We start from the raw sequence: 57,671 nt of genomic DNA, 5'->3' as shown, positions 1-57,671 counted from the left end.
CTTTGAATCTCCCTTTTGAAAATGCATATCCAGCCAAAAGGGAAGACGATACACCTATTAAAACGGACGTAATCGTAACAATAGCTGAATTAATATAGGATTGTATTAATCGTCCATTTTCCATCACGATTCCGAAGTTAAAACTTGATATTTCTTCAGGAATTAAACGTGGAGGAAATGGCATCGCTATATTAGCGGTACGGTCAAATCCTACACTAACCATCCAAATGAACGGCGCCATTAGGATTATTCCAAAGACTAAGAGAACGGTAAATTTAACATACATTGTTATTTTTTCAGCTTTTTTGTGGGTCATCGTTTTAAACATATATTCCCCTCTTTTCTGTTAAAGCTTCATCTTCGAAATTTTTAAATTAAGAAATGTAAATACAAGAATAATCATAAACATAATGTACGTAGCAGCGGAAGCAACACCAAACTCAAAGCCAGTAAAGCCACGCTCATAAATAAAGGCTCCCATTGTTTGAATCGATCTGGCAGGACTTCCGTTTGGTCCTCCTAAAACATACACCTCGTTAAATCGCTGTAATGCTCCAATCCATCCAGTGATTAACAAAAAGGCAAATGTGCCAGCCATGTTAGGAATGGTAATAAAGAACCACTGCTGAATACCACTTGCTCCATCAATTTTTGCAGCCTCATACATTTCAGGAGAGATTGCTTGCAAATTCGCAAGACAAATAATAATAACAAACCCGATCCAATGCCAAACTGCTAGCAATATTACTGCCCATTTAGATGTTGAAGGATCTGATAACCATTTCGGTGCTGGTAACCCTACGGATTCTAGAACATAGTTTACTATCCCCATTTCAGGATGCAGTACAAATGCGAATATCATTGCTGCTGCAACAATTGACGTTACATTTGGCAAGAAATAAATAACCTTGAAAAAGTTTTTACCTCTCGCAGTTGAATTTATTAAGGATGCAAAGATAAAACCTAACGGGATTGTAATTATTATTTGAAATATCCCAATATAAAAGGTGTTCCAAACAGAGTTCCAAAACGGACCTGATGTCAAAACCGTTTGAAAGTTTTTGAGACCAATGAAAGTTTCTATTGTCCCATTTGATTGATAAAAACTTAGTCTTAAAGATTCGAAGATAGGATATACCATAAAAAGTAATATACCTAGGAAACTTGGGATTAGAAAAACATACCAAGTCAGTTGTGATGTTCTCTTTTTGGAGTTAACCGCTTTAACTTTTACCGTAGCTTCTCCATTCGCACTTATGTCGACATTATGCTTAGCCATATATTTCTCCTTTCTTAAAAAGATGAACACTACCCCTTCAAAATGATAGCGTTATCATTTTAACTTTTGTTTTACAGACTTATTTTCTAACTGTATCTTCTATAAACTCCTCTTACACAAAAAAGCTAGCTAAATATCAGTGTAAAGCACCATCCATTGACACCGGCTGCCCTGCCCATACTTTTTTCGTTGTCCAATCTTCTTCTCCTTGCCAAAAAGGATCCTCCGCTGACAATCCTAACGGTAGAAAAACAGTCGCACACAAATATAAACTTCCCGTAGAAATATAAAATTCTCCTATATCCGGTTGATGACCACATAAACCAATTTGGAGCCATCCTTCATCATCAAAAGTACCAGGCATTTCTATCATTCTTTTCATAACTACTGTTAATGCGCATCGTACCTGCGCTGGTTTGAGGCTATCGCCTAACCTATGCTGCAAAGCCATTTGCGCTAAATGCTGAAATGCTCCAAAACGATATGCTAGCGAACGACCTACAACAGGAAATGTACCCTCTGGTGAAATACTACGCTCTAAAATGACCGCATACCTTGTTGCTCTTTCATCGATTTTGTACTTCTGTTCAAGCCAATCAGGAGAAAGATGAGCTAGATGATTTACAATGTCGACCAACATCGGTTGAATCACATAACTGTTATAATAATCCGCATGATACGCTGGACCATCTCCATATATTCCATCACCTACATACCACTGTTCATGCTGCTTCAATGCATAATCGATCCGCATTCGATCCCAATCCTCATCAAGCAAATATAAGGCCGTTTCAATCATCGCAGCGAACAACAACCAATTGTTGAAATGCGGCTTGCGACTACGTGTTTGTTTTAAAGCTTCTACAATGTTACGCTTTACATTCGGCTCTAGTTTCTGCACCAGTTCATTAGGTGCACGTACTAACGCATGAGCAAGGAAAGCCGTATCAACAATAGGTTGATGACCATCTGAAAAATTCATATAGTCTGGTGATAGCGAATCCGTTGCATTTTTTATTCCATCTCTTATTAATTCTGCATACTGCTTTCTTAACGCTCCTTCCTTTCCTTCTTCAGGACCACTTTCAATCCAAGGAGCCATCCCACAAACTAATCTAGCAAACGCTTCCAAATGACTATAATCTTTTCGACCTTCCGTATTAGCCTCTACAGGCATAAGTTGCTTCAATTGTTGATTCGCTAAAGAATTTAGGACTGGATCAGCAATTTGTAACATGGTCTTTAACCAATATTCACGATCACTAGTGTCTACCATACGTCCACCCTCCTCACAAATTTTTTATTTTTCACCTATATTATAACTGGAGAAATCTCCTAAAAGTTGTTGTATAATAAACAAAAATATCGCTCTGTTGCACTCAGTCTATTTGGTTAATATTAACTCTTAATCAATGCAACAGAAGTTTATTGGCTAGTCCTTTAATTGTTCAATATATAAAACACCAGCACCACATTCTTCTACATGAAAACATTTTAAAACAAAATTTTTTTACTGAAGTATAGTATGATGAAGAGAATATCTATACTTTATCATCTTTTCAATACGGAGGGGATATAATGAACCATTTATTTCAACAAATTGATTTGAATCCGTTTACTTGGGTGCATCGTCGGGTTTCTGAAAGAGATTTTCAAGGATTTTATCACTGGCATCAAGGCTGTGAATTATTATTTGTACATCGAGGACAAGGGCGTGTCATTGTAAATCAACAAACTTATGAAATAAAAAAAGGGATGCTTTTCTTTTTTCAACCTTTTCAATTACATAGAATTAATGTGGAAGTATCTCCGAGCACTCCTTATGAGCGTAGTGTCATACACTTTGATCCGTTAACGCTCGGCAAACATTTGCATTTATTCCCTAGTCTTCATACTCTATTAAAACAATTGCAAAATGGAGTTAATGAGCCACAAGCATTTGATTTAGAAAATACCTATAATTACATATACGAGATCTGTGAAACGTTTCAAAACTCATTACAAACTAGTAGTTGGGAAGAAGATAGCCAACTTTTTCTTATGCAATTACTCTCATGTATCCGTTCCAACATGAATGAAGTAAAATGCGATGCAACTTCTACTAACAAATTGCGTTCCCTTCACTATTCAGAGAAGATTATGCACTGGATAGAAGAACACTATATGGAGTCATTTGATTTGAATCGATTATCAAGTGAGCTACACTTATCTAAATCATATGTATCAAGAGTATTCAAACGTGAAACAGGGAGTAGTTTGACCGAATATATTACCATTCGTCGAATTAAGCAAGCATGTCAATTACTACAGACAACTGACCAACCTATTGAAATAGTTGGAGAAAGTGTAGGGTTGGGTAGTACATCTTATTTTATACATGTGTTTAAGAAATTGATTGGCACCACGCCGCATCAATATAGGCTTTCACATCAGAGTGTTCGTAGTTAGAATGGGGATGCTAAGAGATTGATTCTATGGCTTCTCGATAACCATTAGATAGGAGACTCAAGAGCTTGTGCATATATTTTGTGAAACCACACATTTCATACTACGAGTAGCTAATCTGTTTTGGCGAACAATATTCTCGAGTTCTAACCATTTATATGATCGAATAAACAAACCAAGTTGAGTAGCACTCACCAATATCTGATGTGTGCTACCCTTTCCGTAAGTCAAAATAAATTCCAATACAACAAACTGCTATCAATCATGCACTCTGTGCTAATTTAATTATAATCATAGCTTTAATATTACTACTAAACTATGAGCAATAATTCAGTTGAATAATTATTTCAAAAGGGAATATGCTCGTTATCGTGCAATTCACCTTCTAATCTATCTTTATACATTGCATCTTTTGGTGGTAAATATTGTTCATATTCAGAATCAACAAGAAATTGAACCAAACTCAATAGATACCTAGTTGAATAAATCTCGTGTATATAATATGGAACATTCAAATGAAGATAGGCTGATTCTGATACGTCTTCCGTACCGCTAAATCCTACTTGTTGAGCAATAGAATATAGCGTTTTCTCATCTGCAAATAACCAATCAACTAACCCATCATTAATCACTACGCCATAAGAAGTAAAGTAATAATAGTTGATCTCCATAATGCCTAAGCCATTAAACGTTTGTACTTCTCTATCCTTCAAGTCATCATAAAATGGTATTTTTTTATCATGTAAACCAACTAGCTCTTTTCCAGGAATACGGTTATCAAACCAATTTGACTCACGTGCAACTTCTTGAAAGAAAATATTGGTCAATAGCGTTGTATTCAAATTTCTTGGGTAATCAAATGATTTGATTGGTTCATTCATTTTCTGTTTTTTGCTCTCGGTTTCTTCCACTTTTTTCAGGATAAAGTCTATATGATGATACGTATAGTTGCCCCATGTACCGGACGTTCGATTATTATCTGCTTGTCTAATTGCCATCCAAAAAAGACAATAGATTTGCCCGGGACTATATAACTCCAGCAATCGAATAATGTGGTCCTCTATTTTTGGTTCATCCGTATCATGCTTAAACGAAAATCGAAACTCTACTATTTCCGCATATATAATCCTTTTCAGTTCTTGTAAGACGATATCTGCCCACATGTTATAAAATGATTCTTTAGATTTTACAATGGAAAAATTGGGATGTTTTAATGTATCCAAAAGTACCTTCTTATCGGCAATCTTATTCGATACTACATTTAATTGCCACTTAATCGATGCTTGGAATGTGGGCACTATCTTATGCTTACATTAAAACAGATAATTATTGTATAATAGGAGTTAAAAGAAAATAAGGTATATTTTATCAAATGTGATATTTAAATAATACAAAGGAGAGGAATTATATGAGCAGGAAACAATATTCTATGAATGATGGTATGAGTGTAGCCAAAAAGGCTTCAAATGATATAGAACAGTTCCTATACTCAAAAGCAGAAACAGTTGAGGTATTAAATGTGGAAGACGATGGTGCTTATCAAGCCATTGATATCGATTTAATATGGAAATGGAAAAATAACAGGGGAGAGATACGAACCACTACCATTGAAATTAAAGGTGATAGGTATTATGGTACGGGTAATTACTTTTTAGAGACGGTTAGTAATAAAAGTAAAGGAACTCCAGGGTGTTTTATTTATACTCAAGCTGATTATGTTTTATATTATTTTGTTGGACCTATGGAGCTTCACGTTTTACCAATGCCAGATACAAGAAATTGGTTTATTGATAATATTAATAAGTTTAAAGAAAGGGAGACTTCAACACCAGTTGGTAATGGGGATTTTTATATTACCGTTGGGAGGTTAGTGCCTAGGTTAGAACTTCAGGAAGCAGTAAATGGTGTGAAAATTATTAGTCTTAAATAATATCTTTATAAAGCACAGTGGTAAATAGTCAAGAGTAAAATCATAAAGAATTGGAAATTATTTTTACTCTCTTGTGTCTTAAGCTTAAAAAAGGATTCATTAAAGAAACCCCACAAACTTTTACAAAATTCGGATGTGATAGACCCCGATTTTGTAAGGAAGAGCGTTGCTTAACGCTCTCCCCTTTCAGGTGCAATATATAATTGATTGGTTTTTAGTAGCGAAAAAAAATCGTACTAATTTTCTTGCGGTTAAGACGAGAGCTCGTTTATGTTGATGCTTCGTTACTTCTTGATATTTCTTTTGATAGAACGCTTGATATTCACTATCACTTTTTAATCACAATTGCTTTCTACCTGCACTTACTTGCTCAGATTCTTGCAGTAGGTTAAAAACTTCGTAATACTCCTAAATCCCTATCGATTAGGGACTGCTATGTAATTTTCTCGACTACAAATGGGTTTTTCATACACTTCATCAAATGCCTTTTCTACTAGCTTACGTATTGTGCTATCTGATCCACTCAATACAAAAAATGCTACATACCAGCTAGAGTTTTTAAGTTTTTCATCTTCATCTATATTTTGACCATTTTGCCCACCTTGTTTAAGCTTTAAGCATACGCTATATGAAGTTTTTTTGCCTTTATTATTATCATACTGTTTCTTAAAAAGATGACTCTCTAAACGTTCCCGTCCATTTCCTCCAGTTTCGCCTCGATAAATAGCTTTTACCTCACACTTGTCTTGCAAAGTAAACTTACATACATTGCGATTTTCCCATTCACTTTCAATGTAGTCAGTTAAAATCACATAAAATCCAACTGCTCTTTCTCCTATAAACTTCAAATCTTCTCTCTTTTTAATTTTTTGTATACTTATTTTCGGTGCTTTATCTTTTATAGGTCCTTCCCTATATTTAGTGTTCCAGTCTTTAAAGAAAGGTATGAAGCAATTATCAATAAATTCTCTATTATTTTCATTAATTTTCTCTTTCATTGCCTTTATTGAAAACAACTGCTTCTTTTCAGGCATATACAGATCCTCTCCCGAATAATTTTTTAACAACTTCAACACTTCCAAATCAAAAGGCTCATCAATATCCAAATCATATTGTTCATCCATTATATATGGCACGGAATTATCATTCAAACTAGTATTAACGTTTAAGTTTGCATCTATCTTATTTATATAAATAGATCCATTAATCTTATAATATGTACTAAAATCTTGTCTCCTTACCGTACTATTTTCTTTTAGCAAATTAACCAATTGTCCTTGTTCATTAATTGTTCTCATTAAAATAGGATGGTCTTTCACTAAAGAAACACTTGCAAGTGACTGTTCTTTTTTTTCAACAATTAACTCAATCGCTTCGTCTATATGAAAACTCTTTCTTAACGGTTGTGTTGGTTGCAATAATACAACATAATCAAATTGTTGTCCTGATTCCTTTAATTTCTCAAGAGTATAAGTAACTGTGTTAATTGTTTTACTCTTATCAGTTGCTAATTCAATTGGTCTTAAAAAAGGAACATCAGCACCACAATCTTTTGCAATTTTTGCAATACTATGTGAATCTGTACTAACTACTATTTTATCAGCATATTTACTTTTTAATGCTTCGGAAATCGTAAAATCAATCAATGGTCTACCCTTGACATTAATAATATTTTTATTAGGTATACCCTTACTCCCACCTCTAGCAGGAATCAATATGATAAATCGATTATCATTATACATTTTTTCACTCCTGTTATTTATTACAAGTTTCCTATATCAATAAATTTTTTCTGATATTCCATATTCCATATTCCATCATTCTCTATTGATTGAATAAACTTATCTTCACTGTCACCATTACCATGAAGATAGAGTGGTTCAAATCTACTGTTTGTTAGACTATCTATCGCCTCAGTTATTTCAGTAACATTTTCTTCAACATGTGTTATATTATTCGAGTTTTCCACATTATAACGACCTTCTTGCCTGTTTCCTATATCAATAGATGGTATACCATATATTGATGCTTCTCGTATTCCCGTACTAGAATTACCAATTATCAAATCGCTATGTTTTAACAAAGTAAGAAAATATTCAAAACGTAATGATGGAAAAAGTTTTATGTTCTTTTTATTTTTAAATTTATTGAATTCCTCGAGAATAGTTGAAGAACCTTCATCATTGTTTGGATAAATAACAATATAATTTTTTTCTGAATGTAGTATTGCCTTCACTACGTTTTTTACTTTATTCTGTAATGAAAATAATTGCGTTGTAACTGGATGATATATCAAAATAGAGTAATTTTCATAAGGTATAGTGTATCTCTCCTTCACTGTCTCTATCTTAGGTAAACTAGTAGAATTCATAATATCAATATCCGGTGAACCTATAACATGTATGGAATTTTCAACTTCACCTAATTGTAGAACCCTTTTTTTAGCTTCTTCATTTGCAACAAAATGAATGTGAGCAAATTTTGTAATTGCATGCCTTATTGATTCGTCAATTGTACCTGATACTTCTCCACCCTCTATATGTGCCACTTTAATATTATTAAATGCACCAACAATTGCACCAGCAAGTGCCTCTAATCTATCACCGTGAACCACTATTAGATCAGGCTTAACTTCTGAAATGTAGTTACTAAATCCTAAAATTGTATTACTCAATGCGATATCCATTTGACTATTATTCTGTTGATTAATAAATGAATAAATATTATTAAATCCGTCTTTCACTATTTCTTGATATGTTAAACCATATTTAGACAGTAAATGCATTCCTGTGGCAAAAATATAAAGTGTGAACTTTTCATGTGTCTCTACTCGTTTCATTAATGATTTTAATTTTCCATAGTCAGCCCTTGTTCCAGTCAGAAATACAATCTTTTTATTCACCTTGTTATCTCCTCTTCCAAATACACATCTTCCCAATTCAACTGCTCATCTATACTGATATTTCTTGTTGCTTTTTTTCCTAGTACAGATTGAAAATCTTCAGCCTTGATTCCTCCTATACCAGGACGTTTAACCCATATGTTTTTTTCAGTGAAAATATCCCCTTTTTTCACATTATCAATTGTAACAATTGTAGAAAATGCAAAATCCATGGTTACTTGCTCTTCTTCCGCAGCCTCTTTCTTTCCACCTCGCATTTGTGATATTTCATTTGCTCCAGCAATTAGTTCTTTCATTTTTTCAGGAGTCATTGAACATACAATATCTGGTCCTGTTCGTTTGATTGTATCTGTGAAATGCCTTTCCAAAATATTGGCCCCTAATGCAACTGCTGCAAGACATGCATTATTATTAACCGTATGGTCTGATAATCCAATTACACAATTAGGAAATTCTCTCATCATTTCCTGAAGGGCACCTAAGCGCACCAAATTTGGCGGTGTAGGGTATAAATTGGTTGTATGAAGTAAAGCATAATCAAGCTGATATTTTTCAATGCATTTTACTGCTTTTTTTACCGTACTCAATTCATTCATACCTGTTGACACGATCATCGGCTTCCCAAAAGAAGCTATATGTTCTAGCAAAGGAAAATTATTCATTTCGCCCGATCCTATCTTATACGCTACAACTCCCATTTTTTCTAAACGATCTGCTGCTGCACGTGAGAAGGGAGTGCTTAAGAAAATCATTCCTTTTGATTCAATGTATTCTTTGAGCTCTATTTCTTCTTCTTCTGATAAAGCACATCGAGACATAATATCATAGATAGAAGAATCACTGTTCCCGGGTTTAACCATTTTAGATTTATGACTCATCTCATCATCTACAATATGTGTTTGATGTTTTATGACTTCAGCACCAGCTTTATAAGCTGCATCTACCATTTCTTTCGCAATTTTCAATGATCCTTCATGATTAATACCAATTTCAGCGATAACTAAAGGTGGATAACCGTCTCCTATTTTCCTATTCCCAATCTCTATTAAAGCCATTATTTTTCTTCCTTTCATTACTTCTATTCATAGGAAAATGAGCATCGAATTATCTTATTGCTCTGTGCCCATTCCTTCACTATTGCATAAAATTCATCTGTCTCTTTCTGTATTTTGTGATTAACTTGACGATATTGTTCTATTATTTTATGTTTATTTGCCAATGTATCATTTACTTGGGCATTCAATAATTTAGCAAAGTCTTTCTTATTTACATCAATCACTCTATCCACTAAGTTCAATTCTGAGTATAAATCATGAATTTTCTTATAACTATTCAGTCCTATTGTAGGAATATTTTGAGCAATTGAACAAACATTACTATGGAATCTCATCCCTAATATTAATTCACATTGTTGATAAAGACTAAATATATATGTTTCGGCCCCTTCACCTGTTAAATACGGAGCAACTGTTACTCGTTTTCTTCTGACTTTATCATCTATCCTATTTAATACATCATCTATCGCTCTTAAATCACTGTAGATATGTGGGAATAAAACAAGCTGATACGTTGGATTTTCCACAAGAAAATCAGTAAGATACTTCCCTAATTCTTTTACAAAGTCTATATATCCAATATCGTCTTCATCCACTTCGTTGAATCTAATATCTTTCATATCAGAAACAACATTTACACCAATAACTCTATATTCGGGATTTATTTCGGGAAAATTGGTTCTATTTGCCTCCATAAAAAATGCACCATCAGCTACTTTATGGATGCTATTTTGATATTTATCACCGTACAATTTTTGTAAAGTTTTCATAGAGCCATCATTACGTACACTAACTAAATACTTCGACGACTTTGTTAATAAATCCATAAAATGTTCAAATTTTTCTATCGTTTGCTGACTAGAACCTTTAGCAATATCACATCCCAACCCATTAAAGAATATCGGTGTATCAATTTGCTTTAGTGTATCCTCTGAAAGATTAATAGTTGTTCCAGTCACCGAATAATCCCATTTTAATTCAAAGAAATTTCCGCCACCGATCACAACTAGGTCATACTGATTACACATATCAATAAATTCTTTAGAGTTGAAATCTCGCATTGCCCATGATTGATAAAATTCTCGAATTTCTAATTCATCCAGTTGAATATCCGCTGTTAAAATTTGCTTTAGCTTTCTTCTAAATCCATTATGATTTGCATTATCGCCGATATTTCCGTGAAAACTAGCAATATGTAAAACTGTAACAGTATCAGTCATGTGTTAACACCTCATTTGTTGTTTGATTAAAATAAGCGGCTGCCGTAGCTTCTGTGACCTTCATAGTTGCAATCAATTTCGAGTAAATCATTATGATTCGGTCAATCTTCTCTATCCCATTTTCTTGGTAATCTAAACGTTTTAGTTCATTACTTATATTATCTATTTGAACTCTCATCATTGGCGAAATAATAGTAGTGAAATAAAGATTACCTGTTATTTTTTTAATGTTTTTATCTAATCTTCTTAACTTATTGTTATTTTTTTGTTCATCCTTATTTAAGGTTTGTATTAATGATTCTACTTCCTCTATTTTAGTAATTACTTCTTCTTTATATTTTACTAAAGAACTCAATCTTTGATCAATCAACTCATGATTATATGATTTAACTGCTTTATTCCAATCATTGTTAACTACCTTTTCTGTCAAATGATCTTGAATCACAACTGCTAATGGCAAAAACTTAGTTCCTGCTATTTTTGCGCCATTCTTCGTAGTATTATAGACCGTTACCTGCGGCGTGCTCTTAATTAGTACTTCTAGCTGATTCTTCATTGTTAAATATCCATCATCTGTATATAACAAGTCACCTTCAACTGACTCAATTTCATGAAGTTTTTGATTTTCGGTAACTTGATTATTATATGGAACACCCTCAGCAAAACGTTGATTATTCTGAAACGATAAATTTTGTCCTACTAAATATATTGAAGAGAATCCCATTTTCGCGAGTAACTGAAAAGTAAGCAAAGCAATGGATGATGCATCTTGTATAAGTGGAGTTGCATTTTTTTCTGTTAGAAGATAGTTTGAAAATGTATCTTGACTAGTAACCATATGTAGTAACTCACCTGGATAATCGTATAGAGTTTCATGCCCGACCGTACTTCCAAATATTAGAGGAATATTAGTCAACTTCTTGTCTTTCAACTTTTGTAATACACGTTGATTCCGTTCTTTTGGATCATATGAACATGTCGCATCAGGGTATATTTCATGTTCGATCAAAGCATTTATAGCTGATCCTACAGAAAAAATATAGGCTAATTTATTTTTTTTTATATATTTTAAATTCTCAAATTCTTCATTTAGACTAGGTCCAGCGGAAACTATAATCGCCGGCTTACCTACAAAGTTTTTCTCGTCTAAATCCCTTAATACATTAGGAGTACTGATTACTTTTGTAAAATTCGTTACTGCGTTAATAATCCATCTCTGTTGAAAGTTAGCATTAACAGAAATGCTAGCTACTTTACCTTTTAATATTTTTTTTAAAGTTTCATATACCTCATCCAACTCCAATTGATAAATCTGACGATAAGACGGTAACGAAAAGATCCTCACCACATTACTATACTTAGTAGCAAGATTCGGCAATTCATTAAATAATTGTGCTTTATCATGAATGAATTGTTGAACTGCTCCATATTTTTTCAAAGAAAAGTTTGTTAGAAACTGCTTAGCTATCTCCATATTCGGTTCATAAATAGTAAAAGTTAATTGTGGAAACTTATTCGCTAGTAAAGGAATATGATAACCTAATCCCGCACCAAATACGATGATATGCTCAGCATCACCTTCTACCTCAAACTGTTCTATTACTCTACTTACTTCTTGTTCAGGATTATATTTACTATGAATATACTTATATTTTCCTTCTACCTCTACTTTAAGCGTTGGAACCCCTTGCTTAGAATCTTCTACTATAGTAGTGTCTGTCTCATCTTCCATTGTATTCAATTGTTCTAATAACGGACGATTCTTCAAACGTAAAAAATCTCTATTTTCAATTAACATTTGTTCGACTTCCTTCTTGGTCAATAGTCTTTGTTAATAACTGCTGTAATTGTTCTAGTAATGGTTTCATTTCATAGTTAACAATATCAACAATTAAGATCGTATCTTGATTCTCAACCGCTTCTGCTAATTCTGCCACATTACTCTCTAATTGTTGATAGATTTCTACATATGACACCCAGTCACTTGGTCTTTCTATAAATTTATCGACTGTTGCAATCACATCCATCAACCACTGTATCCCGTCAGTCATCTGTTGAAATCTATTCCATGTATCTGCTTCAACACCCTGATAAAATTGTTCAACCAATGTATCTATTGCAGGTAGTGCATTTTGCAAATATTCTTCTGCTGATAGTAATGTTTCATTTATGTAAACAGACTTTGTCTTAGCAATGACTTTTATCTGCAAAATCTCGTCGATATATCGTTCTATGTATAAATGATGATCCGAATAAATTTCCTGATTATCAATAATAAGGTGACTGAAGATCAATTCCGTTCCGATTAATTGATTGATCGCTTCAATTACACGTTCTACAGTAATATCTTCATCTATTGTAAGTGACTTTTGATTATCATTTAGTGTTAATTGCATAGTGGTCCTCCTTGAAAATACTTGTATGTATTATATCGGTTGAGAATGGAGAAAATTAAATAGCAAGAAAGGATTACGGACAAAAAGAAGATATTTTCTCTAACAATTCAACATGATTCACACAAAATATACTATGAAACAATAGAAAAATTATTATTGCTATACAGATTCCCGTTATCAGATACAAGATTATCTCAGCATCTGAAGCACTTGTTTCTCCCTCATTTTTATCATTATCGATTGTCTTTTCTGAACTACTAGCATTCGATTTATATATCCGTATATTGCATATTCTCGCTAGCCGATACCATTTTTTTACTTGAACATTCTTTTTCCACGTATGTATAACTTTTTCACATATAAAAGCAAATACACTAGCCACTAGGATGTATAGCAATGTATTTAACACTAGATTAATAACGTTCAAGCAAGAATCTTCTATCTGTGCCGATAATAGTATGAAATTAATATAGATTATCAAATAGAATGCTCCTACTATGATACGCCATATCCATTTTAAACCATTCACCTCTCGCTTCGATCTTTCCCAATCATGCTTCAATAATTCGGAAATCCGTTCATGTAATTCTTTCCATTTGCATTTTAAACATTTCTCACTTTTACTCTTAAAGCAATCTTTTTCATTCCTATCATTAGGACAGCACGTACATTTATCAAAGTACTCCTAGTCACCTATCATAGTTTCTACTAACTTCACAATCTCTTTATCTTCTGGATCATTCGGATTTAAACGGACATAGAGAAATGCCAAGAATTTTTGTAAAATTTTAGCATCCTTTGTATAAGACACTTCTTCTAATTTTTCCCGTATATCTGCTCGCCATTGCTTTCTTTCCTTTGTTATGTACTTCGCTTTATGTTTTTCACCAAATTGATGAATGGTAACGAATGCCGTAATTACAGCAGAAATCACACCTACCAGTATATGTTCCATAACAGTATCCTCACTTCTATTTAACTTTTATATATCACTAGTGTCGCATTAAAATAATTTAACTCAGAGTTAAAATCAGAACATTCCAATAATTTATTCCGCCATAAAAATTCCAAAATAAAAAAACAGCACATGGACAAATTTACTCAAAAAACATTAGTTGAACAATTACTTTCACAAGAACAAGTGAAAACTATCCATACAAAATCGTACAGAGAATGCATGACGATCGAACTATTTTTCAAACCTGTAAAACAGTACTTAAACATTAAATAGTTTTATGATCAGAACAACAAATTGCACATAATCAAGTCTAGATCGTGTACTGCTTAAGCGCGTTAATACAACTCGAAACTAAAAGCAAATAAATAAGTCGATATTTATATACTGCCTTGTAGAAATTTATACATATATGGATACGTAAAATCGATATTGACTACCTTTGCTTATCTGTCTTTCATTTTCATCAAATAAGTAATATTAAACAGACAAAAAGTTCAGTATAACTTCATGCGAGACTAATGAGTTATTACTATCACCTGATAGGATTGCAATAATTATTTCTTCATCTTCTATTGCGAAGCTTGTTAGCGTATATTTTAAAATCACATTTATGTAATGAAGTTCATGACTTAATTAATAAACAACCGTTGCTTAATTGCTAGCTTTTTAATTATTCTTAACCATTTTACAAACATACGTTCTTTTTGTATTATAGAACTATAAAAGAAAGGAAGTGATTCATTTGAATTCTATTAACCAATTAAGTACTATACAACAAAATGTTCTTATTGCTTCTATATTAGGAGATGGGGAAATCACAAAGCTGTATAAGAATAGCCGCCGCAAAAATAATAGTTATCGTGAGCACTTTTCACGGGCTCAGCTTGCTTACCGTCAATGGAAACTGAAAATACTTTCGCCATTGTTGTATATCAATAAACATCAAGATACTCTTCGTTCTAAATCAATGCCTCTTTTCACTGATATTTTCGATGACTTCTACGATCCCTATGGTAATAAAGTAATACCAAGTAGACTTTTGTCAAAATGCACAGATATTAGCTTTCTCGCTACTCTCTACATGGATGATGGTACATTATCTATCTCTAGACGAATCAATCATCGACTCAAAAAGATTTATCTCATTCCTAATGTCTATCTTTATCTACAATCCTTTCAGCATGAAGATCTCATTCGGTTAAATGAACATATACGCTCACACTTTGATATCCTTTTTACTATTAGCAAAAGAAAAGATGGACATGGTAGAATTCTTCGCTTTACATCTACTGTCAACACTTATCATTTTTTAGACATGATCAGTAGTGTTACCTCTCAGTGCCCAATTATGAACTATAAAACAAATTGGTTATATCGTTTTGAACAGGAAAAACAGAAATATCAATTAAGTTATCCAGAATATGAGGTAATTGCAACCTCTTCTGAACGCACTAAACCTTATAGTGCAGCAGAGATAGAAAAACTAATAACTTATAAATTGCAAGGTATGACAGATAAACAGATTGCAATTGCTTTACAACGAACCTATTGGTCAATCGTTAATAAGTTGAGAGAATTGCGTAATAATGGAATTTACCAGTAAAAGCAAATCCTACATTAAACAACTTCCTTTACTTCAAAAGAAAAGACCCTAGCACAATCGCTAGGATCTCCTCTACTAAATCAGTATCTATTAACCTAATAATTGAAGTACTGATTGTGGTTGTTGGTTGGCTTGCACTGCCTCAATGTCTTTCGATCATTGGTTAGACTATATCTTCATCCTAAGCGACCTAGGAGCTGGGCACTTCGAACAGTATTTGCACTGTCCTATGGATTTCATCACCATTGCAATTGCTTTAGGTGGTCTAACCTAGTCGTTGAACCTTCTCCACTCTTTCGAGACAGGAGCTTGGCTGCTGATTATCCATTTATCTTTATCATTTTCATACCATTACGTTTGTCGTTTCCAACTCCGCTGTGGTTGACATAGCTTTAGGAAGTCCCAGCAATTCACCCAGTGATCATCTTACCCGTTACCAAGTAAGACGCCCGTTCAAATCATTAACCTAGTAGTTGTAACACTGACTGAGGCATTTGATTTGCTTGAGCTAACATAGACTGAGACGCTTGAGAAAGGATGTTAGCACGAGTCATTTCCATCATTTCTTTCGCCATATCAACGTCACGGACACGAGATTCCGCTGCTGATAAGTTCTCAGAAGAATTATCTAAGTTAGAAATAGTATGTTCTAAACGGTTTTGGAATGAACCTAATTGAGAACGCTGAGCTGAAACAGTTTCAATAGCATTATTGAATACTTCAATAGCTGCTGTTGCTTTATCGTGATCAGAAACATCTAATGCACTCAAAGTACCTGAAGAAGAAGTACCATTAGATACATCAGTTCCAGAAGTCAATGCAGCACCAGATACTACGGCACTAGCAACACCATGACCTGATACAGAAGCTCCGTTAGCAATTCCACTTGAACCACCAGCTATTCCAAGCGCCTCTGCATCCATACTTAAAACATTGATACTCATGCTTTGACCATTATTAGCACCAACTTGGAAAGTTGCACTAAAACCAGAACCTGATACGTTTAACATTTCTTTCGTATTAAATTCAGTTGTGTTAGCGATACGGTTCACTTCTGAAGTTAATTCATTGATTTCTTTTTGAATTTCTCCACGGTCTGTATCATTATTTGTATCATTGGCTGCTTGTGTAGCAAGTTCACGCATACGTTGTAAAATATTTTGTGTTTCTTGTAAAGCACCTTCAGCAGTTTGAATCATAGAGATACCATCTTGCGCATTACGGCTTGCTTGATCTAAACCTTTGATTTGCGCACGCATTTTCTCAGAAATCGCAAGACCTGCAGCATCATCACCAGCACGGTTGATACGAAGACCTGAAGAAAGTTTTTCCATTGAGTTTTGTTGTGCACCTTGGTTGATTCCTAGTTGACGGTGAGTATTCAACGCAGGAATATTATTGTTAATAATCATAATAAAATTTCCTCCTTGAGTTTAAGTAATTTTCCACATCCATGTGGGTTAAGTATAGTTACTAACCAAGATAAAAGCGGCCGTCTTCTATCTCGATTAGCTTCTACTAATACTATCGGACTATGATTAGAAAATGTTTAGCTTTTTTTATCATTTTTTTTATAAAAATGTTAGTTATAGAAGTTTATTGTGTTATTCAATGATTTATTTACTGATAATGTTTGATTTATCAAGATTTTAGCGTCCTTTCATTGCCGAACTAATGAATAAAGCTATTTATAAATGAACTATAAAAGCCATTGTTTTAAGCTTTTTTGATGATTTTGAGGAGCCAACCTTTTCGATATCGGGCGCTTTTGACGTTTTATCGGGCACTTTTCTTCGGATATCGGGCAGTTTTTCCACTTTATCGGGCATTTTCATTTGAGGGGGAAGAAATGAAAAGAGAGCTGGATATTCTCCGGCTCTCTTTTTGATTGATGTGTCACTCTTTGTTTTTGATTAAATTGAATAAATCAGTAGAAACATTTGCTGCTTCATTATTTTCCTGTTGAATTGCTTGATAAATTTCTTTTCGGTGTACTTCCACATCTTTAGGTGCACTAATGCCTAGTTTTACTTGGTCTCCATCAACGGAAATGACTTTAATCTGAATATCATCACCGATTTGGATTGCTTCATTTGTTTTTCTTGTTAGTACTAGCATCTTAATCCACCTCTTTCTGTGAGGCTTGTGTGAAGATGGTTTCTCTTGTTGTGTATTGCTCGCTTTTGGTGATGTATTGCTTGGCTAATTTTTTGGTTTGGTTAATGATGATTGGTGCTTGTAAGTTAGCTGTACTTGTTGTTAATGGATCTTTTACTGTAACAATTGCTAATGTAAGTAAATCTTCTTGTGTTTTTATTGCTAATTGTTCTTGTGTTGGCTCATCTAGTTCAAATTGATAGTCTTGTTTGAATAGGAATGGATCGACTACGACAAATGCTGGATGGACATGATTGGTTGATTGTAGTACTTGAAACAAACCATTTTCTTCAAAGCTTAGTAAGACAAATTGTTTTTCTTCAGAGAATCCTGGAATCCCTTGTGGGAAATGGATAACCTCTTCCTCTTTTACATCTATTTCACCAAAATATTTCGTATTTATTTGCATAATGTCACCTTTCTATATTTCTATTTCGACATTATTGCCGACAAATGTTAAGTTGTCGAAGTCGATTTCTAGCCAATTCTTTTGTGCTAAATATGTTTCGATGTCACCTTTTTGATAGTGAAATTGATTATTGGTTGGTTCTGCGTTAATGATTGGTTTATTTGTTCGTGCATTAATCGTTACTTCTGCTTGTTCATAGTGGAACTTCACACCGTCGCCGGATGGAATCCAGCCAATATTAAAGGAATGTTTGGGCCATTGTCCATTTTCCTCTGCTATTTTTGGCATGGGATTGCCGCCATTCTCAATTTTCATCATCATATCGCCTTGTTGTCTTCGTTTCTTTGAGCCGTCGATTGCTGTTTGCATTGCTTTCGACACCCAATTTTTCACCGATTGTTCGGTTGGGATAATGCCAACATCTGCTAAGGCTTTTGATTGGTCTATCGTTAGCTTTCCCGGCTTTGTTGTGATTTGTATGTCTGCTTGTGGTTGACTAATTTCTTGTTTGGCAGGGCCTGTATCAACCGACAATTGGGCATCTGTTTTTTGTATTCCAATCATTGCTGACTGTTGTTGGATGCGGATTTGAGGTAATTGCATATTTTCGCCTCCTTTTTGAAAAAAGCCTCACCTCTCTATCAAGGTAAGGCTTGTCTTCTTAACGTAAGAAATCTAATAATGTTGGTTGAATAATACGGGCACCGCCACTTAATGCAGCACGATGAACGGCTTCTTGTGATGTTAGATTCATAATTACTTCTTCTAAGTCCGCATCTTCGTTTTTGGACATCATATCTTTGGCTGTTACTAATTGTTCTTTTACCCGGTTTTCAATTAAGTCGATACGATTTTGACGTGCACCTAAGTCTGCTCGTGCGTTGACATTGTTGTCAATGTGCGTATCAAGTTTGCCAATAAACTCTCCGATGGCTTCATCATCCGTTCCGTCCTTTAATGCTTCCGAAAATTCCGTGAGATCTGTAAATAATTCTTCCGTAAAAATACTGTCTGGTTGGACATTTACACGAATTTTCGTACCATTGGATACTTCAATATTCACATTATCAGTATTAATCGGATTGGCGAATGTACCATCGTCATTTAGTTCGTATGGTTTTTCTCCTGCATTTCCGGTTGTTGCCGTTCCACTGAAAATAAAGCGATTGTTTACTTTCGTATTGGCTAAATCGAGTAAGTGTTCTTTGATTTGGTCTACTTCGCTTGCGATATTTCCGCGTTGTCCTTCTTCATAGGTACCATTGGCAGCTTGGACAGCTAATTCACGTAGTCGTTCAAGTCCTTTTTGTACTTTATCAAGGGCAGAATCGGAGTTGTCCATCCAGTTATGCACTTCTCCAATATTACGTTCGAACTGTTCGATTTGGTTTACTTGGGTACGATAGTCCATACCTTTCATTGCGATAACTGGGTCATCAGACGGTCGATTGATCTTTTTACCTGTTGAAAGTTGATCCATGTATTTACCTAAGCTTTGATAACTACTACTTATATTACGCAGCATATTGTTGGTTAACATACTTTGTGTAACTCGCATTTATTTTACTTACCTCCCTACTAAGCCCATGCTATTAATAATTCGGTCGAGCATTTCATCGACAACTGTCATACTTCTTGCAGCTGCATTGTATGCATGTTGGAATTGAATTAAGTTCGTCATTTCTTCGTCCAATGATACCGAGCTAATTGCTTGTTTTGATTCACTTACTTGTTGGCGAAGAATTTGTGAATTGTTTAGCATCGTATTAGCTTCTTCTGCCACAACACCCATTTCTCCAATAATAGATTCAAAGTAACTTTTAATTGTTGCTTTATCGTCTAACTGTGCTGGATCCCCTTCTTCATACGATAAATACTCTTCTACACGTTTGGTATAGACATTAGCAAGCTCAATGGCATTTTCTCCATCACCCGTTGCACCGGTTGTACTTGCAGCAATTAAATCAACATCATTCAAAATAGCGTCAGATACTGCGATTGTATCTGCTGTTGTTCCAGTAAAGAATGCTTCACCCTGAAGTGGATTGCCATTTTCGTCTGTTTTAAGTGCATAACCATCTTGATGAACAGCGTTGAATTCCGTAATAAATTGACTAACCATTGTATCTATATTGGTAACTATTTTATTAATTTCGCCCGCTGATGTATAGTCAGCATCATCTGCTCCGCCATATTGGAAGTCTGTAAGATAACCAGCACCATCAATTAATGCTTGCAATTTACCTTGTACATTGAAGTTGTCACTATAAATAAACTGTTGATTTTCATAATCATCCGCTAGCGACTCTGCTGTTGTTCCTTCCGTGGGGTTAGCAAAAAAGATTGCTTTTAAATTGTTGTCATTATCAAAGTCAGTAAATAGATGGTTCACTGCGTCTGAACTACCCAACTCGACATCTGCACCACCATCGACAAGTACAACCGGATCATTACCTTCTTGCTCTACATCACTATTATCAACAGCAAGTGTAATGGTTGCAATACCTTGTGCGATAGCACTTGGCTGTCCGGAGCTAGCACGGTAATCTACTTTAATATCGGCATAAGTTGATAACTGATCAATTAATCTGTCACGCTCATCATACAAATCATTCGGTACATATCCGTGCGGTTCGATTTTACTAATTTGCTCATTCACTTGATTAATTTGGTCAATTAAGGAATTGATCTTCGAATTATTTACACCAATTTCGTCTTTTTGGTTCGCCCGGACTTTTTCTAAGCTACTATGTACATATTGCAAGGAATCAACTACAGCATTCGCTCGTTCTTTTACTACAGCTCTTGCACCTGAATCTTCCGGATTGGTTGATAAATCATGCAGCGATTGCCAGAACAAGTCAAAGCTTTGTGATAACCCTTCTTCTGTCGGTTCATTTAAAATCGCTTCTAACTTAGTCATCATATCTGCCTTCGTCTCATAATAGCCGACTTTTGTATTTTCTTCACGATATTGCTTATCAATAAAACTGTCACGAACTCGTTGAATCGAACCTGCTTCTACCCCACTACCTACTTGACCGGGAATTTCTGGTCTATTTCTGGATGCTGGTGGGTATGGACCTGTTTGTGTCATATTTACACGTTGTCTTGTATAGCCTTCTGTATTCGCATTGGAAATATTATGACCTGTTGTATATAAAGCGGATTGCTGTGTATGAAGTGCGCGCTTAGCTACTTCTAATCCGTTAAAAGTTGATGCCATCTCTCTTCCTCCTATTTATGCTTTCGAGTCAAAAACCGACCGTTTTGGTGCGGTTGTATTAGATGATACTGGATGTTTACTATTACCGTAGTTCATATTTTTCATTGCTGGTTGTACCATATCTAATGATAATTGAACAAATTGTAAGGATTGTTGCGTTAGCTGTTTATTTAAATCCTCTTGACGTCGTATCGATAGTAAAAGCTCCGCTAATTGTACGGTTGCTTGCTCTAATTGTTCTTTTTCCGCTCCAGTTGTATGTTCTTCTATAATTGTCGAGACTGTAAGTGTGTCTTCCTTAACTTGATGTTCACGCGCCCAATCTGATACTGATTCGATTCTTTTTTGTTCAATCTGATTGATTGCCTGAATATGTCTTTGTTCATTCACTAAAAGCTTTTGTAGTGCAGTTGTATCTCCTTCTTTGAGGAGTTCTGTTTTTTGATTAGAGACATGTAAAAGACTTTCATGTAACTCGATCAATTTATTTAGTTGGTTGATAATCGGCTGAACGGACATTAGTGGTCTGCTCCTTTTTCTTACGTATTATTAAGCTTTCCAAAAGTTTAATAGCTTTTTAGCTGTTTCTTTGTTGTTAACTTGATACTCACCATTTTCTACTTGTTGTTTAATCTCATTCACATATGTTTGACGAGCATTTTTTTGTTGCATTTTTAATGCTTTATCTGAAATTTCTAGTTGGTCTGGTTTAAGCGAATGCGACTTTGCTTTCGTCTGTTTTTGCAATTGCTGTTGTTTTTGATACGGATTTAGATTGGAATGATTTGGTCCATTGATTTTCAAGACCTTCACCTCTTTCTTTACGTACATCTATATATTATTTATATCGGATAGTTATTCAAAATGTTTAATATTGTTTCTATTATATCGAGTTTTGTTTTTGAAGGAAAGGAAAGATAAGCAATTTCCGAAGCAAACAAAGGGATTATAGCAACAAAAAAACCACGATTACTCGTGGCTCTATTTCAAATATTGTTTCACTTCTTCTATTGTTGTAATTGTATCTATATTGTCAATGATATGGTCCAATGTTTCGATGTCTTGTCGATTAATTTGTGCTTTCACTTCATCTGGAATAGGAGTTGGGATAAATGCTTTAGCCAACAAACGAATCACCGTTCTAGCAACGCCTTCTGTCTTACCTTGATTCATCCCTTGTTTCATTCCTTCTTCACGAAATATCTCTGCTAAAGTCGGCATCGTATCACTCCCTTCTTCATAATGAGTCTCTACATGGTCTATTATATCACGATATTCAGTACTTGTAAGCATGGTGTACACGTGCATCACATAGTAGAAAAAAGTATGCAAATAGTGCTTTGCTTCCTGTCTATTTTCTAAACTATTCAGAAAATAAATCACTTGCTTCAGTTTATCCATCTCTTTTTCGGCATTCTGCTCGTCTCGATATTGAAAGGCGATCAACATCATACGTAAAATCGTATGTAGTGAACGTTGATTGATTTGTCCCTCTCCATAGTCTTGCAAATTAAACAGATAATATTCAAAATCAGGAAAATATGGATGCATTCCTGCTAGCTCTGGATAATTATTGACTAGCCCACTAAAGCTTTGTGGTATGGTCCATTTGTCTTTACCATGGTAAAAACGATTGGTAAGATCAACTCGATTTTCTGCTCCTTTTGTTTACTCCAAACCGCTTCCCAAATCTCACCTAAATAACGATATAATTGCAAACTAACTCCTTTGTCTACATAACTTTTATGTTCAAATAAGAAATAAAGGTATGCTGGTTGATCGTATATCTTTATGCGGAATAACAAATCAGATTGGGATTCTTGTAAATGTTTATCAATAAAAGTATCTTTTTGTAGTTGTAAGGAGTCTAGGTCTATTAACTGTCTGACCGATAGTGGAATAAAGTTCTGTATAAAATTTTGAGCTACATCTGCTCTCGACAAACTTTCTTTGAATAGCTTGTCATGTGGATTTTGTAGTGGCATGGCGCTCCCTTCTTCCCTTATGAAGTTGGCTTACACAGAGAAGATAGCACACCTTAGCAAAGGTAGCGAATCGGTAAAATCGTCCTTTTCAAATAGTAGGCAAGTGAAAAATACGTTTTATCATTCGGCAAACATCCATAGTATTACTCATCTTTTTATACATTCCACTAAAAAGTAGGGCAACCCTCACAATCAATGAGAATTGCCCTACTAATACTTAATCGTTGTCTCTTGTATAATATGTTTTTGCCTCATTTACTTTTGCTTCATTTTTTTGCTTGACGCGCTCCACTTCAGCAGCATAATTCAAATCCGACGTTAATTCTCCTTGACAGTTGGAACAAAGTTTTCCTTTCGTAATAGGTGTTTCACATCGTTCACACGGATATGCCAAATTAGGAAAGTGTGAAGTACGAAGACGATTATCTCTTACAAATTGTAAAATAATATCTTCTTTCACACCTGTTGCTTCGACAATTTCCGGGATTGTCGCTTGTCTATTTTCACGTTTCTTAAGAAATTTGTATACGATTTGGAATTGTTTTTCCTCTTCTTTTATACATTCTGGACAAACGGAGCTTGTTGTTTTCACAAAAACTTTATCACACCGTATACAGTTTGCCAGTTCTGCCATTTTCATCTCCTCTTTCCATTACATACTACCTTACTAAAGTAAAGCTATAAACACTAGGACATCCTGCTTCTTTTAATAATCGCGCAGCATGGTGAATCGTCATACCGGTTGTATATATATCATCGACTATTAAAACATTAGTTTCAAGTGTTTTCGATAAGAAAAATGGATTTTTTGCTGCCAGTCGTTGATTTCTTGACTTTTTCGATTGTTTTTCGCCATGATTTTCTTTCCGAGATAATACTTGTTCAATCGGAATATGATAATTTTCTGCAACTATTTCTGCTATAGCTAACGCTTGATTGAATCCTCGTTCGTACAGTCGTTCTTCTGACAATGGAATCGGGACAATCGTCAACTCTTTTAACGGATAAAATGATTGCAGGCTACTTTTTATAAAAGGAAAAAATATTTCTTTCAATTGATAGTCGCCACGATATTTCCACTGAGCAATTATTGCTTGGATAAACGCAGAATACGTAAAAAGTGAGCGATTACACGCTAATACTTCACAGTGAATATCATCATCTTTCCACCCTTTACAGTCCCCACATAATTCTCCTTCTGTGTGAGGCTTGCCACAACGCCTGCAGATTGGTGCTTGGATAACAGATAATTGTGACTCACAATCATCACATAAATTTGCAGGCTCTGGTGGTAACAAAAACGTACTCCATGTTACTTGTTGTTCTATCTCTGCTTGGCATTTCAGACATTTACTCATTGATTCTTTCCTTTCCGGTTCATCATCTTTATTTGTGCAATCGCATCCTCCATTGCATTTGTTTTCCCTTGATGAATAAGTAGCACCTCACCAGTTGGATCATCAGGACTTCTGCCTGCTCTTCCAGCAATTTGCACAATCGCCGCTTCATCAAAGACATGATGCCCCGCACCCAATATCACCACATCGACAGAGGGAAAAGTAACCCCTCGTTCTAAAATCGTTGTCGTCACTAATGTATCAATCTTTTTTTGGCGAAACTGATTCACTTTCTCCTTTCGATCCGGATCTGCTGCATGTACGCTTATCGCATTATATTGCTTCGATACCTTTTCTACTAACTCAATCGTTGGAGCAAAAATAAGTAGTTGGCGTTTAGATGAACGTGACTGGATAAATTGTGTTAAAGCAGTTGATTGGTTGTTTTGTTGGAGTTTTTTTCGTAACTGAAATTCGATTTTTAATTGTGGGACGGGCAGGGGATGACCATGGAAACGGATAGGAACAAATTGAACAGCTAATTGTTTGCGTCTAATTTTTGCTCGATGTTCTTTACGTGGTGTGGCGGTTAAATAAATCGATGTGGCAGAAGCTTTAGAGGCTCGCTTCGTTAAAAGTGGCAATGTTTTGTCATGATGGTAAGGAAAGGCGTCAATCTCATCAATTATCATCAAATCAAATGCTGCTTGATAACGAATCAATTGATGGGTCGTACTGATAACTAACTGGCCTCTTCCTGTTTTGTCTGGAGAATTTGCATATAATGCTTCCATCTCTGTGTCTGGAAATGCTCGCTTAAAGCGTGGTAATAATTCTCGGACGACATCTGCTCGCGGTGTGGCAATACAGATCCTTTTTGCTTGTTGAATCGCTTTTGTAATAGCGGGAAAAAGCATCTCTGTTTTTCCTGCACCACATACTGCCCAGATTATTAGTTCTGCTTTGGGGTGATCAATTACTTCTATGATCGCCGTTGCCGCCTTATCTTGAGCTGGGGTTAATGTTCCATTCCACCTGCATGGCTCTTTCTGCTTTTGGTATGTCGGCTCTATACCATGCCAAACGAGCAATGGATCACATGCTAATACTCTTCCTGTTTGTACACAATTGCGACAATAGACATGAGTTGTATCACATCTTGCACATGGGATCTTAGCAAATAATTGTGCATCTTTATTTCCACATCGTCTGCATTCAGGTTTGCCATATTTTTTTGTAATGCTAGGAAGTTGTGTAAGTTGATTGGTTCGTAGTAGATAAGAAATGGTTGCTTGTTGCAAAGGGACTTCTGAGGATAGCAATAACTTGCCTGCGAGGAGTTGTGCAAAGTTCATCTTTTACCTCCAATTAGAATGAGGGGAGGACACGCCTCACCCTATTATTGTTGATACCATGCAATACCTAGAGCACCTTCTCCTAGGTGTGTGCCGATAACTGGACCAAAATAGCTAACAACTATTTCGAGATTATCGTATTTTTCCTCTAACTGTTGTTTTATTTCATTCGCTTCTTCTTCTCGATTTGCGTGAATCACACTTGCTCGAATCGGTACACCTTTTGCAGCATCTTCATCAAACAATTCGAAAATACGTTTTAATGCTTTTTTCTTCGTACGAATTTTTTCAAAAGGTACGATTAACGTATCTTCAAAGTGTAGAATCGGTTTTACTTGGAGCACACTACCAATTAGTGCTTGTGCACCATTCAATCTACCACCTCGATGAAGATTACTTAAATCATCAACCATGAAATAAGCACGAAGCGTTTCTTTCATTTGGTTCAAACGATTCATAATGGATGCTGCGTCTTCACCATTTTGAGCCATATGAGCTGCTTCTAACGCATAGAATCCTTGTGCCATACAACTAATCTCGGAATCGAACGGGAACACTTCTATTCCTTCCACCATTGATTGTGCCGTTACCACTGATTGATATGTTCCACTAATACCACTAGATAGCGTAATGAAAATGGCTTGGTCATAATCGTTTGCTAACTCTGTTAATTTTTCGGTCATTAATCCTAGTGATGGTTGAGAAGTTTTCGGTAATTGGTCCATTTCTTTGATTTTTTGGTAGAATTCTGCGGCGGTGATATCTATTTCTTCTTGATAGGAATCGTTACCGAACACAACATTGAGAGGAATCATATGTATATTCTGTGCTTGTCTATCTGAATCGGGAATATATGCCGTACTATCGGTAATGACAGCGACTTTCATATCATGATCGAACCTTTCTTCTATTTTATTTTTAAGCTAGTTTTCATTTTACCTAATAATCTGCTTATTGCATAGAGGTAATTAACTAGATTATGTATTTTATCATGTTGAGATGGAAGCGTAAATATATAGGATCCTTTTTTATGACTAGAGCAATTAAAAATCCGAACAAGCTATCTACTTGTTCGGATCCACTATTTCTTATTTATTACGGAGTTAACCCCCACTAATTGAAATTATAAAATTTCTACCCAGCCTTTTTTAATAGCAATAACAACTGCTTGGGTACGGTCTTTTACTTTCATTTTTTGTAGGATACTACTTACATGGTTTTTAACTGTTTTTTCACTAATGTAAAGAGATTCAGAAATACCTTTGTTACTCTTTCCTTCAGCAAGTAGCTGTAACACTTGGCATTCACGTCTCGTTAATAAATGAAGTGGTTTTCTATGTTCTACTTCTTTTAATTTAGAAAGCGAAGAATCAGAATCATACAATGCATCCTCTTCCGTAACTAAACGGCGGTATTCCTTCACTAGGTTATGTGTTACTTTTGGATGTAAGTATGAACCACCTTCCGAGACTACTGAAATAGCATTGATTAACGCGTCAGAATCCATCTCTTTTAACAAGTAACCTTGTGCACCTGATTTAAGTGCGTGTGTTACATAGTTTTCGTCATCATGAATAGAAAGAATAATAACTTTCACGCCCGGATAGCGCTCTAGTAATTGTGCTGTTGCTTCTACTCCATTAACACCTGGCATATTAATATCCATCAACACGACATCTGGTTTATACTTTTTGACGAGCTCTGTAGCCATTGCCCCGTCATCACCCTCAGCTAACACATTAAATCCGCTTTCGAGCTCTAATATTCTTTTTACACCTTCACGAAATAATTTGTGATCATCAATTAATACGATATTTGTTGTCATCAATACTTCCTCCTTAACATTGTCCAATACTATAGTATTTGTTATCTCTTATTCATTATTGTGTATCTCTTCCCCTATTATTTAAGCATTTTCTTTCTTCTCGATAGGAATGATGATGCTTACTTCCGTACCAGCACCTTCTTCACTAGTAATTTTTATCTCCCCACCTAAAATGTCAACGCGTTCATGCATACCTATTATACCAAATGATTTTTCTTTTTTCTCTGATTGGTTGAATCCCTTTCCATTATCTGTGATAACTGCCATTACTTTATCATTTTCAATGTTTAATTCAACAGTAATCTTAGAAGCTTCTGCATGTTTGATTGCATTTTGGATGGATTCTTGAATTAAACGAAATAACGCTACCTCATAATTGCTATGTAAACGTTCATTCGTAGCCTGATAGCGAAAATGAATATTTTGATGCTGACTGTCAAGCGTGTCAATATATTTCTTGATAGTTGGAATTAAGCCTAAGTCATCTAATGCCATCGGACGTAAATCATAAATAATTCGTCTCACTTCATGTAATGAGTCACGAATCATCGAGCGTACATTTCGCATTTCTGCTACAGCACTGTCGATATCGCCTTTTTTATATGTACGATCAACAATTTCAGACCTTAACATAATGTTCGCAAGCATTTGTGCAGGACCATCATGCATTTCTCTTGAAAGTCGACGTCGCTCTTCTTCCTGTGCCTCAATAATTTTGAGACCAAATTCTTGTTTTTCATATGCATCATGAATGAGATCAGAAACTTCTTTAAGATCTACATCTAAGTAGTTTAATACGATGGATATTTTCCCTACTAATCCTTCAGCACGGGCTAACATTTGCTCTATCGCTTTTAGTCGCAATTCGATATCATCGCGTCTGGCACGAAGATTTTTTTCTTTGTCTCTCGTTATTTCAAGCTTTGTTTGTAAATCTGATGTTTGATCATACGCTTGTTTAATCACTTCTTCTGAATGCTTATAGAAGTGTTTATTTACCTCATACAGCCTTCTCCTAGCTAATTTAGTTTTCTTATCTAATAAATCTCCTTCATCTATAACAGTAATGACTTCTTCTTGTAATATCTCTAACTCATTACTTAATCTTGCATATTCCTTACGAGATTCTTCTGCGATTTCGAATACTTCATCTTTGCTATGTTTGACTGTATCAATCATCTCTTCTATTATAGAATCTAATGTATGATCTGTATGTTTCATTTTAAACGTCACCACCTAGTTCCATCTATACCATACGAAATATATAGTTCTTTTTCAGGGGGTTTTTATCATATTCTTTATGCCCTATTACAATTATTGTACACATTTTTTTATAGAGCTCAACCAATAGCACTATTACGGGAGGTATTACCATAAATGTTAGATCAATATTTTACCGTCAAACCTGAAGGATCTGACGAACAAATTATCCAAAAATCTCGTTTTATTGGATATGTGAAACGAGTAACAACGGAAGAGGAAGCACAACAATTTATCCAATCAATTAAAAAGAAACATGCGGATGCTACACATAATTGCTCTGCATACATGATTGGTGAACACGATCAAATTCAAAAAGCAAATGATGATGGGGAACCGAGCGGAACTGCTGGTGTGCCTATCTTAGAAGTGTTGAAAAAACGTCAGCTAAAAGACACGGCTGTAGTTATTACACGCTACTTCGGTGGAATCAAGCTTGGTGCAGGTGGTTTAATTCGTGCTTATGCAGGAACAACTACACTAGCAATCAATACGACAGGTGTTGTTGAACGCAAACGAATGAAAAAATTTCTTGTTACAGTGGATTATGGTCAACTAGGAAAATTGGAAAATGAATTACGTCAATCTAAATATCTGCTAGAAAACATTGACTACTTGGAAAATGTTACCTTTAACATCCGTATTGTCACAGGAGAGGAATCTGCATTTACTGAGTGGATTACAGAGTTAACTAGCGGAACTGCTGAAATAGAAACGGGTGAAGATTCTTACATCGAATTAGATGTATCGCTTGAATAATTATTTCCGAGGAAATAATTCGAGGCTGGTACGAAAGATTTAGAAGTAAAAGTTCCAATCAGTAATATATACTTACACAATATCACTTTTAGTCATATTGTTTGGCTTTCTATTCTATCAATCACTACTCCAGCCTCTATTTCTTTATTTATAATCGGTCGCTAATAAGTTGGCCTGCTTTAGTTCTTTTGTTAATTTCTTAATAAATTCCTGTGAATTATCGATTTGTTGTTTTTCTGTCTGCTCTAGCATTTTTTGCAGAATCGTACGATATACCTCTTGCTCCGTCAAACAACTCAACCCCTTTACCCATCCTCTTATTACGATATGTTAGCCCATTTATTTGTGCAACTTGTTTACAATATTCAAACAACTCTAGTTCTGTTATTTTTCTACAATCCCAACAATAGCTTACATCAAAGTAGAAAAAAATGCAAAAAAAGTTAAAACTCCGTAAACCTATGGCCAGCCTGAAATATTCTTTCAAATAAAGCGAGTCTTATCAGGAAGTTAGTGTCCGTTTATCCTCCACTTAGCTTCCTCGTTTTCACTCGAACCTCGAAGTCGGGGTTTTACGGACTCATACACCGTGATAAAAAATGAAAGGTGGTCAGTTCTAATCGGACTGACCGCCTTTCATTAGTGATTTTGTTTCCATTTATTAAATTCTAAGAACTCTTTAAATTCCTGTTTTGAAACACCTGAATGCATGGCTTCTTCTGCAAGTTTTAACCAATCTTCATCTAATTGTTCTCGAATACTAGCATCGGATTCAGACATTAATAATTCATTAACAGTTACTCCTAAAACTTTACCAACCTTCTCCATAAATTGAATTGATGGATTGGATTGAATACCTCGTTCAATCGAACTTAAATATGACTTAGCGATTCCAGCTTGTTCTGCCACTTCAGATAATGACATTCTCTTTTGTTTTCTTAGTTCTTGTATTTTCTGTCCTACCAATACTATCACCCACCTTTCGGCTCTATTGATTGTAACATGCTTTTCCATTTCGTTCTATATAAAGGTACGATCTTTTGTCGAAACAAGCAAATAATCGTGACTATTTTTTTATTTTTTCTCAAAATCAATTACTAAAGTCCTAAAAACACTTTCGTTAAAACGGTACAAAATTGTTTTATGTCGAAGAACTGTGGCCTTTTCTTTAACTAACACGTGCATTTTAGTGCTATCATTAGTATAATATGGATAATAATAGCGGAAAAACGAGGTGTGGAATCCATGCGAAAATTAGCCGGTCTTTTTATCATAGCAGGAATTGTTATTCTTAGCTATGGAGGATATGAACTATTTAAGACACATGCTGCTGAGAAACAAGCAATGTCTGAAGCAAAAGAACTTATTGCACAATCATCATCGTCAAACGAAGTGAAGGAAGCACCGAAAGAGGCACCAGAGGATTTTATTCCTGACATGGGTGAAACAGTCGGTATTTTAAAGATACCTTCGCTTGATGCTGAATTGCCAATCGTTGAAGGAACGGACCCTGATGAATTAGAAAAAGGGGTCGGACATTACCGTGGCTCTGCTTATCCACTCCAAGATGATCAAATAGTGTTATCAGGTCACCGTGATACCGTTTTTCGTAAACTAGGCGAAGTGGAAATTGGTGACACCTTTATTATCGAATTGGAGTATGGAAAATTTGAATATGAAATGGTTGATTCAAAAATTGTGGATGCAGACGATACGAGCATTATTAAATCAACTGCACCAAATGAAGAATTGGTAATAACTACATGTTATCCATTTTCCTATATTGGAAATGCGCCAGACAGATACATTATTTATGCTAAACCAGTTTAACAAATGAGCGTATTGTCTTTTATCAATACGCTTTTTTTCATAAGTTAGAACAGGGGGATTAATAAAAATGAGAAAATTATATGGTTATGCATTACTATTTGCCCTGCTTTTATTAGCAGCCTGTAGCAATGATGACTTCACCAAGCCAGAGGAACGTTTAGAGGAATATACGAACTACTGGCAAAGTGAAGAGTTCGACAACATGTATGAAATGATTCAAGAAGATGCGGACAAAGAAGAATTTGATCGTTATCCGAAAATTTACGAGGATTTAGGTGTGTCGAATTTAACAATTGATTATGAATTACCTAATGAAGAGGAAGAGGTTGATTTAAAAGAAGTAGAATCTGTCTCCTATCCACTAACTGTTAGCATGGATACGATTGCTGGACCGATTTCTTTCGACACAACGATTGATATGTTACAAATTGAAACTACGATCGATGACGAAGAAACGATTGATTGGGTCGTCGACTGGAATCCCGGTCTTATTTTCCCTGAGTTAGAAGATGGAGGTACGATTGGGATCGACCGTTTAGAGCCTGTTCGCGGCCAAATTTTCGACCGAAATGACCAAGGTCTAGCCATTAATGACACCGTCTATGAAATAGGCATTGCGCAAGAATGGGCAGGGGATGACTTTGAACAAGAGAAGGAAGATATTGCCGATGCATTGGATACTTCTGTAGAAGCTATTGATAACAAATTAAGTGCAGGCTGGGTTACCGAAGATGTATTTGTCCCATTACGCACTGTTGCTACAATTGATGATGATTTGCAGGAAGAATTGGAAGCTATCCCTTCCTTTACAAAACAAGAAACAGTTGGACGACTTTATCCTTTAGGTGAAGCTGCTGCACATTTAATCGGTTACGTCGCACCTATTACAGCTGAAAAAATGGAAGAAATCGATGATGACACATACTCTGACAACGATTTAATCGGTTATCGTGGATTAGAAGAATTACTTGAGCCAGAACTACGTGGTCAAGGTGGTGTTGTCATCTATGTCAATAAAGATGATGACGAATCGGTTGTTTTAGCTGAACAAGAAGTCAAAGATGGTAAAGATATTCATTTGACCATTGACGCTGATGTTCACGAAGAGCTTTTTCATTCTTTCGATGGTGATGCCGGAACTGCCACAGCAATCGATCCGAAAACAGGAGAAACAATAGCTTTAGTAAGTAGTCCATCATTTGATCCACATCCGTTTTTATATGGCCTGAGTACCGATCAATGGGATGAGTGGCAAGAGGATCCTAATCAGCCATTGTTAAATCGTTTTGCTTCCACATATGCACCAGGTTCATCATTCAAACCTATAACAAGTGCAATCGGTTTAGCAAATGACACGATTGATCCGAATGAAGGGCTAACTATTAATGGTCTGACATGGCAAAAAGATGGATGGGGTGATTATTCTGTCCGCCGTGTTTCGGAATCGAATGGACCGGTTGACTTAAAAGATGCGCTTGTCCGTTCTGATAATATTTACTTTGCGATGCAAGCATTAAATATGGGGGAAGATGCCTTTATTACTGGATTAAATCATTTTGGAATTGGTGAAGACTTCCCTTTCACCTATCCGATCCAATCTGGTTCCATTTCTAGCGATGGTAGTTTAAGTAGTGAAGTATTACTTGCCGATACAAGTTATGGTCAAGGTCAAATTGAGCTAAGCGCCTTACAATTAGCAACAAGTTACACTGCACTGCTTAATGATGGCGATGTTGCTAAACCCATTTTGTTAAGTGACGAAGAAAGTGAAACATGGAAAGAAGACGTCGTGTCTACCGACGATGCAGCCATTATCCTTGATGCTTTACGTGGCGTTGTGACAGATGGTACAGGTAAACCTGCTAATGTGAGCGGCTTAAATATTTCTGGTAAAACAGGAACTGCTGAGCTAAAACAATCATTGGATGAGGAAGGCGCTGCAGAAAATGGTTGGTTTGTCGGCTTCCCTGGTGATAACAGTATGATTATCACTATGATGGTAGAACATATTGAAGACCAAGATGGCGGAAGCGGCTATGTTGCAGAAAAAGTGGGAAATGTTTTTTCTGAGATAAAATAATTATGGAGAGCTAGCCCGTAAAGAACGGACTAGCTCTTTTTTGATATCGGGCAATTTTGTCATTTTATCGGGCGCTTTCCCTTGGATATCGGGCACTTTACAAATACTTCATCAAATCAACATGCTTATAATAAGCACCTTTATTATTGCCTTTTCGTATTACTGGAGCGCGCTGCAGTAATTTCTTGATTACTTCTGGAGAATCTGTTCCTAAAAATTCTCTAGCTGATTTATTTGTTATTCTATTCTCCGACAATAAAGCTAAATAAAATAACGCAGGTAAATGATCATCAGAGCTTCGTTCATGACAAAAAGGACATTGCCAACGCAAGCGTACTCTGTTCATCGCATACTTCTTACATGCCGGACATGGTACACCTTTCATAAAATCACTCCACTTGATATCATAACGTTCAAGACAGGAAAATAGCAGTAAAAGTGGGAAACTGCTCAATATTTTGCTCATCCAAAAAACGGCGTAACCGTGCATGCTGGATATCTACTTGCAATAATCGATCTGGAAATACTTCTTTTTCTCCTGCCTTCATTCGTATTAATTGTCGGGAATGTGGATCAAAGTAGATGGGCGTAGCGTAATTCATTATTTCTAGTATGACACGATAACCTAGGTCAAAAAGGATCCAGTCGATTGATGTTCAATACGGAGGCCGTTAAGGAATTGTGGGGCATCAAGGTAGGCACGCTTCAGATAATATTCGAGTTTTTCTTCTCCAGCTTGTCCTGACTCAAATTGCCGCCACCTATCATAGATGTATTGATATTACGGATGCTCTTGCGGAAGTCGCGCAAGTAGTGCTTTGTATTTTAATAGTTTTAATGATGTTTTTGGTATCATTCCTGCTCCACTTTCCACTATAAAGCACAGCAGAAATCTACTGTGCTTCATTCTTATAATGAGATTACTTGTCCTGTTCTACTACTCTCATAAACAGCATCTAGCACTTTCATTTGCTGTTGCATTTTGGCTGTGTAGTAGAATAATGGTTGATCATGTAAGATTGCATCGGCAAAGTTTTCTACCATTAATGCATATTGGTCTCCTGCTTCTGTTATTACTTCTGTACCTTCATTCGTTTGAAGAAAAATTTCTCCAACCATACCTTCGTTTGTATCTGGACGAAATGCGGATGTTACGGTAATGGTTCCTTTCGATCCGACTACTTCATATGATTCTCTTGATGTACTATCAAAACTTGAATCAAAAGATGCTAGAATACCACTCGGCATCGTTAACGTACCTGCCATCGTCGTATCTACTTTTAACTTGGGATGATAGTATGCATGAGCATATGCTGCAGTTGGCTCTTCATCTAAAATATTTCGGATTGCATGTAATGTATAGCAACCAACATCAAACATGGAACCACCAGCAAGGTCACTATTTAAACGAATATTCGAACGATCTTCTAAGTAAAAGGAAAAGCTAGCACGCATAAATGCGATATCTCCAATGACGCCATCTTGAATGAACTGTTTTACTTTCTGATGTTGTGGATGGAATTGATACATAAACGCTTCCATAAAGATTACATTATTTTTCTCACACACTGTAATCATTTCTACTAATTCTTCATTGGTTATAGCAACTGGCTTTTCACATAAGACATGTTTTTTCTTCTCTGCTGCTTTTATGACCCACTCTTTATGTAAAGCATTTGGCAAAGGAATATAAACAGCATCAATAGCTGGATCATCGAGTAATGCTTCATAACTTCCGTAAGCTCTTGGAATGTTCAGTTCTTCTGCTGTCTGCTTAGCTGATTTCTCGTTTCTACTTGCTATTGCCATCACTTCACCATTCGTTGATCGTTGGATTGCAGGAATAACTTGTGTTCTACCTATTTTCGCTGTACTTAGTACTCCCCATTTTAATTGCGTCATGATTATCTCTCCCTTTATAAAGTTTTCATCGCTCCGCCATCTACGACTAATGTTTGACCAGTTATGTATGTATTAGCAGCTGAACCTAAAAATAGCACTGCTTTAGCAAATTCAGCCGGCTGACCGATACGACCAATCGGAATTGTCTTGCCTACCTTTTCGATAGAGGCTTTATCTTGATAAATCTCTCTTATCCGGTCTGTTTCTATTTTACCAGGGCCAATCGAGTTAATTAAAATTTGATCTGATGCAAGCTCTTGAGACAAGCTTTTAGACAGTCCTACAATCGCCGGTCGAAATGTATTAGATAATAATAGTCCATCTAATGCTTCTTTCATTGAGCTTGATGTAATATTGACGATACGCCCAAATTGTTGTTGTTTCATTCCAGGTGCTACAGCACGAACTGTTCGGACAACACTCATCAGTAACTGTTCGAACGCCTTCAACCAATCTTGATCAGCAAAATCAGCGAAATTTCCAGCAGGAGGGCCACCAACATTATTAATTAATATATCAATACGCCCAATTTCTTCGATCATGTTTTGAATATCAGCTGCCTTCGTTAAATCGCAAACAACCGACATAACATGTGGATTTCCTGTTTGCTCCCGTAAATCATGTACAGTCTCTTCAAGTTTCGTCTGATTCCTACTTGCGATAAATACACGTGCACCTTCTTCTGCATACGCTTTCGCACAAGCCTTGCCGATTCCTTTACTCGCTGCTGTCACAAGCACTTTCTTTTCTTTTATTCCTAAGTCCATCTGTACACCTCCATACGATTATTGTAAATGGGGCAGACTTCTATAACAAGTAAAAACAGCTGCGGTAAGAGCAACTGTTACATATCATTTAATATTTTCGTATATAGTTGAAATTTTTCTTCATTTTGTTCATCCAATGACTGGTCAATGAGTCGAAGTAAGTTTGTTCGCTCTAAAGCCATTATCACCTGATCGATTTGATCATTTTTTTCATCCGTTAGCGACTGAATCATATATGGATTTAAAATTGGGTTCAAATGCTCTTGAAAATCTTTCACCTTCATTAAGTCAGCTAACATAATTCGATTGAACTTATTGCCTTTTTGAAAAACAAATACATCTTGCTCATTTTCTATCTGTTGTGTTACGCGGTTAAACCTAATTTCCCGTCCTTCAAGCGGAACAAAGTGGTATATTTCATCCACCATTAACAAAGAAAAGTATTGATAAGCAAGTACCACCCTAATATATTTCTCTTCTTCCTTTACATAATACGGCTTCAACATTTTCACAGAAAGCACTTGTAACACCTCCTCAAAATATTACACCTCGTTAACTTGATTGACACTTATTCTATTCTTATTGTACATCATATTCGCTTGATTAGAAAGCGTTTTCAGATAAAAAGATATCTTGGATTATTCCTTTTTTCTGCGTTATACTATTACATGATACTTATAGAGGAGAATACTGCATAATGAAATGGTCGATTTTGCGCTATCGCTTTTTTGGTAGAAGAATGATTAAAACAGCTCTTGCTGTATTTTTTACATCACTTATATGTGAATGGATCGGTTGGCCACCGGTATTTGCTGTTATTACAGCGATTGTAACAATCGAGCCAACCGTTGCTGCATCAATCAAAAAAGGAATGATCCGTTTTCCAGCTTCTGCAATAGGCTCTGCTTACGCGGTATTGTTTATCTATTTATTCGGCAATTCACCTATTACCTATTCACTCGCCGCCTTATTTACTATCATTACTTGTTATAAATTTGGACTACATGCTGGTTTGCTAGTCGCAACCTTAACGTCTGTCGCAATGATTGAAGTTATTCATGCGAACTTGTTCCTTTCTTTCGTGACAAGGCTTGGTACCACAACGATCGGCTTATTAGTATCAACGATTGTTAACATGTTTATCTTACCACCTAATTATACGAAAAAAATTCAAACAAACATCAATAACTTGTTAAAGCAAACTGGTGATGAATTAGAGATCATCCTCAAACAACTAATTGGTAAAGGAAAATTAGCGAATAAAAAGAAAGAAATTGATCAACGCTTTTTAGAGTTAAAAACAACGCTTGATGCAACAGATAAACTACTTCATTTTCAAGAGGATGAAGCAAAATATCATCGTTTAGATAAAAAGACAAAAGATATTTTCGATTATGAACAAAAAAGTTTAACTAGATTACGTTTAATTCATTATCATATTGGCAATTTAATTAATACACCTATTGATAATATATGCTGGACAGAAGATGAGTGTGCAAATATTATCGAAATGGTAGATACACTTGTGGATTTTATGAAATATCCTGATCGATACAAGGCTAGCGCTTATCGTAAGCAAGTGAAAACATTAATGGATCAATTCTGGGAAAGTAAAAAACCTACGAAAGAGCAGGATTCTACACTTTTCACCCCTGAAGTCATTATTTTATATGAATTGTTAACGATTCACAATATAGTCGAAGAAATATTGATTGATGAAAGTAAACTAAGGAATGAAGCCTATTAAGTCAAAGCCCCATTCTTACTTTGAATGGGGCTTTTGTGAATTATCTATAACGGTATTTTAATAAGCATTGATCTAATAAATCTTGTGGCAATTTTTTCACTGAATGTTGCCATAAGTTCATATGAATAAAAGCAAACAGGCTTGCTAATACCGCAATTGCTAGTGGATAAAACCATACAATAGCGACAAAAGTGATACCAATTCCTCCCATGATAAGCATTTCAGGTAAGATGATCACCGCTGCAACACCTGCAATCTTCCATAATTTCAAGCCTTTCAAATGGGATGTAACGAGTAATGGTAACATCGCAAACGTGAATGGGCTAATCATAAATAGAAAGATTATGATAAAAAATGATGGAATGAACTTTTCATAAATAATGAAGCAACCGAGAATCACAACAAGATTTATTCCTAGGAATAATGTGTCTTTAAAATGTCGTTTGAACGATGGAAAGAAAAGGCGCCAAACCGTCATAATGTCAATTCCTTTCTTCGACCATTCCAAAATTACTGCATACATCGCCACTGTTGCCGGAACAATAGTTACAACACCTAATGAGAAAAAAAGCCAAAGTAATTGTAAGGTTAAAAAGGATGCTAAAACATGAAGAGCATGAAATATCTTTAACTCTAATTGTTCCATCTGATCATCCCTCTCTTTTTATTTTGTTACATATTATTGCCTTTTTTTACTAGGATTAAACAGACGCACACGAGGTAAGTCAGCGGAACGTTTACACCACTATAAAAAGCAACTGCTCTCAAAATGAAAGCAGTTGCTTTTTTATAACGGTGCATCATTTACTTTATTTCATTTCTGGAATAACTCTTACTTCTTTTTCCATTTTTGAATGACATATCGGACAGGTTGGTTTTTTCTCAAATGAGTAATTTTCTCGCATCCATCCTTGACAGTCGTCACTGACACAAGACCACACATTTGTTTCAACATTTGCTACAGGTTCCTTCTGGTTATTAAAATAAGCCATTCGGCACTCCCTTTCATGGGTTATACCTTCTATTATACGCTTATTTCAATTTAAATACAAAGTTACTGCGAAAAACCTTGTAGAGTAAAGCGATACTGATAAGTACGATTAGCATGTAGGCGATATTCTGGATGGACTTGTTGTCCCCAGCTATCATCACCGCCTACACCCATTTGCCAACCATTGATCCGAACAGAGATTTTATCTGAATCAGGTAATTTATAATGATGACTAGCTTCTTCTAGTTCAAATGGCGTATATAAAAGTGCATTAATTTCAATCGTTGGATCTCCTAATATTTTCAACTGATTACCTTGATCATCAGAGAGTGTTAACCAACGCACACCACATTTATTACCACTTTCCTGTGGTTTTAAATATGGCTCCAATTGATCTTTTACATTCCCTTGATGAGCCGCTATTTTTCCACTTTTTTGTCGGTCTACGTACGTTTCATGTGGCCCTTTCCCATACCAGGTTAACTCATCAAACGCTATTGGCATCTCAAAGCGAACGCCAACTTCTGGAATATTTGCTGCTCCATCACCTGGTACTAATTGTTGTTCGATTTCGATTGCACCATCAGCATTAATGAGATAGGTAACGTATACAGCTGTCAGAACCGAAGATGGAAAGAAGTAACTTGTGTGAACGGACACTTGCCCTGCCCGCTCATATACTTCTAGTTGGACTAATTGTCTTTCTACACTTGCCTCACGCCATTCTTGACTTTTCTTATCAACGTGTGCACCGCGGTCATTGTCGGTCATTGCTCGCCAAAAGTTCGGAACTAATGGTTCTTTCAAAAACGATACTTCACCAACTTGATAATGTGTCAATAAACCTGTATCTTTAGCAAAAGTAGCAGAGAAAGCTTCACCTGTAACGTAGTATTTATCTGCTGCTTCGGTTACATTTACGTCACCATTTACTACATCTTTTTTCGTTATTTTAGGAACGACATATTGTTCGAATGCCACTTCATGATCCGGCTCAGCCCAGAACGGTTCCTCTTTATACATAACTTGCAACGTGATAACCTGTTCCTCGGTAGTTTTAAGTGAATCTAGCTGCAATGGCAATTGCACGATTTCTTCTGAACCTGCTTCTGCACTTAACGGTAAGACATCCGATTCAAGCACTTTCCCATTCTCTTCTAGCGACCAAATTAAATGGAAATCTTGTAAACTTTGAAAAAGATGTTTATTGATGAGTTTGAATTGAGCTTTTTGCCAATCAACACATGCAAAATCGATATTTCGATAACATGCTTTTGTTTCCAATAATTTAGGTGAAATCGTCCCGTCTGCAAAAATGAGTCCATCCCCTGCAAAGTTTCCATCGTGTGGTGATTCACCAAAATCTCCTCCATATGCATGGAATTCCGTTCCATCCTCTGTCTGATGTGTTAATGCTTGATCTTTCCAGTCCCAAATAAACCCTCCCTGTAAAGATGGGTACTTATCGAATAACTCCGTATACTTGTGAAGATTACCCGTTGAATTTCCCATAGAATGACTATATTCACACAAAATATACGGCTTCTTCTGCTTTGGATTCGCTCCATATGCTTCTACTTCTTTCGGATTACGATACATCGTCGTTTCTATATCAGATGCACCATCAGACGCTCGATAATGGAAGGTTCCTTCATAATGGACTAAACGTGTTGGATCGGTCTGTTTAAAATAGTCATACATCCTTAAGAAATTATCGCCACCGAATGACTCATTTCCAAGTGACCAAATAACGATAGACGGATGATTTTTGTCGCGTTCATACATAGAACGACATCGATCTAATAGATTTTCTGTCCATTCTGGTTTACTACCTGGTATTGCGTCTCCTAATGTCTCCTGACCATAGCGCCATGTCCCATGCGTTTCAAGGTTTGTTTCATCAATTACATACAACCCATACTGATCACATAAGTCATACCACTTAGGATGGTTAGGATAATGTGAAGTTCTTACGGCATTAATATTATGCTCTTTCATTAGGATAATATCATCAATCATATCTTGCTCTGTTACCGCTCGACCACGATCAGCTTGGAATTCATGACGATTTACCCCTTTGAAAATAATTCGTTTACCATTAATATGCATAATTTGATCAATTAATTCGAATTGTCGAAAGCCTACTTGCGTTGTAAACATTTCTAATGTTTCCTCATGCTCGCCTTTGATCGTAAAGATAAGGGTATATAAATGAGGTGTTTCCGCACTCCATTTTTTCGGACTAGGTATCATCGTTTTCGTTGTCACTTCAACGGTTTCCCTACCGGCAATATCAAGATCAAGAACCTGCTTAGTCATCGATTCTTCTTTTTCATTTACTAATTCAATTTCTAATTTACTAGTAGCAACATCCTTTTCAAAATAATTAAGCACTTGCGCTTGTACTTCTAGCTCAGCATTTTCATAGTTTTGATCAAATGTTGTACGGACCCGATGATCATATACGTGAATATCTGGTAACGCATACATAAATACATCACGAAAAATACCACTCATTCTCCAAAAATCTTGATCCTCTAGCCAACTTGCATCAGCCCAGCGGTATACTTCAACTGATAATGTATTTTCCCCACTTTGTAGATATGGAGTGATATTAAATTCTGCAGGTGTAAAGGTGTCTTCACTATAACCGACAAGTTTACCATTTAACCAAACATAAAATGCTGCCTCTACACCTGCAAAATGTAAAATAACAGGCTGATTTGACCACTCATCTGTTGCTTCAAATGTCGTGACATATTGACCAACAGGATTATAATTCGTCGGTGCAAAAGGTGCCTCTATGTGGTCATGTTCAATCCATGGATAGCGCGTATTAGAATATTGCGGATAATCATAACCTTGCAATTGCCAATGTGCTGGAACTTGAATCAAATCCCAATCAGATGTATCATAACCAATTTGATAAAAATCTTTCACTCGTTTATCTGGGTTTTCGGAGAAATGAAATCGCCATTTACCATTAAGAGAGCGATAGTAAACGGACTTATGCGGACTGTTTACGAGTGCTTGCTTGCGATTTTGATAAGGAATTGCTAAAGCATGCTGTGGCATTCTATTTAATTGAAATATCTCCGGATTATTGTTCCATTCTGGATAGCCATTAGTAGGTGGTGTATAGCTAAAAATGGTTTTGTTGAACATGAAAAGTCCTCCCTTTTTGTAAACGAATACATTTCGTTAAAGCATTTCACGCCATTTATGAAGAATTTGAGCATCTCTTAAAAACTCTGTTTCATCATCACCCTTGACAAACTCCATTAATAAATAACGATTAGCTCCGTTCTGGTTAATGGCTTGAAGATAAGTAAGCCACTCTTCTTCCCCTTGCTTAAGTTCCAATCGATCAGCAAATGAATACCAATGAAAAACATGAATATTTGTTAACCAACTTTTGAGCAGCTCAATGCTTGCTAATCTTTCCTGTACGGAAACATCATTTTGCGGCTGCCAATAAAGAAAAAGGTTGGGATGATCAATCTTTTCCATTAATTTTCTCGCACTTTCCTTCGTATCCGTTAATGTATGCTCATGATACTCTAGATGCACCGTAATCCCTTCATCTGCAGCTAAATCAGCAATGCGTCTCGCATCCTCTATTACTTTTTGTACATAACAAGGATCCGCATCTGCACTTGCTCTCATTCCAGCCCATACTCGAATAGCTGGTGCACCTAGTTTCTGCGCGGTTTGTAAAATAGAAGTGAAATCATATTCATTACCGCTATAATCAGCAAGGCGATAATAGGATCCATATGAGCTTACTACTAAGCCTTCTTCTCTCGTTTGTTCTCCAATTGTTTCGGCTAGTTGATCATCTTCCGGTATAACATGGACATCTGCTCCCCATTCAATTGCTTCTAATCCAGCTTTTTTAGCTAATCGAATAATCTGTAACGGACTTTTCTCTCGAAATGTTACTGAGCATAAACCTAGCTTCATGTGTACACTCCTATCTATTGTAATAACGTTTCTAAAAACTCTGTGGTGTATGCATGATTTTCAGAATTAATCGGAATAATAACTACTTTGTCTTGGAAAACCTCATAATCTGCAAATACAGCTAACTGATTCGTATCAATCCCATAAACATCATTCATATCCAAATGATACTGTTGCACATTTTTGTCAGATAACCGCTCTAAATCAATTGCTTCTTCTATCTTAAGTAAACCTTCTTGTTCTACTAATTCTTGCGCGATTGTTTCATTTGTTATAATAATATCTGCCATACTTGCACCAATTGTCGCCCAAAATTTTTGAACATCTGCGTAAGATAACTCTGAAATAGAGCCGCCTCCGGACGTAATATTGTTAATTGCTACACGGAAATCATTAAAGTACTGTTCATTAATTTGTTGCTCAAACGGTTCAATCACATCATACGGAATATCGCTAACGATCATCAATTCATATGTATCCTCTTCCTTTCCAAAAATAGTCGTCAAAAGCGACACAAGAAAAACAACTGCTGCAATTATTCCAATAATATGCAATTTGTAATATTCCCAAATATAATCTACCGCTTCTTTAAAAGACATCGTTTTCAATGTTTCCCATAATTTCCGCATCGCCTTATTTTCCCCCTACTGCCATTCTATCTTTATGTAAAAGTATAACATATACGTATTAGTCTATTAATTGTTTTCTTAACCAATCATATGATTGTCTTCCACAAATTTCGTGCCCACCAGGAAAAATATCATAGGCGAATGCATCAGACTTTGTATCATATTGTGTTGCTATTGCTGCAATCGCTTTTTTAGCATATAAACTTGGAAAGAGAGGATCATTTTCACCTGATTCAATAAACAAACTTCTCGGTGCAATTAATCGAATCCAATCTGGTAGCTCCCCATATTGTAAAATGCCTGGAATGTAATTATCAATACAATGGCGACGTGCCATTATACTCCCTTTAAAGGTATTAGGAAAACCAGTCAATATCGTCGCCTGTACGCGCTCATCCAATACCGCCGTATAAGTAGTAATTACCGCACCACCTGAGAAGCCCATCATCCCGATTTTATTACTATCCACATCAGAGCATGACACCATATAGTCTAACATCGCACGTGCTTCCCATACACGTAGTCCTGTCAAAGTCTTTCCTTCTAGCAAAAGACTTGTTGCCATTGCTTCACAGGAATTTAGTTTATCTGCTTCGATATCTCGTGTTAACCTGCGTGTACCAAAACCAATTACTTCTGGTGCAAATACTTTAAAGCCACGTTTTGCTAATTCTACTGCAAACTGATTGTGAATACTTGGCTTCCCCTTTTCTTCTTCACCGTTTGCCGTCAGTCCCACCGCTTCATTGACCCCATAGCCATGCCCATGGATAGCGAGCATACTCGGGTATTGCTTTTGTGCCTTTTTCGGAGTTAGTACATAAACACGTATGTATATTTTATCTGTTACTGATAAGGAAATCCGTTCTCGCTTATATGATGCAAATTCTTTCGTTTCTAGCTGTTCTGCTTTCATCTCTATTCTCTTTTGCTCTAGATAAGTGAAGTCACCTAACAAATGTTGTAATACTTCCTTTTTATCTACGTTTTCATTTGTTTGTTGCGCTTCCGTTAAGGTTTCTTCATATAAATCCTCAAATAATTGATCTAGTTGATTCATACACTCACCCGCCTTTTTGTAAACGCTCCACTTCTATTATAAACTATTTTTCTAAAAAAGAAATATGTATGAAGCAATTGATTCCGTACATATTAATCTTGAGAAAATGACAAGGAGGTTAGCAAATGGCTCGCATCGGTGTAGAAGAATCATTAACGGCTGTACAACAGCTATTAAAAGAAAATGGACATGATGTCGTTACATTAAATCAAGAACAAGATGCTAATGGCTGTGATTGCTGTGTTATTACAGGATTAGATCAAAATATGATGGGGATGGAAAACACTGCTATCCAAGGCGCTGTAATCAATGCTGATGGTATGAATGCTGCAGATGTATATCAACAAGTAGAGCAAAGGCTTGGTCAACAATAATTAAGTCCCGAGGATTTAATGGCCACTTTCGAGTGTTTTATGGCCACTTTTCAAGACTTAATGGCCACTTTTAATTGGTTTATGGCCACTTTTCACGATTTAATGGCCACTTTCTGATTATGTAAACTACTCACTAAGAAGCCAGCCTTCTACACAAGGAAGGCTGGCTTTCTTATAATTCATTTCTAGCTTGAATCATTACAAAAAATTAACATGACTGATTAAACCATTTATGTTTATGATAAAGACAAGAATAGAAGCGGGAGGTTTATCATGTATTCCAGTCATTTTATGAAAGCTCCGGATGGTATGGAACTTTTTTATCAAACATGGAGTCCTTCCAATCCAAAAGCAGTTATTATTATTGTTCATGGTGCCGGAGAGCATTCTGGGAGATATGTGCCGCTCTGTAAACAGTGTGTTGCACAAAACTTTGCTGTAGTTGCTCCAGATTTGAGAGGATTTGGACAATCTCCAGGCTTACGAGGGCATATCAATACATTTCAAGAATATATCGATGATTTGCATACATTGATTCAATTAGTATCTACACGTTTTAGTACTCTTCCGATTTTTTTATTTGGTCATAGTTTAGGTGGTTTAATCGTCATTCGCTATAGTCAAGTCTATAAATATGACACAAAAGGAGTTATTTTATCTGCTCCTGCACTGGCATTGCGTGTCAATGTTCCGTATATTGGGAGGAAAATGTTGGAGCTATCTTCCAAGTTAATCCCTACTTTCTCGATCAATCCAATAAAATGGCAACGAATTCTTGGAAGAATGGAGCAACTCACACCGTATATACCGAAGCAACAAACGTTACAATATGATCCATATATGACCGCCGAGATTACACCAAAATGGTTAGCGGAATTATTGAAGAATGGTATGAATGCACTAAGTGATGTTGGATCATTCCAATATCCAATCCTTTGTGTATATGACGAACAAGACCCAATTATACAACCTAACATTATCCAAGATTTCCTCAAAAAAATCGAAGTGCTAGATAAAAAAGGATTAGTATTTAATGATGGATTTCATCACCTTTTACATGCAGATTACCACCAAACAACAATAGCTGATATTGTAAATTGGATGGAGCATCGCTTTTAAACGAACAAGAGCTATCCCTTTGATAAATGGACTAGCTCTTGTTTTTCATCGTACTGGACACTTTGATCGCTCTTCTTTACCAGGCAAAATCAATCGCTCTTAAAAAAGCTTTCGCGATAATGGTATGGCCAGTATGATCTGGGTGAACCCGATCCCATGCTATTGTCGCTGGATAAACATGCTCTAGCAAATCATTAAACGCTTGTTGTGTATCAACAAATATTGCTTGATATTCATCCGCGAGTCTTTTCACCACTTGACCATATTCATCCATCTTCGCACGCATCGGATCATTCATGTTTGCTTCAATATAATATGGTGTCATCAATACTATTTGCTTCACTTTTGGCTTTGTTTGCTCGATCAATTCACGATATATCTTTTCATATTGTTCCAAGTACACATGTTTTTCTGGAATAGTTGGCGTATCGAATTGACGCCAAACATCATTAATACCGATCATTACTACTAGCCAATCTGGATGCTGATTCAGGACATCCTCTTGCCAACGCATTTGTAAATCTTTCACCGTATTTCCCGATATACCTTTATTAACAACACGAATACCAAGCTCAGGATAGGTTGATTGTAATAAGCCATCAATAATCGCTACATAACCATTCCCTAAAGCTTGAAACAGGCCCTCTCCTTCTGGCTTGGCGCGATCACAATCTGTAATAGAATCCCCGATAAACAACAACTTTTGGTTATGTTCTAGTTTCATCGTTCAATCACCACCTCTTTTGTACCTCGTTCAACAGATACTTTTTTCAGTCCGATAATCTCGATATGATAAGCCTTTTCAAGTCCTGCTGTTTTTACATTAATGTTATTACCCTTACGTTCTGCTATTACAGATGCAACTTGCTCACCTTCAGCGTTTACAAGTGTTCGCTCAGCATGCTCTCCATCTGATAGCTCGTATATTTTTAACGTTACCTCATTCGTATAATCATAGACTGGATTTTCTTCACTTGTACCGACAGGCAATATCGTATTAGGTCGTACAAAAAGTGGTAGGCTAAAGTAATCATACGATTCTTTTATCCATGTACCCCCTTCAACTACTTCACCTGTCAAAAGGTGTGTCCATCTACCTTTTGGTAAGTAAAAGGAGCCTAGCCCTGCTTCATTAAAAATTGGGGCTACAAGAATAGAGTCTCCCAACATATATTGTCTGTCTAATGTTTCGCATAATGGATCTTCTGGAAATTCTAGTAGCATCGAACGCATCACTGGGACACCTGTCTCACTGTTTTCGACTGCTTGCCCGTATAGATAAGGCATTAACCGATTTTTCAACTTGGTAAAATGGCGAGCAACATCAACCGCTTCTTCATCAAAATTCCATGGTACACGATAAGATGAACTACCGTGGAAACGACTATGACTTGAAAGTAAACCAAATGCTGTCCACCGCTTGAATACATCTGGTGTTGCAGTATTTTCAAAACCACCAATATCATGACTCCAATAGCCAAATCCTGAGCTAGTTAACGATAATCCACCACGTAAGCTTTCAGCCATCGCATCGTAGGTTGAATCACAATCTCCTCCCCAATGCACAGGGAATTGTTGTCCAGCAGCTGTTGCTGCACGCGCAAATACAACCGCTTCTTTTTCCCCTTTTACTTCTTTCAATAAATCAAACACTACTTTGTTGTATAAAAAAGCATAGTAGTTATGCATTTTTTCTGGATTTGATCCATCATGATACACTACATCTGTCGGAATTCGCTCACCAAAATCCGTCTTAAATGAATCAACCCCCATATCTAGTAGCGCTTTCAGTTTTTCTTTAAACCAATCACATGCATCTGGATTCGTAAAGTCAACAATCCCCATACCAGCCTGCCATAAATCCCATTGCCATACATCACCATTCGGTTTCTTCAGTAAATAGCCTTTTGCCATTCCTTCATCAAACAAAATCGACTTTTGTGCGATATATGGATTAATCCATACACATATTTTTAAGCCTTTGTCTTTTAATCTTTTTAACATACCTTCTGGATCAGGGAAATTACGACGATCCCAAATAAAATTACTCCACTCAAATTCTTTCATCCAGAAACAATCAAAATGAAAAACACTTAACGGGATACCACGTTCTGCCATTCCATCCACAAAATGATGGACTGTTTCCTCATTATAATCAGTCGTAAACGATGTGGATAACCAAAGTCCAAATGACCATGCAGGAGGAAGTGCTGGCTTTCCGGTTAACGCGGTATAACGACTAACCACTTCTTTAGGGGAAGGACCATTAACAAAATAGTAATCTAAGTATTCTCCTTCCACACTGAATTGTGCGCGTGAAACGGTTTCTGATCCTAATTCAAAGCTTACTTCTTCAGGGTGGTTAACGAAAATACCATAGCCTTTACTACTTAAATAAAAGGGAATATTTTTATACGATTGTTCTGAACTTGTTCCACCGTCCTTATTCCATATATCAACGGATTGACCATTTTTCACAAATGGGGTAAAACGTTCACCAAGACCATATAGATGCTCACCTACACCGAGACGTAATTGCCCCCGCATATACGTTTTCTCCTCTGGTCCATCAATCCATGCAAGTGCTTTACTATCTGCATCAGTTAATGTTCCGTTGTCATTTACGAATCGTAAAGCAAAGTTTTGTTTGTCAATCTGCAATCTCAAAGAGCCACTTGTAAAAGTGACATGTGTATCTTCCTCTTGCACTCGAATCGTCTTTATGTTATCCGCCACCTCGAAAAGAGGATAGTTTGCTTTTCCCCCTTTAAAATGCCATGTTTCTACCCGAATAACCTCCTCAATAGGTGTCGATATTTTAATCGTTAGTAATGGACCATCCAGTGTATCACCACGATGGTTTAAATATTTGCATGGCGCATAAAGTGTAACAGACCCATCTAACGCTTCTACCTCATGAATTAACTTTGGAAAGTGTATGTCATATCCTTCTCTTACTAGCCAGTTACCATCTGTAAATTTCATTTCGCTTCTTCCCCCTTTATGAAAATAAATGTCTCTTTTGGTGCTATATTTATTTTTCCTTGATAACTTTCACCTGTAAGTACATTTGTATATGGACGTTCAGCAGTGTCAAAACTTGCTATCTCGTTGTTGTGATTCATCACAAAAATAATCGTTTCTCCATTTTTCTCCCGTGCAATCACTTCTACTCCTTGTTCAGACTCCATCTCACCCACAATATCATTGTCTGCACAAATCGTATCGATGAAGTCCTGTACGAATGCTTGTTCAGGACTTGAAGCAATGTAGTAGGCTTGACCATTTCCATATTTATTCCTCGTTAAAACCGGCATTCCTTTGTAAAAATCCGAACCATATGTTGCTATAACTTCCGCTGATTCTGCATGGATCAAATCAAATAATAGATTGCATGTATAATTACCTGAAAGGGATCCCACTTTTTCTTGCATCACTATTTCATTCGTACTAGTAGGTTCTAATGCATCAATTTCCTCTGCCCATATACCTACTAGTTCTCTTAATTCTCCTGGATAGCCACCTAAAGTAACAAGATCATTCTCATCTACCACACCACTAAAGAATGTGGTCACAAAAGTACCTCCACCTTGAACAAATTGTTTCAATCGCTCCGCATGTCCTTGCTTCACCATATATAAAACAGGTGCGATAACGATATCATATGGAGTTACATCTTCGTCAACACCAATCATATCTACTGGAATATTCCGCTCGTAAAAGGCATTATAATATTTGTGCACTTCTTTTACATAATCTAATGCGACAGACGGACCACTCGATAACCCGATAGCCCAGCGATTTTCCCAATCAAAAACAATGGCTACACGCGCATTTATACGACTATCGATTATTTTATCTTCAAGTTGGATTAATTCTTTTCCTAACTGGGCAGATTCACGGAATACACGAGTATGCTCATGTCCGACATGTTCGATTACTGCTCCATGATATTTTTCCGTTGCCCCCCTTGAACGTCTCAATTGAAAGAACATAACAGTATCTGCACCATGTGCGACTGCTTGATAACTCCACTGTCTCATCACACCAGGTCGTTTTAATGCATTGTATGGCTGCCAATTTTGCTGACTAGGGGTTTGCTCCATTAACATAAATGGCTGACCACTCTTGAGCCCGCGCATTAAATCATGGGTCATCGCTGTCAGACTTACTGGTGTATCAATAGACGGATAATTATCCCATGATACTATATCCATTTCTTTGCCCCATTTAAAATAATCAAGTTCTGGATAGAGTCCCATTAAATTCGTTGTAATCGGAATGTCTGAGGAATGCTGCTTAATTGCATCACGTTCCAGCTTAAAAACTTCTAATAAACTATCAGACTGGAAACGACGATAATCTAATGAAATACCTTGAAAATTAGTATTTTGACCACCTTGCCATTCCTCACTTAAACCGTTTGGTACAACGATTTCATCCCATTCATAAAACGTGTGCCCCCAAAATGATGTATTCCACACTCGATTGACTTCCTCTATTGTTCCATATTTTTCTTTTAGCCAAACTCGGAAGGCTTTTTGACAATTGTCACAATAACAATATCCACCATATTCATTCGATACATGCCAAGCTACAACTGCAGGATGATCGTTATAACGCTCTGCTAATTTATTGGCCATTCGTACTGCATATTTACGATATGTTGGACTATTCGGACAAGAATTATGCCTTCCACCAAATTGTCTTTTTCTTCCTTCAAAATCCACTCGCCTTATATCAGGATATCTTTTGGCCATCCATGCTGGATGTGCTGCTGTACTTGTAGCAAGGCAAACATATACACCGTTTTCATATAACCGATCGAGGGTTTCATCTAACCACGTAAAATGATAGGTCGTTTCATCTGGCTGATTAAGTGCCCATGAAAACACATTAACTGTTGCTACATCAATACCTGCCAACTTAAACATTCGCATATCTTCCGAAATGGTCACATCATCCCATTGTTCTGGATTATAATCTCCACCATACCAAATCTTTGGTAATCGATTGTTTATCATACTGTTTCCTCCTCTAAGCATTTATAAAGGGCACCTAACATACCAGCGTCATTATGATGTTGACATGGCTCAATTTCTACCTCAATATCTCGCCATGACGGAATCATCGAAAGCGCATCAGCAAGCTTTGTGTATAAATCGTCCCTGATGCTAATAGCCCCACCAATTAAAATTTTTTCTGGGTTTAATGTGGCTGCTATATTAAAAATCCCGTAGCTAACATATTGAAACCATTGATCAAGTATATCTTGCACAGGTTGCTCCTTTCGTGCAGCATGAAATACTTCTGCTCCCTCTACAACATCATCTTTTCCTAACCCTTTGAATTGTTTATACTGATCAATGAGTGCACTTGTTGAAGCAAGTTCATGCATAGTTTTATAACCAGTTTTCATCCCATCGACGATCATTAGACCAAACTCTCCTGCTTTACATGTATGACCAGTTACTAGCTTGTCATTCACAACAATACCTCCACCGATCCCTGTTCCAATCGTCATACAAATAAAATTTTGACAATTGGTTGCATTACCGATTAACTTCTCTGCTAAAGTAGCACAATTTGCATCATTTTCGATTACAATGGGCACTGTTACCTTTTTTGCTAATAAATCAATGATATTTTTCCCATGTAAAACATCGATTGCTCCAGCGAATTCTGCATATCCAGTTGTAGAATCAATAAAGCCTGGAAAGCTTATCCCGACTTTTCTAATTAGATATTCCTCACCTATTTCGATTACTTTATGCTGTAAATCGCTAATAAATGCAGCGGCATGATCACGTCTAGTTGGGAATTGATCTCGGATAAGAAACGTACCATCTGCTTGAAGTACCCCATACTTAATATTGGTTCCACCTATATCAAAACAAAGATATACCATCCCCATCACTTCCTGTATTCGTTATGTAAAAGTTCAAGCCTGATTAAACATCAGGCTTGATCCAAAAACAAGCTTTCTGACTACTGATTATTTCGTTCCCCAAAGTTCCATTACGTCTAGTGTTTTTTGGGTCATTGCTTCATTTGCTTTGTCAATATCCATTGCTTCTAATTCATCGATCATTGAATCCCATGCTTCGTCGAAGTCATCCGGGCTACCTAATACAGTTTGCGTAATCCGTTGTTCGGTTAAATCATCTGCTTTTTGCTGAATGATCTCTAAATCACTTCCAGATTCAATCGAGTAGTTAGCGACTGTACCGTGGTTAGAAACACCTAATGAGTCAGTAGAAGGGAACCACTCAATCCAGTTATCCATACCATATTCAGCCAATACTTCTTTTTCAGCATCATTAAAGTTCTCAATAATATCTTGTTCAGAATCTGGTGTAATAGGTTGACCATCAGAATCTAATGCACCATTCCCCCATTGTGGATATGGATAGACATAGTACCCTACACCTGTCTCTTTTGGATAATCACTATCCGTATTCATACGCTCCCGATCTTCTTCCTTCATCACGCGCTTGCCATCTACTACATCATAGTTTTCGCCTTCTATTCCCCAGTTAACAAGTATTTGTGCTTCTTCAGACGCCATCCAATCTAAAAATTCAAATGCTTCTTCTTGACGCTCACTAGTTGCAGAAATAGCAATTCCCCAACCTCCCGCAAAACCATAATCTTTCAAGCCTTGAGACTCATATTCATCACCGAGCGTAACAGCAAGCGGAGCATACGTTTTCCACTCGTTGCCTGATGATACAAGTGCTGCATCTGCATCACCAATATTCCAATCTTGATCAGCAATGCTTAATACTCTTCCTGATGACAATTTCGAAATATACGTATCATGTGTTTGCGTAAATGATTCAGGGTCTAATAATCCCTTATCATTTAATCCATTTAACCATTTAAAATATTCTTTCATTTCTGGAAGTAAAAATTTATAGGTTGTTTCACCTGTTTCATCATCTACCGCCCATTGCCCATCATCTGTTAATCCTGCCGCAAAGCCTGCTGGGTTACCAACTGTAATTAACCAACGCCAATCACTACCTAAAAGTGATAATGGAATGGTTGGTTGCCCATCAATTTCTGGGTATTTTTCATAGTATTCTGTAATGGCATCCTCATATTCTTCTAATGATGTAATCTCTGGATAACCTAATTCACGTAAAACATCTAACTGAATTTGAAAAGTACCACTTGTTTCCCAATAAGCATTTTCCACTCCATATGTTCCCACGGTATAAATACTCGGATCATCTACAGAATTTCTCAGACGATCGATTTGCTCTCCATACATCGCTTTCAAATTATCGCCTTTCTCTTCAATTAAATCATCCAACTTAATAACGCCGCCCGCTTCTATTAATTTCCCAATATCACCTTTCGCATAAATTAAATCTGGATAATCACCACTTGCGATCATTAACGGAATCGCTTCATCATTTCCACCTACAGGATAATCAATTTCTAACTTAATTCCTGTTTCTTCGGTAATTTTTTGTGCTACAGGATCATCGAATGATTTTTCCTCACCATCTGCACTAAAGAAAGTTAGTGTCAGCGGTTCATCACCTGATGTATCATTGGTATCTTCCGATTCTTCTCCTTCATTACTAGTATCTGTATCAGAAGTTGAATCAGCGTTACAAGCAACTAACACAGATACTGCCAACATAAATAATAAAGACAATAATAAAATGGATAGCTTTCTCTTCATGTTCTTCCCCTCCACTTTTCATGAAATTGTATATTAATTTACATTAATACCTAACTCTTTACTGCACCTAATGTTAAACCTGTTACGAAGTACTTTTGTAAAAACGGATAGACTAACAATATTGGTACAGTCGCAATAATCGTGATCGCCATCTTTATAGATTGTGGATTTGTCTGTCCGGCAATAACTGCCGCATTTTGTGATGTAATATCTCCACTTGAGACATTAGCATTATCCAATATTTTCATTAATTCAAATTGTAACGTCGTCAATGCTTCATTATTCCTCGCATATAAATACGTATCAAACCAACTGTTCCACTGCATCACCGCTAAAAATAGCGCAATGGTGGCAATAACCGGTAAACATAGCGGAATAATAATTCGACTGAAGATAGTAAAATCGTTCGCGCCGTCCATTTTTGCTGATTCTTCTAATGCAGCTGGTAAATTATCCATAAACGACCGAATGATAATAACGTTAAAAGCAGATATAAGCATCGGCCAAATATATACACCAAAATCATTAATTAATCCTAGTTGACGAATTAACATATATTCAGGTATTAATCCCCCACTAACAAACATAGTTAGTACGAGTAAAAACCCAACGAAACCATTGAAAACAAAATCTCGTCTACTTAATACATAGGCAAGCATCGTACTTGCAACAATACCCGCAATCGTTCCTATAACCGTTCGCAGGATAGACATGAGAAAGGCCTTGAATAATCTATCATTGCTACCGAATATCTCTTGATAATTAGCAAATGTAAACTCGCGTGGCCAAATATGAATACCACCTCTTGCTGTATCTACCGCATTATTTAACGATATCGCCAATATGTTTAAGAATGGATACAACGTGATAACAATGATAAATAACATAAAGACAGTTAGTACTATATCAAATGTCGTCCATTTTCTCTTTTTCATCTGACAAACACTCCTTACTGCTAGAATACACGTCCTTCACCAATTCGCTTAGCAAAGCCGTTACATATTAAAATGAGAATGACACTAATTACTGATTTAAATATCCCTATCGCTGTACCGAATGAGTATCGGAACATCCCAATACCATAGTCTAGTGCGTACAGGTCAATAACTAATGCTTTTTCCGCAACGATATTGTTTCCTAACAACATCTGCTTTTCAAATCCGATATTGATTAAATTACCGATATTTAAAATAAGTAAAACGATTATGACAGGGCGTATACTAGGCAACGTAATATGCCACATTTGACGCCACCTGCTCGCACCGTCTACTTTAGCTGCTTCATAAAGTTGCGGGTCTACTCCAGCCATTGCCGCTAAATAAATGATGGCATTCCAACCTGTTTCTTTCCAAACATCTGCGGCTGTTACAATTCCCCAGAACATATCTGGTTTCGCCATAAAATTGATTGGCCTATCTAAAATCCCCGTTCCTACTAAAAGATTGTTCATAATCCCTTCTGGTGAAAGCATCGTAATGACGATATTTGCTACAATTACCCACGAAACGAAGTGGGGTAAATAAGAAATGGTCTGTGTCCATTTCTTCAACGTCAAAAATCTGACCTCATTAAGAAGCAGGGCAAATGCAATGGCAGAAAGTGTACCAAATACTAGACCGAGAATCCCCATTCCTAATGTATTTTCCAAAGCTCGATAAAACATTGGCTCATTAAAAAGATCCCGAAAATGTTTAAGTCCTGCCCACTCCTGCTCGAAAATACCGAATTGTGGCTTATAATCTTGAAATGCCATAATCCAACCTGCAACAGGAATATACTTAAATACAATTAACCAAATCACAAATGGCAAAGACATTAATAATAATGCTTTTTGCTTACTTAATCGTTTAAAAAATCCTTTCTTTTCTGGTGAGGGTCCTCGTTTTTTCCCCTTATGCGACGGAAAACTTGGCTTCACCGTTGGCATTGAAGATGGTGATTCTGATGAATTTTGTTGTGCTTCTGCCGCTTGGTTGATTCGACTCATTTCTCTCTCTCCTAACCTACCAGTCTTTATTGAAAGCGTTTTATTTATTGTTTTCATTATATTAGATAACGTTTTCTTTAAAAACCAGACAAATGAGACATAAAAACCAGTAAAAAAGAGAGGTAGGCCTATAGTTTGATAGTTGACCAAAATGATTTCCACATCCAAAACGAAATTTTTCAAAAATATACCTTACGTAGTAATTTACTCAAGGTTAAATAATTCCATAGAAACTAGTGCTGTGCCCTGCTTATCATCCTTCGTTAATTTAGGAAAATGATTTTTTCCCTTATATTCAACGCAAAAAAGTGAGAGTGTATCATATACGCACAGTGAAAAAATAACTAGATGCGTATACTACATACACTCTCACATTGTTGTATCTAACTATTCATTTTCAATACAGATCATTTTACCTAGGCAAACCTGTAATTGTCTTCGGTTCTAGAAACTCTTCTATACCATAGTCTCCCCATTCACGGCCAATACCTGATTGTTTAAATCCGCCGAATGGTGCAGTAAAGTCTTTATCACTATTGTTAACAACTATTCTGCCTGCGCGAAGACTTTTAGCTACTTTCGTTAATTTTTTTGGATCATTACCGACAACATAGCCCGCAAGTCCAAAAACAACATCATTAGCAAGCTCAATCGCTTCTTCAATCGTTTCATATGTGAAAACGGTCATGACAGGACCAAAGATTTCTTCCTGTGCAAGCGTACTTTCGTGATCGACATTTGTAAACATCGTAATCCTTGAATAATACCCTGTATCTAATTCTTCCGGTTTACCTTCCCCACCAACAATCAACTCAGCACCACTATCTATGCCTTTTTTTATATAGTCCTGAACGATGTCCCACTGCTCCTCGGAAACCTGTGGGCCAGTAAATGTATGCTCGTCTTTGGGATCACCAACAGGGTATTCGTCCACTAGTTCTTTCACTTTCTTAACAAATTGATCATGCATGGCTTTCGGTATAAAAATACGTGTTCCTGCCGTGCAGACCTGTCCTGTATTGGTAGCAATATTGGAAATAGCTGTTCGAGCAGCCACCTCAATATTGGCATCATCAAGTACAACAATCGGAGACTTTCCACCTAGTTCTAGTGCAACTTTTTTAATATCCTCTGCTGCATTTTTCATAATAGTTGTACCAACCTTACCAGAGCCTGTGAATGATACAAAATCAATATCCGGATGGCTACTAATTCCGTTCCCAATTGTTGATCCCTTACCATTGACTAAGTTCACTACCCCTTTTGGTACACCGGCTTTTTCTAGTACTTCTACAAGTAAGATGGATGCAAATGGTGTGTTGGATGCTGGTTTAAACACTACCGTACTACCAGCAGCAAGTGCACTAGCTAATTTAGTAGCAATCTGATTGGTAGGGAAATTCCATGGTGTAATTAAACCAGCTA

General features: G+C 36.3%; 55 protein-coding genes and 2 pseudogenes (2 of these 57 cut by a window edge). 9 read left to right on the top strand and 48 right to left on the bottom strand.

Translation table 11 applies throughout. The features are described 5' to 3' along the window. The 3 genes from SH601_RS01335 to SH601_RS01325 form a co-directional block, all read right to left on the bottom strand. A protein-coding gene (locus SH601_RS01335) for a carbohydrate ABC transporter permease (RefSeq protein ID WP_319956421.1) crosses the window boundary here: on the bottom strand, positions 1 to 328 show its beginning. The gene continues 527 nt to the left of window position 1, outside the view; the window shows 328 of its 855 coding nt (coding positions 1-328); the start codon lies at positions 326 to 328; its stop codon lies beyond the left edge, outside the window. 18 nt (positions 329 to 346) lie between these two features. After that, complete coding sequence (locus tag SH601_RS01330) at positions 347 to 1,279, bottom strand: carbohydrate ABC transporter permease (RefSeq protein WP_319956420.1); 933 nt, start codon at positions 1,277 to 1,279, stop codon at positions 347 to 349. Between the two features lie 136 nt (positions 1,280 to 1,415). Next, positions 1,416 to 2,555: a DUF2264 domain-containing protein gene (locus tag SH601_RS01325; protein WP_319956418.1), complete on the bottom strand. Its 1,140-nt coding sequence runs from the start codon at positions 2,553 to 2,555 to the stop codon at positions 1,416 to 1,418. 302 nt (positions 2,556 to 2,857) lie between these two features. On the opposite strand from SH601_RS01325, the gene SH601_RS01320 reads away from it, so the two are divergent. Continuing rightward, on the top strand, positions 2,858 to 3,727 hold the full coding sequence (locus tag SH601_RS01320; protein WP_319956417.1) for an AraC family transcriptional regulator: 870 nt from the start codon (positions 2,858 to 2,860) through the stop codon (positions 3,725 to 3,727). Positions 3,728 to 4,071: 344 nt separating this feature from the next. Here SH601_RS01320 and SH601_RS01315 read toward each other — a convergent pair whose 3' ends face one another. Then, the gene (locus SH601_RS01315; RefSeq protein WP_319956416.1) at positions 4,072 to 4,947 is read right to left on the bottom strand and encodes a hypothetical protein; all 876 of its coding nucleotides are present in this window, start codon (positions 4,945 to 4,947) and stop codon (positions 4,072 to 4,074) included. A gap of 185 nt (positions 4,948 to 5,132) precedes the next feature. Between SH601_RS01315 and SH601_RS01310 the strand changes: the two genes are divergently transcribed. Continuing rightward, positions 5,133 to 5,654: a hypothetical protein gene (locus SH601_RS01310; protein ID WP_319956415.1), complete on the top strand. Its 522-nt coding sequence runs from the start codon at positions 5,133 to 5,135 to the stop codon at positions 5,652 to 5,654. 170 nt (positions 5,655 to 5,824) lie between these two features. On the opposite strand, the pseudogene SH601_RS01305 reads toward SH601_RS01310, so the two are convergent. The 8 genes and pseudogenes from SH601_RS01305 to SH601_RS01270 form a co-directional block, all read right to left on the bottom strand. Further along, positions 5,825 to 5,981: pseudogene (locus SH601_RS01305) on the bottom strand (IS110 family RNA-guided transposase); the annotation flags it as partial. Positions 5,982 to 6,070: 89 nt separating this feature from the next. Next, positions 6,071 to 7,396 (bottom strand): acylneuraminate cytidylyltransferase family protein, encoded by a 1,326-nt coding sequence (locus SH601_RS01300; protein WP_319956414.1) that lies wholly within the window; start codon positions 7,394 to 7,396, stop codon positions 6,071 to 6,073. Positions 7,397 to 7,416: 20 nt separating this feature from the next. Next, positions 7,417 to 8,556 carry a UDP-N-acetylglucosamine 2-epimerase gene (gene neuC, locus SH601_RS01295; protein WP_319956412.1) on the bottom strand — a complete coding sequence of 380 codons (1,140 nt, stop codon included), beginning with the start codon at positions 8,554 to 8,556 and terminating at the stop codon, positions 7,417 to 7,419. Continuing rightward, complete coding sequence (locus tag SH601_RS01290; protein WP_319956411.1) at positions 8,553 to 9,611, bottom strand: N-acetylneuraminate synthase family protein; 1,059 nt, start codon at positions 9,609 to 9,611, stop codon at positions 8,553 to 8,555. Before SH601_RS01290 ends, neuC begins: the two co-directional genes overlap by 4 nt. A gap of 23 nt (positions 9,612 to 9,634) precedes the next feature. Then, positions 9,635 to 10,831, bottom strand: a complete 1,197-nt coding sequence (locus SH601_RS01285; protein ID WP_319956409.1) for a polysaccharide pyruvyl transferase family protein — start codon at positions 10,829 to 10,831, stop codon at positions 9,635 to 9,637. Beyond that, on the bottom strand, positions 10,824 to 12,629 hold the full coding sequence (locus SH601_RS01280) for a motility associated factor glycosyltransferase family protein (protein WP_319956408.1): 1,806 nt from the start codon (positions 12,627 to 12,629) through the stop codon (positions 10,824 to 10,826). Before SH601_RS01280 ends, SH601_RS01285 begins: the two co-directional genes overlap by 8 nt. Continuing rightward, on the bottom strand, positions 12,619 to 13,227 hold the full coding sequence (locus SH601_RS01275) for a DUF8042 domain-containing protein (RefSeq protein WP_319956407.1): 609 nt from the start codon (positions 13,225 to 13,227) through the stop codon (positions 12,619 to 12,621). The genes SH601_RS01280 and SH601_RS01275 overlap by 11 nt, the downstream gene beginning before the upstream one ends. Positions 13,228 to 13,912: 685 nt before the next feature. Beyond that, entirely contained in the window at positions 13,913 to 14,182 is a 270-nt protein-coding gene (locus SH601_RS01270; protein WP_319956406.1) for a hypothetical protein, read from the bottom strand. A gap of 745 nt (positions 14,183 to 14,927) precedes the next feature. Between SH601_RS01270 and SH601_RS01265 the strand changes: the two genes are divergently transcribed. Then, a complete protein-coding gene (locus tag SH601_RS01265) occupies positions 14,928 to 15,788 on the top strand; it encodes a DNA endonuclease (RefSeq protein WP_319956405.1) in 861 nt (286 codons plus the stop codon). Between the two features lie 461 nt (positions 15,789 to 16,249). On the opposite strand, the gene SH601_RS01260 is transcribed toward SH601_RS01265, so the two are convergent. The 15 genes and pseudogenes from SH601_RS01260 to SH601_RS01190 form a co-directional block, all read right to left on the bottom strand. Further along, on the bottom strand, positions 16,250 to 17,200 hold the full coding sequence (locus SH601_RS01260) for a flagellin N-terminal helical domain-containing protein (RefSeq protein WP_319956404.1): 951 nt from the start codon (positions 17,198 to 17,200) through the stop codon (positions 16,250 to 16,252). Positions 17,201 to 17,684: 484 nt separating this feature from the next. Continuing rightward, positions 17,685 to 17,906, bottom strand: coding sequence for a carbon storage regulator CsrA (csrA, locus tag SH601_RS01255; protein ID WP_319956403.1), 222 nt, complete (start codon positions 17,904 to 17,906; stop codon positions 17,685 to 17,687). A gap of 1 nt (position 17,907) precedes the next feature. Next, positions 17,908 to 18,354 carry a flagellar assembly protein FliW gene (gene fliW / locus SH601_RS01250; protein ID WP_319956402.1) on the bottom strand — a complete coding sequence of 149 codons (447 nt, stop codon included), beginning with the start codon at positions 18,352 to 18,354 and terminating at the stop codon, positions 17,908 to 17,910. Between the two features lie 12 nt (positions 18,355 to 18,366). Continuing rightward, on the bottom strand, positions 18,367 to 18,957 hold the full coding sequence (locus SH601_RS01245) for a DUF6470 family protein (protein ID WP_319956401.1): 591 nt from the start codon (positions 18,955 to 18,957) through the stop codon (positions 18,367 to 18,369). 58 nt (positions 18,958 to 19,015) lie between these two features. Beyond that, entirely contained in the window at positions 19,016 to 19,912 is an 897-nt protein-coding gene (gene flgL, locus SH601_RS01240) for a flagellar hook-associated protein FlgL (protein WP_319956400.1), read from the bottom strand. Positions 19,913 to 19,921: 9 nt separating this feature from the next. Next, positions 19,922 to 21,580 (bottom strand): flagellar hook-associated protein FlgK, encoded by a 1,659-nt coding sequence (flgK, locus tag SH601_RS01235; RefSeq protein WP_319956399.1) that lies wholly within the window; start codon positions 21,578 to 21,580, stop codon positions 19,922 to 19,924. A 15-nt stretch (positions 21,581 to 21,595) separates the two neighbouring features. Next, complete coding sequence (locus SH601_RS01230; protein WP_319956398.1) at positions 21,596 to 22,099, bottom strand: flagellar protein FlgN; 504 nt, start codon at positions 22,097 to 22,099, stop codon at positions 21,596 to 21,598. Between the two features lie 30 nt (positions 22,100 to 22,129). Further along, on the bottom strand, positions 22,130 to 22,393 hold the full coding sequence (flgM, locus tag SH601_RS01225) for a flagellar biosynthesis anti-sigma factor FlgM (RefSeq protein WP_319956833.1): 264 nt from the start codon (positions 22,391 to 22,393) through the stop codon (positions 22,130 to 22,132). Positions 22,394 to 22,561: 168 nt separating this feature from the next. After that, a pseudogene (locus SH601_RS01220) lies at positions 22,562 to 23,565 on the bottom strand (Rpn family recombination-promoting nuclease/putative transposase). Positions 23,566 to 23,782: 217 nt separating this feature from the next. After that, entirely contained in the window at positions 23,783 to 24,199 is a 417-nt protein-coding gene (locus tag SH601_RS01215) for a TIGR03826 family flagellar region protein (RefSeq protein WP_319956397.1), read from the bottom strand. Between the two features lie 25 nt (positions 24,200 to 24,224). Beyond that, positions 24,225 to 24,923: a ComFC family protein gene (locus SH601_RS01210; protein WP_319956396.1), complete on the bottom strand. Its 699-nt coding sequence runs from the start codon at positions 24,921 to 24,923 to the stop codon at positions 24,225 to 24,227. Further along, entirely contained in the window at positions 24,920 to 26,257 is a 1,338-nt protein-coding gene (locus SH601_RS01205) for an ATP-dependent helicase ComFA (protein WP_319956395.1), read from the bottom strand. Before SH601_RS01205 ends, SH601_RS01210 begins: the two co-directional genes overlap by 4 nt. A 44-nt stretch (positions 26,258 to 26,301) precedes the next feature. Continuing rightward, the gene (locus tag SH601_RS01200) at positions 26,302 to 27,144 is read right to left on the bottom strand and encodes a DegV family protein (protein WP_319956394.1); all 843 of its coding nucleotides are present in this window, start codon (positions 27,142 to 27,144) and stop codon (positions 26,302 to 26,304) included. Between the two features lie 236 nt (positions 27,145 to 27,380). Further along, complete coding sequence (locus tag SH601_RS01195; protein WP_319956393.1) at positions 27,381 to 28,082, bottom strand: response regulator transcription factor; 702 nt, start codon at positions 28,080 to 28,082, stop codon at positions 27,381 to 27,383. Between the two features lie 81 nt (positions 28,083 to 28,163). Next, positions 28,164 to 29,303, bottom strand: coding sequence for a sensor histidine kinase (locus SH601_RS01190; protein WP_319956392.1), 1,140 nt, complete (start codon positions 29,301 to 29,303; stop codon positions 28,164 to 28,166). Positions 29,304 to 29,459: 156 nt separating this feature from the next. Here SH601_RS01190 and SH601_RS01185 point away from each other — a divergent pair, with 156 nt between their 5' ends. Further along, positions 29,460 to 30,101, top strand: coding sequence for a YigZ family protein (locus tag SH601_RS01185; protein ID WP_319956391.1), 642 nt, complete (start codon positions 29,460 to 29,462; stop codon positions 30,099 to 30,101). 144 nt (positions 30,102 to 30,245) lie between these two features. Here the strand turns inward: SH601_RS01185 and SH601_RS01180 are convergent, their stop codons facing one another. Both SH601_RS01180 and SH601_RS01175 read right to left on the bottom strand, forming a co-directional pair. Further along, a complete protein-coding gene (locus tag SH601_RS01180) occupies positions 30,246 to 30,392 on the bottom strand; it encodes a hypothetical protein (RefSeq protein WP_319956390.1) in 147 nt (48 codons plus the stop codon). 348 nt (positions 30,393 to 30,740) lie between these two features. After that, positions 30,741 to 31,067, bottom strand: a complete 327-nt coding sequence (locus tag SH601_RS01175; protein ID WP_319956389.1) for a helix-turn-helix domain-containing protein — start codon at positions 31,065 to 31,067, stop codon at positions 30,741 to 30,743. Positions 31,068 to 31,346: 279 nt separating this feature from the next. Here SH601_RS01175 and SH601_RS01170 point away from each other — a divergent pair, with 279 nt between their 5' ends. Both SH601_RS01170 and SH601_RS01165 read left to right on the top strand, forming a co-directional pair. Next, entirely contained in the window at positions 31,347 to 31,931 is a 585-nt protein-coding gene (locus SH601_RS01170) for a class D sortase (protein ID WP_319956388.1), read from the top strand. Between the two features lie 67 nt (positions 31,932 to 31,998). Continuing rightward, a complete protein-coding gene (locus SH601_RS01165; RefSeq protein WP_319956387.1) occupies positions 31,999 to 34,011 on the top strand; it encodes a penicillin-binding transpeptidase domain-containing protein in 2,013 nt (670 codons plus the stop codon). Between the two features lie 97 nt (positions 34,012 to 34,108). On the opposite strand, the gene SH601_RS01160 is transcribed toward SH601_RS01165, so the two are convergent. The 5 genes from SH601_RS01160 to SH601_RS01140 all read right to left on the bottom strand — a co-directional run bounded on the left by SH601_RS01160 (position 34,109) and on the right by SH601_RS01140 (position 37,201). Continuing rightward, the gene (locus SH601_RS01160) at positions 34,109 to 34,396 is read right to left on the bottom strand and encodes a hypothetical protein (RefSeq protein WP_319956386.1); all 288 of its coding nucleotides are present in this window, start codon (positions 34,394 to 34,396) and stop codon (positions 34,109 to 34,111) included. 28 nt (positions 34,397 to 34,424) lie between these two features. Beyond that, entirely contained in the window at positions 34,425 to 34,559 is a 135-nt protein-coding gene (locus SH601_RS01155; protein WP_319956385.1) for a hypothetical protein, read from the bottom strand. 361 nt (positions 34,560 to 34,920) lie between these two features. Beyond that, positions 34,921 to 35,913 carry a Gfo/Idh/MocA family protein gene (locus SH601_RS01150; RefSeq protein ID WP_319956384.1) on the bottom strand — a complete coding sequence of 331 codons (993 nt, stop codon included), beginning with the start codon at positions 35,911 to 35,913 and terminating at the stop codon, positions 34,921 to 34,923. A 14-nt stretch (positions 35,914 to 35,927) separates the two neighbouring features. Then, on the bottom strand, positions 35,928 to 36,680 hold the full coding sequence (locus SH601_RS01145; protein ID WP_319956383.1) for an SDR family oxidoreductase: 753 nt from the start codon (positions 36,678 to 36,680) through the stop codon (positions 35,928 to 35,930). Positions 36,681 to 36,757: 77 nt separating this feature from the next. Then, positions 36,758 to 37,201, bottom strand: coding sequence for an IDEAL domain-containing protein (locus SH601_RS01140; protein ID WP_319956382.1), 444 nt, complete (start codon positions 37,199 to 37,201; stop codon positions 36,758 to 36,760). A 176-nt stretch (positions 37,202 to 37,377) separates the two neighbouring features. Between SH601_RS01140 and SH601_RS01135 the strand changes: the two genes are divergently transcribed. After that, complete coding sequence (locus SH601_RS01135; protein WP_319956381.1) at positions 37,378 to 38,427, top strand: FUSC family protein; 1,050 nt, start codon at positions 37,378 to 37,380, stop codon at positions 38,425 to 38,427. Between the two features lie 40 nt (positions 38,428 to 38,467). Here the strand turns inward: SH601_RS01135 and SH601_RS01130 are convergent, their stop codons facing one another. The 6 genes from SH601_RS01130 to SH601_RS01105 form a co-directional block, all read right to left on the bottom strand. Beyond that, complete coding sequence (locus tag SH601_RS01130; RefSeq protein ID WP_319956380.1) at positions 38,468 to 39,073, bottom strand: YesL family protein; 606 nt, start codon at positions 39,071 to 39,073, stop codon at positions 38,468 to 38,470. A 163-nt stretch (positions 39,074 to 39,236) separates the two neighbouring features. Further along, positions 39,237 to 39,419, bottom strand: coding sequence for a cold-shock protein (locus tag SH601_RS01125; protein WP_319956379.1), 183 nt, complete (start codon positions 39,417 to 39,419; stop codon positions 39,237 to 39,239). Positions 39,420 to 39,481: 62 nt separating this feature from the next. Continuing rightward, the gene (gene lacZ, locus SH601_RS01120) at positions 39,482 to 42,583 is read right to left on the bottom strand and encodes a beta-galactosidase, LacZ type (protein ID WP_319956378.1); all 3,102 of its coding nucleotides are present in this window, start codon (positions 42,581 to 42,583) and stop codon (positions 39,482 to 39,484) included. A 36-nt stretch (positions 42,584 to 42,619) separates the two neighbouring features. Next, entirely contained in the window at positions 42,620 to 43,381 is a 762-nt protein-coding gene (locus SH601_RS01115) for a sugar phosphate isomerase/epimerase family protein (RefSeq protein ID WP_319956377.1), read from the bottom strand. A 14-nt stretch (positions 43,382 to 43,395) separates the two neighbouring features. Continuing rightward, complete coding sequence (locus SH601_RS01110; RefSeq protein WP_319956376.1) at positions 43,396 to 44,010, bottom strand: hypothetical protein; 615 nt, start codon at positions 44,008 to 44,010, stop codon at positions 43,396 to 43,398. Between the two features lie 58 nt (positions 44,011 to 44,068). After that, complete coding sequence (locus tag SH601_RS01105; protein ID WP_319956375.1) at positions 44,069 to 45,070, bottom strand: dienelactone hydrolase family protein; 1,002 nt, start codon at positions 45,068 to 45,070, stop codon at positions 44,069 to 44,071. Positions 45,071 to 45,195: 125 nt separating this feature from the next. Here SH601_RS01105 and SH601_RS01100 point away from each other — a divergent pair, with 125 nt between their 5' ends. Both SH601_RS01100 and SH601_RS01095 read left to right on the top strand, forming a co-directional pair. Continuing rightward, on the top strand, positions 45,196 to 45,444 hold the full coding sequence (locus SH601_RS01100; RefSeq protein WP_319956374.1) for a YkuS family protein: 249 nt from the start codon (positions 45,196 to 45,198) through the stop codon (positions 45,442 to 45,444). A 273-nt stretch (positions 45,445 to 45,717) separates the two neighbouring features. Next, entirely contained in the window at positions 45,718 to 46,563 is an 846-nt protein-coding gene (locus SH601_RS01095; protein WP_319956373.1) for an alpha/beta hydrolase, read from the top strand. A 76-nt stretch (positions 46,564 to 46,639) separates the two neighbouring features. Here the strand turns inward: SH601_RS01095 and SH601_RS01090 are convergent, their stop codons facing one another. The 8 genes from SH601_RS01090 to SH601_RS01055 all read right to left on the bottom strand — a co-directional run. After that, on the bottom strand, positions 46,640 to 47,287 hold the full coding sequence (locus tag SH601_RS01090) for an SGNH/GDSL hydrolase family protein (RefSeq protein ID WP_319956372.1): 648 nt from the start codon (positions 47,285 to 47,287) through the stop codon (positions 46,640 to 46,642). Beyond that, entirely contained in the window at positions 47,284 to 49,548 is a 2,265-nt protein-coding gene (gene yicI, locus SH601_RS01085) for an alpha-xylosidase (protein WP_319956371.1), read from the bottom strand. Before yicI ends, SH601_RS01090 begins: the two co-directional genes overlap by 4 nt. Next, complete coding sequence (locus SH601_RS01080; RefSeq protein ID WP_319956370.1) at positions 49,545 to 51,587, bottom strand: beta-galactosidase; 2,043 nt, start codon at positions 51,585 to 51,587, stop codon at positions 49,545 to 49,547. Before SH601_RS01080 ends, yicI begins: the two co-directional genes overlap by 4 nt. Continuing rightward, complete coding sequence (locus SH601_RS01075) at positions 51,584 to 52,471, bottom strand: ROK family protein (RefSeq protein WP_319956369.1); 888 nt, start codon at positions 52,469 to 52,471, stop codon at positions 51,584 to 51,586. Before SH601_RS01075 ends, SH601_RS01080 begins: the two co-directional genes overlap by 4 nt. 87 nt (positions 52,472 to 52,558) lie before the next feature. After that, complete coding sequence (locus SH601_RS01070) at positions 52,559 to 54,259, bottom strand: ABC transporter substrate-binding protein (RefSeq protein WP_319956368.1); 1,701 nt, start codon at positions 54,257 to 54,259, stop codon at positions 52,559 to 52,561. Positions 54,260 to 54,309: 50 nt separating this feature from the next. After that, positions 54,310 to 55,194 (bottom strand): carbohydrate ABC transporter permease, encoded by an 885-nt coding sequence (locus SH601_RS01065; protein ID WP_319956367.1) that lies wholly within the window; start codon positions 55,192 to 55,194, stop codon positions 54,310 to 54,312. A 20-nt stretch (positions 55,195 to 55,214) separates the two neighbouring features. Further along, on the bottom strand, positions 55,215 to 56,186 hold the full coding sequence (locus SH601_RS01060) for an ABC transporter permease (RefSeq protein WP_319956832.1): 972 nt from the start codon (positions 56,184 to 56,186) through the stop codon (positions 55,215 to 55,217). 472 nt (positions 56,187 to 56,658) lie between these two features. Beyond that, a protein-coding gene (locus SH601_RS01055; protein WP_319956365.1) for an aldehyde dehydrogenase family protein crosses the window boundary here: on the bottom strand, positions 56,659 to 57,671 show its 3' portion. 415 nt of this gene lie beyond the right edge of the window; only the last 1,013 of its 1,428 coding nucleotides appear in the window; the start codon falls outside the window, past its right edge; it ends in the stop codon at positions 56,659 to 56,661.

It is taken from the genome of Gracilibacillus pellucidus, from assembly GCF_033949965.1.
Classification (GTDB): domain Bacteria; phylum Bacillota; class Bacilli; order Bacillales; family Amphibacillaceae; genus Gracilibacillus; species Gracilibacillus pellucidus.
Note: the sequence above shows the minus strand (reverse complement) of the source record. Positions and strands in the feature narration are given on the sequence as shown.

What these genes read in the sequence shown, in the direction of transcription:
- SH601_RS01075 (WP_319956369.1), bottom strand. Translation starts at nt 52,471, where the DNA reads ATGGTATATCTTTGTTTTGATATAGGTGGAACCAATATTAAGTATGGG.
- SH601_RS01160 (WP_319956386.1), bottom strand. Translation starts at nt 34,396, where the DNA reads ATGAAAGGTGTACCATGTCCGGCATGTAAGAAGTATGCGATGAACAGA.
- SH601_RS01080 (WP_319956370.1), bottom strand. Translation starts at nt 51,587, where the DNA reads ATGATAAACAATCGATTACCAAAGATTTGGTATGGTGGAGATTATAAT.
- SH601_RS01260 (WP_319956404.1), bottom strand. Translation starts at nt 17,200, where the DNA reads ATGATTATTAACAATAATATTCCTGCGTTGAATACTCACCGTCAACTA.
- yicI (WP_319956371.1), bottom strand. Translation starts at nt 49,548, where the DNA reads ATGAAATTTACAGATGGTAACTGGCTAGTAAGAGAAGGATATGACATA.
- SH601_RS01215 (WP_319956397.1), bottom strand. Translation starts at nt 24,199, where the DNA reads ATGGCAGAACTGGCAAACTGTATACGGTGTGATAAAGTTTTTGTGAAA.
- SH601_RS01270 (WP_319956406.1), bottom strand. Translation starts at nt 14,182, where the DNA reads ATGGAACATATACTGGTAGGTGTGATTTCTGCTGTAATTACGGCATTC.
- SH601_RS01090 (WP_319956372.1), bottom strand. Translation starts at nt 47,287, where the DNA reads ATGAAACTAGAACATAACCAAAAGTTGTTGTTTATCGGGGATTCTATT.
- SH601_RS01280 (WP_319956408.1), bottom strand. Translation starts at nt 12,629, where the DNA reads ATGTTAATTGAAAATAGAGATTTTTTACGTTTGAAGAATCGTCCGTTA.
- lacZ (WP_319956378.1), bottom strand. Translation starts at nt 42,583, where the DNA reads ATGTTCAACAAAACCATTTTTAGCTATACACCACCTACTAATGGCTAT.
- SH601_RS01330 (WP_319956420.1), bottom strand. Translation starts at nt 1,279, where the DNA reads ATGGCTAAGCATAATGTCGACATAAGTGCGAATGGAGAAGCTACGGTA.
- SH601_RS01125 (WP_319956379.1), bottom strand. Translation starts at nt 39,419, where the DNA reads ATGGCTTATTTTAATAACCAGAAGGAACCTGTAGCAAATGTTGAAACA.
- SH601_RS01060 (WP_319956832.1), bottom strand. Translation starts at nt 56,186, where the DNA reads ATGCCAACGGTGAAGCCAAGTTTTCCGTCGCATAAGGGGAAAAAACGA.
- SH601_RS01190 (WP_319956392.1), bottom strand. Translation starts at nt 29,303, where the DNA reads ATGAAACATACAGATCATACATTAGATTCTATAATAGAAGAGATGATT.
- SH601_RS01170 (WP_319956388.1), top strand. Translation starts at nt 31,347, where the DNA reads ATGCGAAAATTAGCCGGTCTTTTTATCATAGCAGGAATTGTTATTCTT.
- SH601_RS01065 (WP_319956367.1), bottom strand. Translation starts at nt 55,194, where the DNA reads ATGAAAAAGAGAAAATGGACGACATTTGATATAGTACTAACTGTCTTT.
- flgK (WP_319956399.1), bottom strand. Translation starts at nt 21,580, where the DNA reads ATGGCATCAACTTTTAACGGATTAGAAGTAGCTAAGCGCGCACTTCAT.
- SH601_RS01150 (WP_319956384.1), bottom strand. Translation starts at nt 35,913, where the DNA reads ATGACGCAATTAAAATGGGGAGTACTAAGTACAGCGAAAATAGGTAGA.
- SH601_RS01245 (WP_319956401.1), bottom strand. Translation starts at nt 18,957, where the DNA reads ATGCAATTACCTCAAATCCGCATCCAACAACAGTCAGCAATGATTGGA.
- SH601_RS01110 (WP_319956376.1), bottom strand. Translation starts at nt 44,010, where the DNA reads ATGCGGAAATTATGGGAAACATTGAAAACGATGTCTTTTAAAGAAGCG.
- SH601_RS01230 (WP_319956398.1), bottom strand. Translation starts at nt 22,099, where the DNA reads ATGTCCGTTCAGCCGATTATCAACCAACTAAATAAATTGATCGAGTTA.
- SH601_RS01200 (WP_319956394.1), bottom strand. Translation starts at nt 27,144, where the DNA reads ATGAAAGTCGCTGTCATTACCGATAGTACGGCATATATTCCCGATTCA.
- SH601_RS01325 (WP_319956418.1), bottom strand. Translation starts at nt 2,555, where the DNA reads ATGGTAGACACTAGTGATCGTGAATATTGGTTAAAGACCATGTTACAA.
- SH601_RS01135 (WP_319956381.1), top strand. Translation starts at nt 37,378, where the DNA reads ATGAAATGGTCGATTTTGCGCTATCGCTTTTTTGGTAGAAGAATGATT.
- SH601_RS01320 (WP_319956417.1), top strand. Translation starts at nt 2,858, where the DNA reads ATGAACCATTTATTTCAACAAATTGATTTGAATCCGTTTACTTGGGTG.
- SH601_RS01070 (WP_319956368.1), bottom strand. Translation starts at nt 54,259, where the DNA reads ATGAAGAGAAAGCTATCCATTTTATTATTGTCTTTATTATTTATGTTG.
- SH601_RS01195 (WP_319956393.1), bottom strand. Translation starts at nt 28,082, where the DNA reads ATGACAACAAATATCGTATTAATTGATGATCACAAATTATTTCGTGAA.
- SH601_RS01185 (WP_319956391.1), top strand. Translation starts at nt 29,460, where the DNA reads ATGTTAGATCAATATTTTACCGTCAAACCTGAAGGATCTGACGAACAA.
- SH601_RS01100 (WP_319956374.1), top strand. Translation starts at nt 45,196, where the DNA reads ATGGCTCGCATCGGTGTAGAAGAATCATTAACGGCTGTACAACAGCTA.
- SH601_RS01210 (WP_319956396.1), bottom strand. Translation starts at nt 24,923, where the DNA reads ATGAGTAAATGTCTGAAATGCCAAGCAGAGATAGAACAACAAGTAACA.
- SH601_RS01275 (WP_319956407.1), bottom strand. Translation starts at nt 13,227, where the DNA reads ATGCAATTAACACTAAATGATAATCAAAAGTCACTTACAATAGATGAA.
- SH601_RS01205 (WP_319956395.1), bottom strand. Translation starts at nt 26,257, where the DNA reads ATGAACTTTGCACAACTCCTCGCAGGCAAGTTATTGCTATCCTCAGAA.
- SH601_RS01290 (WP_319956411.1), bottom strand. Translation starts at nt 9,611, where the DNA reads ATGGCTTTAATAGAGATTGGGAATAGGAAAATAGGAGACGGTTATCCA.
- SH601_RS01165 (WP_319956387.1), top strand. Translation starts at nt 31,999, where the DNA reads ATGAGAAAATTATATGGTTATGCATTACTATTTGCCCTGCTTTTATTA.
- SH601_RS01105 (WP_319956375.1), bottom strand. Translation starts at nt 45,070, where the DNA reads ATGAATCAACTAGATCAATTATTTGAGGATTTATATGAAGAAACCTTA.
- SH601_RS01300 (WP_319956414.1), bottom strand. Translation starts at nt 7,396, where the DNA reads ATGTATAATGATAATCGATTTATCATATTGATTCCTGCTAGAGGTGGG.
- SH601_RS01130 (WP_319956380.1), bottom strand. Translation starts at nt 39,073, where the DNA reads ATGGAACAATTAGAGTTAAAGATATTTCATGCTCTTCATGTTTTAGCA.
- fliW (WP_319956402.1), bottom strand. Translation starts at nt 18,354, where the DNA reads ATGCAAATAAATACGAAATATTTTGGTGAAATAGATGTAAAAGAGGAA.
- csrA (WP_319956403.1), bottom strand. Translation starts at nt 17,906, where the DNA reads ATGCTAGTACTAACAAGAAAAACAAATGAAGCAATCCAAATCGGTGAT.
- SH601_RS01310 (WP_319956415.1), top strand. Translation starts at nt 5,133, where the DNA reads ATGAGCAGGAAACAATATTCTATGAATGATGGTATGAGTGTAGCCAAA.
- flgL (WP_319956400.1), bottom strand. Translation starts at nt 19,912, where the DNA reads ATGCGAGTTACACAAAGTATGTTAACCAACAATATGCTGCGTAATATA.
- SH601_RS01285 (WP_319956409.1), bottom strand. Translation starts at nt 10,831, where the DNA reads ATGACTGATACTGTTACAGTTTTACATATTGCTAGTTTTCACGGAAAT.
- SH601_RS01145 (WP_319956383.1), bottom strand. Translation starts at nt 36,680, where the DNA reads ATGGACTTAGGAATAAAAGAAAAGAAAGTGCTTGTGACAGCAGCGAGT.
- SH601_RS01115 (WP_319956377.1), bottom strand. Translation starts at nt 43,381, where the DNA reads ATGAAGCTAGGTTTATGCTCAGTAACATTTCGAGAGAAAAGTCCGTTA.
- SH601_RS01095 (WP_319956373.1), top strand. Translation starts at nt 45,718, where the DNA reads ATGTATTCCAGTCATTTTATGAAAGCTCCGGATGGTATGGAACTTTTT.
- SH601_RS01155 (WP_319956385.1), bottom strand. Translation starts at nt 34,559, where the DNA reads ATGAAGGCAGGAGAAAAAGAAGTATTTCCAGATCGATTATTGCAAGTA.